Annotated in this window: 54 protein-coding genes (2 of these 54 only partly in view); 24 read left to right on the top strand and 30 right to left on the bottom strand. The window is 60.1% G+C overall.

From position 1 onward, the window contains the following. The 3 genes from ACA041_RS30260 to ACA041_RS30250 all read right to left on the bottom strand — a co-directional run. Window positions 1-415 carry the 5' portion of a GMC family oxidoreductase gene (locus ACA041_RS30260; RefSeq protein ID WP_497439094.1) on the bottom strand. 1,181 nt of this gene lie to the left of the window's left edge, so 415 of the gene's 1,596 nt are visible here — the first part of the coding sequence; its start codon is at window positions 413-415; its stop codon lies off the left edge, out of view. A 153-nt stretch (window positions 416-568) separates the two neighbouring features. After that, window positions 569-1,114, bottom strand: coding sequence for a twin-arginine translocation pathway signal protein (locus ACA041_RS30255; protein ID WP_497439093.1), 546 nt, complete (start codon window positions 1,112-1,114; stop codon window positions 569-571). Between the two features lie 28 nt (window positions 1,115-1,142). Next, complete coding sequence (locus tag ACA041_RS30250) at window positions 1,143-2,573, bottom strand: coniferyl aldehyde dehydrogenase (RefSeq protein WP_497439092.1); 1,431 nt, start codon at window positions 2,571-2,573, stop codon at window positions 1,143-1,145. Window positions 2,574-2,719: 146 nt separating this feature from the next. Here ACA041_RS30250 and ACA041_RS30245 point away from each other — a divergent pair, with 146 nt between their 5' ends. Further along, window positions 2,720-3,391 carry a TetR/AcrR family transcriptional regulator gene (locus ACA041_RS30245; RefSeq protein WP_497439091.1) on the top strand — a complete coding sequence of 224 codons (672 nt, stop codon included), beginning with the start codon at window positions 2,720-2,722 and terminating at the stop codon, window positions 3,389-3,391. A 42-nt stretch (window positions 3,392-3,433) separates the two neighbouring features. Further along, on the top strand, window positions 3,434-4,288 hold the full coding sequence (locus ACA041_RS30240) for a sulfurtransferase (RefSeq protein ID WP_497439090.1): 855 nt from the start codon (window positions 3,434-3,436) through the stop codon (window positions 4,286-4,288). Window positions 4,289-4,398: 110 nt separating this feature from the next. Here ACA041_RS30240 and ACA041_RS30235 read toward each other — a convergent pair whose 3' ends face one another. From ACA041_RS30235 to ACA041_RS30215, 5 genes are all read right to left on the bottom strand, one after another. Continuing rightward, entirely contained in the window at window positions 4,399-5,397 is a 999-nt protein-coding gene (locus ACA041_RS30235; protein ID WP_497439089.1) for a hydrolase, read from the bottom strand. 75 nt (window positions 5,398-5,472) lie between these two features. Then, window positions 5,473-7,893 carry a M16 family metallopeptidase gene (locus ACA041_RS30230; RefSeq protein ID WP_497439088.1) on the bottom strand — a complete coding sequence of 807 codons (2,421 nt, stop codon included), beginning with the start codon at window positions 7,891-7,893 and terminating at the stop codon, window positions 5,473-5,475. Between the two features lie 139 nt (window positions 7,894-8,032). Then, entirely contained in the window at window positions 8,033-8,644 is a 612-nt protein-coding gene (gene rsmD / locus ACA041_RS30225; RefSeq protein WP_497439087.1) for a 16S rRNA (guanine(966)-N(2))-methyltransferase RsmD, read from the bottom strand. Further along, entirely contained in the window at window positions 8,644-10,134 is a 1,491-nt protein-coding gene (locus ACA041_RS30220; RefSeq protein WP_497439086.1) for a M16 family metallopeptidase, read from the bottom strand. The genes rsmD and ACA041_RS30220 overlap by 1 nt, the downstream gene beginning before the upstream one ends. Next, window positions 10,127-11,482, bottom strand: a complete 1,356-nt coding sequence (locus ACA041_RS30215; protein WP_497439085.1) for a M16 family metallopeptidase — start codon at window positions 11,480-11,482, stop codon at window positions 10,127-10,129. Before ACA041_RS30215 ends, ACA041_RS30220 begins: the two co-directional genes overlap by 8 nt. 344 nt (window positions 11,483-11,826) lie before the next feature. On the opposite strand from ACA041_RS30215, the gene ftsY reads away from it, so the two are divergent. The 4 genes from ftsY to rpoH all read left to right on the top strand — a co-directional run bounded on the left by ftsY (window position 11,827) and on the right by rpoH (window position 16,041). Continuing rightward, entirely contained in the window at window positions 11,827-13,386 is a 1,560-nt protein-coding gene (gene ftsY, locus ACA041_RS30210; protein WP_497439084.1) for a signal recognition particle-docking protein FtsY, read from the top strand. Next, entirely contained in the window at window positions 13,383-14,054 is a 672-nt protein-coding gene (ftsE, locus tag ACA041_RS30205; RefSeq protein ID WP_095164552.1) for a cell division ATP-binding protein FtsE, read from the top strand. Before ftsY ends, ftsE begins: the two co-directional genes overlap by 4 nt. Beyond that, on the top strand, window positions 14,051-15,073 hold the full coding sequence (ftsX, locus tag ACA041_RS30200; protein ID WP_497439083.1) for a permease-like cell division protein FtsX: 1,023 nt from the start codon (window positions 14,051-14,053) through the stop codon (window positions 15,071-15,073). Before ftsE ends, ftsX begins: the two co-directional genes overlap by 4 nt. Before the next feature lie 113 nt (window positions 15,074-15,186). Then, window positions 15,187-16,041, top strand: a complete 855-nt coding sequence (gene rpoH, locus ACA041_RS30195; protein ID WP_007897890.1) for an RNA polymerase sigma factor RpoH — start codon at window positions 15,187-15,189, stop codon at window positions 16,039-16,041. Between the two features lie 210 nt (window positions 16,042-16,251). Here rpoH and mtgA read toward each other — a convergent pair whose 3' ends face one another. Further along, window positions 16,252-16,974, bottom strand: coding sequence for a monofunctional biosynthetic peptidoglycan transglycosylase (gene mtgA / locus ACA041_RS30190; RefSeq protein ID WP_497439082.1), 723 nt, complete (start codon window positions 16,972-16,974; stop codon window positions 16,252-16,254). Window positions 16,975-17,044: 70 nt separating this feature from the next. On the opposite strand from mtgA, the gene ACA041_RS30185 reads away from it, so the two are divergent. The 4 genes from ACA041_RS30185 (at window position 17,045) to trmB (ending at window position 19,398) form a co-directional block, all read left to right on the top strand. Continuing rightward, on the top strand, window positions 17,045-17,416 hold the full coding sequence (locus ACA041_RS30185; RefSeq protein WP_497439081.1) for a DUF423 domain-containing protein: 372 nt from the start codon (window positions 17,045-17,047) through the stop codon (window positions 17,414-17,416). Between the two features lie 191 nt (window positions 17,417-17,607). Beyond that, entirely contained in the window at window positions 17,608-17,808 is a 201-nt protein-coding gene (gene thiS, locus ACA041_RS30180) for a sulfur carrier protein ThiS (RefSeq protein ID WP_054044430.1), read from the top strand. 60 nt (window positions 17,809-17,868) lie between these two features. After that, window positions 17,869-18,663, top strand: coding sequence for a thiazole synthase (locus ACA041_RS30175; protein WP_150767690.1), 795 nt, complete (start codon window positions 17,869-17,871; stop codon window positions 18,661-18,663). A 9-nt stretch (window positions 18,664-18,672) separates the two neighbouring features. Beyond that, on the top strand, window positions 18,673-19,398 hold the full coding sequence (gene trmB / locus ACA041_RS30170; RefSeq protein WP_497439080.1) for a tRNA (guanosine(46)-N7)-methyltransferase TrmB: 726 nt from the start codon (window positions 18,673-18,675) through the stop codon (window positions 19,396-19,398). Between the two features lie 130 nt (window positions 19,399-19,528). On the opposite strand, the gene ACA041_RS30165 is transcribed toward trmB, so the two are convergent. The 9 genes from ACA041_RS30165 to ACA041_RS30125 form a co-directional block, all read right to left on the bottom strand. Next, window positions 19,529-19,852: a DUF3392 domain-containing protein gene (locus tag ACA041_RS30165; protein WP_128873530.1), complete on the bottom strand. Its 324-nt coding sequence runs from the start codon at window positions 19,850-19,852 to the stop codon at window positions 19,529-19,531. A gap of 9 nt (window positions 19,853-19,861) precedes the next feature. After that, entirely contained in the window at window positions 19,862-20,995 is a 1,134-nt protein-coding gene (gene hemW / locus ACA041_RS30160; protein ID WP_497442199.1) for a radical SAM family heme chaperone HemW, read from the bottom strand. A 68-nt stretch (window positions 20,996-21,063) separates the two neighbouring features. Beyond that, the gene (gene rdgB, locus ACA041_RS30155; RefSeq protein WP_497439079.1) at window positions 21,064-21,660 is read right to left on the bottom strand and encodes an RdgB/HAM1 family non-canonical purine NTP pyrophosphatase; all 597 of its coding nucleotides are present in this window, start codon (window positions 21,658-21,660) and stop codon (window positions 21,064-21,066) included. Then, window positions 21,657-22,091, bottom strand: a complete 435-nt coding sequence (locus ACA041_RS30150; RefSeq protein WP_497439078.1) for a DUF4426 domain-containing protein — start codon at window positions 22,089-22,091, stop codon at window positions 21,657-21,659. Before ACA041_RS30150 ends, rdgB begins: the two co-directional genes overlap by 4 nt. Window positions 22,092-22,116: 25 nt before the next feature. Continuing rightward, window positions 22,117-22,737: a methionine biosynthesis protein MetW gene (gene metW, locus ACA041_RS30145; protein WP_497439077.1), complete on the bottom strand. Its 621-nt coding sequence runs from the start codon at window positions 22,735-22,737 to the stop codon at window positions 22,117-22,119. Window positions 22,738-22,744: 7 nt separating this feature from the next. Beyond that, window positions 22,745-23,884, bottom strand: coding sequence for a homoserine O-succinyltransferase MetX (gene metX, locus ACA041_RS30140; protein ID WP_497439076.1), 1,140 nt, complete (start codon window positions 23,882-23,884; stop codon window positions 22,745-22,747). A 220-nt stretch (window positions 23,885-24,104) separates the two neighbouring features. Next, window positions 24,105-24,695, bottom strand: a complete 591-nt coding sequence (locus ACA041_RS30135; protein ID WP_497439075.1) for a YggT family protein — start codon at window positions 24,693-24,695, stop codon at window positions 24,105-24,107. Between the two features lie 10 nt (window positions 24,696-24,705). Then, window positions 24,706-25,524, bottom strand: a complete 819-nt coding sequence (gene proC / locus ACA041_RS30130) for a pyrroline-5-carboxylate reductase (RefSeq protein WP_497439074.1) — start codon at window positions 25,522-25,524, stop codon at window positions 24,706-24,708. 36 nt (window positions 25,525-25,560) lie between these two features. Next, window positions 25,561-26,247, bottom strand: coding sequence for a YggS family pyridoxal phosphate-dependent enzyme (locus ACA041_RS30125; protein ID WP_497439073.1), 687 nt, complete (start codon window positions 26,245-26,247; stop codon window positions 25,561-25,563). Between the two features lie 57 nt (window positions 26,248-26,304). On the opposite strand from ACA041_RS30125, the gene ACA041_RS30120 reads away from it, so the two are divergent. After that, window positions 26,305-27,339 carry a type IV pilus twitching motility protein PilT gene (locus ACA041_RS30120; protein WP_497439072.1) on the top strand — a complete coding sequence of 345 codons (1,035 nt, stop codon included), beginning with the start codon at window positions 26,305-26,307 and terminating at the stop codon, window positions 27,337-27,339. 159 nt (window positions 27,340-27,498) lie between these two features. Here the strand turns inward: ACA041_RS30120 and ACA041_RS30115 are convergent, their stop codons facing one another. Further along, the gene (locus ACA041_RS30115; protein WP_497442198.1) at window positions 27,499-28,131 is read right to left on the bottom strand and encodes a C40 family peptidase; all 633 of its coding nucleotides are present in this window, start codon (window positions 28,129-28,131) and stop codon (window positions 27,499-27,501) included. A gap of 251 nt (window positions 28,132-28,382) precedes the next feature. Between ACA041_RS30115 and ACA041_RS30110 the strand changes: the two genes are divergently transcribed. Beyond that, a complete protein-coding gene (locus ACA041_RS30110; protein ID WP_497439071.1) occupies window positions 28,383-28,814 on the top strand; it encodes an NINE protein in 432 nt (143 codons plus the stop codon). Window positions 28,815-28,910: 96 nt separating this feature from the next. Here the strand turns inward: ACA041_RS30110 and ACA041_RS30105 are convergent, their stop codons facing one another. The 7 genes from ACA041_RS30105 to gshB form a co-directional block, all read right to left on the bottom strand. Continuing rightward, window positions 28,911-30,182, bottom strand: coding sequence for a dihydroorotase (locus ACA041_RS30105; protein WP_497439070.1), 1,272 nt, complete (start codon window positions 30,180-30,182; stop codon window positions 28,911-28,913). Further along, the gene (locus tag ACA041_RS30100; protein ID WP_064680249.1) at window positions 30,179-31,183 is read right to left on the bottom strand and encodes an aspartate carbamoyltransferase catalytic subunit; all 1,005 of its coding nucleotides are present in this window, start codon (window positions 31,181-31,183) and stop codon (window positions 30,179-30,181) included. The genes ACA041_RS30105 and ACA041_RS30100 overlap by 4 nt, the downstream gene beginning before the upstream one ends. 27 nt (window positions 31,184-31,210) lie before the next feature. Then, entirely contained in the window at window positions 31,211-31,714 is a 504-nt protein-coding gene (pyrR, locus tag ACA041_RS30095) for a bifunctional pyr operon transcriptional regulator/uracil phosphoribosyltransferase PyrR (RefSeq protein ID WP_497439069.1), read from the bottom strand. A 107-nt stretch (window positions 31,715-31,821) separates the two neighbouring features. Continuing rightward, window positions 31,822-32,259 (bottom strand): Holliday junction resolvase RuvX, encoded by a 438-nt coding sequence (ruvX, locus tag ACA041_RS30090; RefSeq protein ID WP_005792259.1) that lies wholly within the window; start codon window positions 32,257-32,259, stop codon window positions 31,822-31,824. Then, on the bottom strand, window positions 32,259-32,831 hold the full coding sequence (locus ACA041_RS30085) for a YqgE/AlgH family protein (protein WP_497439068.1): 573 nt from the start codon (window positions 32,829-32,831) through the stop codon (window positions 32,259-32,261). The genes ruvX and ACA041_RS30085 overlap by 1 nt, the downstream gene beginning before the upstream one ends. Before the next feature lie 191 nt (window positions 32,832-33,022). After that, window positions 33,023-33,922 carry an energy transducer TonB gene (locus tag ACA041_RS30080; protein ID WP_497439067.1) on the bottom strand — a complete coding sequence of 300 codons (900 nt, stop codon included), beginning with the start codon at window positions 33,920-33,922 and terminating at the stop codon, window positions 33,023-33,025. Window positions 33,923-33,999: 77 nt separating this feature from the next. Continuing rightward, entirely contained in the window at window positions 34,000-34,953 is a 954-nt protein-coding gene (gshB, locus tag ACA041_RS30075; protein WP_497439066.1) for a glutathione synthase, read from the bottom strand. 360 nt (window positions 34,954-35,313) lie between these two features. On the opposite strand from gshB, the gene pilG reads away from it, so the two are divergent. The 6 genes from pilG (at window position 35,314) to ACA041_RS30045 (ending at window position 45,314) form a co-directional block, all read left to right on the top strand. Continuing rightward, complete coding sequence (gene pilG, locus ACA041_RS30070) at window positions 35,314-35,718, top strand: twitching motility response regulator PilG (protein WP_008152601.1); 405 nt, start codon at window positions 35,314-35,316, stop codon at window positions 35,716-35,718. A gap of 56 nt (window positions 35,719-35,774) precedes the next feature. Continuing rightward, entirely contained in the window at window positions 35,775-36,140 is a 366-nt protein-coding gene (gene pilH / locus ACA041_RS30065) for a twitching motility response regulator PilH (protein WP_008068134.1), read from the top strand. Window positions 36,141-36,150: 10 nt separating this feature from the next. Next, window positions 36,151-36,684 carry a chemotaxis protein CheW gene (locus ACA041_RS30060; protein WP_497439065.1) on the top strand — a complete coding sequence of 178 codons (534 nt, stop codon included), beginning with the start codon at window positions 36,151-36,153 and terminating at the stop codon, window positions 36,682-36,684. 171 nt (window positions 36,685-36,855) lie between these two features. Then, window positions 36,856-38,913 (top strand): methyl-accepting chemotaxis protein, encoded by a 2,058-nt coding sequence (locus ACA041_RS30055; protein WP_497439064.1) that lies wholly within the window; start codon window positions 36,856-36,858, stop codon window positions 38,911-38,913. 52 nt (window positions 38,914-38,965) lie between these two features. Then, window positions 38,966-44,866: an Hpt domain-containing protein gene (locus ACA041_RS30050; RefSeq protein ID WP_497439063.1), complete on the top strand. Its 5,901-nt coding sequence runs from the start codon at window positions 38,966-38,968 to the stop codon at window positions 44,864-44,866. After that, on the top strand, window positions 44,859-45,314 hold the full coding sequence (locus ACA041_RS30045) for a chemotaxis protein CheW (RefSeq protein WP_497439062.1): 456 nt from the start codon (window positions 44,859-44,861) through the stop codon (window positions 45,312-45,314). The genes ACA041_RS30050 and ACA041_RS30045 overlap by 8 nt, the downstream gene beginning before the upstream one ends. A 102-nt stretch (window positions 45,315-45,416) precedes the next feature. Here the strand turns inward: ACA041_RS30045 and ACA041_RS30040 are convergent, their stop codons facing one another. Then, complete coding sequence (locus ACA041_RS30040; protein ID WP_497439061.1) at window positions 45,417-45,800, bottom strand: DUF6124 family protein; 384 nt, start codon at window positions 45,798-45,800, stop codon at window positions 45,417-45,419. Between the two features lie 433 nt (window positions 45,801-46,233). Between ACA041_RS30040 and ACA041_RS30035 the strand changes: the two genes are divergently transcribed. The 3 genes from ACA041_RS30035 to trhA all read left to right on the top strand — a co-directional run bounded on the left by ACA041_RS30035 (window position 46,234) and on the right by trhA (window position 48,237). Further along, complete coding sequence (locus ACA041_RS30035) at window positions 46,234-46,863, top strand: nucleotidyltransferase domain-containing protein (RefSeq protein ID WP_497439060.1); 630 nt, start codon at window positions 46,234-46,236, stop codon at window positions 46,861-46,863. Next, entirely contained in the window at window positions 46,826-47,251 is a 426-nt protein-coding gene (locus tag ACA041_RS30030) for a hypothetical protein (RefSeq protein ID WP_497439059.1), read from the top strand. The genes ACA041_RS30035 and ACA041_RS30030 overlap by 38 nt, the downstream gene beginning before the upstream one ends. A 368-nt stretch (window positions 47,252-47,619) precedes the next feature. After that, window positions 47,620-48,237: a PAQR family membrane homeostasis protein TrhA gene (trhA, locus tag ACA041_RS30025; protein WP_497439058.1), complete on the top strand. Its 618-nt coding sequence runs from the start codon at window positions 47,620-47,622 to the stop codon at window positions 48,235-48,237. Between the two features lie 86 nt (window positions 48,238-48,323). On the opposite strand, the gene ACA041_RS30020 is transcribed toward trhA, so the two are convergent. Beyond that, window positions 48,324-49,043: a 16S rRNA (uracil(1498)-N(3))-methyltransferase gene (locus ACA041_RS30020; protein WP_497439057.1), complete on the bottom strand. Its 720-nt coding sequence runs from the start codon at window positions 49,041-49,043 to the stop codon at window positions 48,324-48,326. Window positions 49,044-49,225: 182 nt separating this feature from the next. Beyond that, window positions 49,226-50,632: an adenosylmethionine--8-amino-7-oxononanoate transaminase gene (locus ACA041_RS30015; protein WP_497439056.1), complete on the bottom strand. Its 1,407-nt coding sequence runs from the start codon at window positions 50,630-50,632 to the stop codon at window positions 49,226-49,228. Between the two features lie 222 nt (window positions 50,633-50,854). Here ACA041_RS30015 and ACA041_RS30010 point away from each other — a divergent pair, with 222 nt between their 5' ends. From ACA041_RS30010 to ACA041_RS30000, 3 genes are all read left to right on the top strand, one after another. Next, window positions 50,855-52,618, top strand: coding sequence for a flavin monoamine oxidase family protein (locus ACA041_RS30010; RefSeq protein ID WP_497439055.1), 1,764 nt, complete (start codon window positions 50,855-50,857; stop codon window positions 52,616-52,618). 774 nt (window positions 52,619-53,392) lie between these two features. Further along, on the top strand, window positions 53,393-53,944 hold the full coding sequence (locus ACA041_RS30005) for a cytochrome b (protein ID WP_497439054.1): 552 nt from the start codon (window positions 53,393-53,395) through the stop codon (window positions 53,942-53,944). A gap of 32 nt (window positions 53,945-53,976) precedes the next feature. Next, on the top strand, window positions 53,977-54,561 hold the full coding sequence (locus tag ACA041_RS30000) for a YceI family protein (RefSeq protein WP_497439053.1): 585 nt from the start codon (window positions 53,977-53,979) through the stop codon (window positions 54,559-54,561). 252 nt (window positions 54,562-54,813) lie between these two features. Here ACA041_RS30000 and rhlE2 read toward each other — a convergent pair whose 3' ends face one another. Next, on the bottom strand, window positions 54,814-56,113 hold the 3' portion of the coding sequence (gene rhlE2 / locus ACA041_RS29995) for an RNA helicase RhlE2 (RefSeq protein WP_497439052.1). Its footprint extends 578 nt past the window's final position; 1,300 of the gene's 1,878 nt are visible here — the last part of the coding sequence; the start codon falls outside the window, past its right edge; the stop codon is at window positions 54,814-54,816.

Raw genomic sequence — 56,113 nt, 5'->3', positions numbered from 1 at the left:
TCTCGGCCGGGCCATGACCTTTGACGTCATGCTCCCTGGCCCAATGTTCGAGGGTCGGATCAGGGGTGCGAAAGCTTGAAGTCCAGTTGATCAACGTCGTACCGCCCACCGCCCGGCCCTGAAGAATGGTGATCGCGCCGTCCTTGCTCATGCGGCCGATGCCTTCCTGATAGAGGCTGGTATAAGCCTGGTCTTCGAGCATCTTGAAGTCGCTGCTGGTCTTGAGCGGGCCTTCTTCGATCAGCAGCACCTTGTAGCCGGCGGCACTGAGGATTTGCGCCGTAGTCCCGCCACCGGCCCCGCTGCCGATGATGGCTACGTCCGTTTCGAGGGTCAGGTCCCGGGTCAGTTGTGAACCGTTATAGGTTTTCCAGCCACGGGCCAGGCCTTCGCGGAACGGATCGGGTACGGGCATGTTCGGGTTCTCTCGTTATTTTGATTTCTGTGGTGAGGCACCTGGTGCCTTCGCGGGCAAGCCTCGCTCCTACAGGATTTGAGGTGGACCACCTTTGCGTACGACCCAAACCCTGTGGGAGCGTGGCCTGCCCGCGATGGAGTCGCCTCGGTCTCAAACCGTAGGCGGCCCGGGATACCCGCAATGCACCCAGGACTGCGCCCGGCTGTACCAGGCCATCATCACCAGTTGCAGCAGCGAGCTGTGACCCATGCGCAGCAGGCTCAACGAACTGTTTTCCCAGCGATCGAGGAAGTCGCGAATGTCTTCGCTGCTGGCGTTTTCCCAACTGCCCCAGATGCCGGTCAGCGGCCCGCGAGTTACGGTTATCCCCAATACATCGAACAACTGTCGGGTCAGCTTGAGCATTTCCGGCGACAGGTGATCGAGGCCGTTATCCAGGCAGCGCAAGGTCTGGTCGACGGCCACCGGCATTCCCTCGGCCGCCACGGCGCCGTCGAGCATCACCGGGACCAGCGCTCGCAGAAACAACAAATCAGCTCTGCGCAGCATTGCAAAACCGTCGGCCGGCGTACTGGACGAGCAGCCACTGAGGCTCGCTCCCAGGCTGACCGTGGCCAGGAAAGCACTCGCCCCCAGGCCGAACTTAAGCAAACCGCGCCGTGACAACGCAGGTGTATCGGACAGGCTGGGACTCATTATTGTTATTACCCGGCAGTGATGATCGTTAGCGGATAAACAGCTTCTGGATCAGTTTTTGAATAGCCTTGCCGTACGGCGGGTAGATCAATTTCGCTGCGTTGAAGCGCTGTTTGATCAACACACCCTTGGCCTTGCTGAAGGTCAGGAAGCCTTCATGGCCGTGGTAATGGCCCATGCCGGAAGCGCCAACACCGCCGAACGGCAAATCATCCTGGGCGACGTGCAGCAGGGTGTCATTCAGGCAAACCCCGCCGGAATGGGTCTCGCTGAGCACGCGGTTTTGCTCGTGCTTGTCGTAGCCGAAGTAATACAGGGCCAGCGGACGAGGTCGTTGATTGATGTAGGCAAACGCTTCGTCCAGATCCTTGTAGGGAACGATCGGCAGCAGCGGGCCGAAAATTTCGTCTTGCATCACCATCATCTCGTCAGTGACGTTGAGCAGCAGGCTGTGGCTCATGCGCCGGCCCTGGCCCCGGTCGAACAAGGGAATCAACAGCGCGCCCTTGCTGGTGGCGTCACTCAGGTAGCCATTGAGCCGCTGCAGCTGTCGGTCATTGATGATGGCGGTGTAGTCAGGGTTGTCAGTCAGGGTCGGATAAAAGCCGCGAACTGCCTGGCGATAGGCTTCGACGAAAGAGCCCACGCGATCTTCCGGCACCAGTACGTAGTCCGGGGCCACACAGGTTTGTCCGGCGTTGAGCGTTTTGCCGAAAGCGATGCGTTCGGCGGCATCCTTGAGGGGCACATCGCGGGAGACGATGGCCGGAGATTTTCCGCCCAGCTCAAGGGTTACCGGTGTCAGGTTCTCGGCCGCCGCGCGCATCACGTGTTTGCCGATGCTGGTAGCGCCCGTGAACAGCAGGTGATCGAAACGCAGCCGCGAGAAGGCCACGCCTATATCGGCTTCGCCCAGCACCACGCAGACCAGGTCTTGGGGAAAGATTCGACCCAGCAGCTCCTTGAGCAGCAAACCGGTGACCGGGGTCGATTCGCTGAGCTTGAGCATCACCCGGTTGCCCGCCGACAACGCGCCCACCAGCGGGCCGATAGCCAGGTACAACGGATAATTCCACGGCACGATCACGCCAACCACGCCCAACGGTTGATAAACGACTTTGGCCGAGGCGGGTTGAAAGGCAACGCCGACTTTGCGCCGTGACGCTTTCATCCAGCTTTTGAGGTGCTGACTGGCGTATTGGATGCCGTGCAGGCTGGGCATCAGTTCGGCCAGCAGGGTTTCATCGGCGCTGCGATGGCTGAAGTCCTGGCTGATCGCATCGATCAAGGCCTGGCGTTCAATGCTCAACAGATCTCGCAACGCCTTGAGCCATTGCTGGCGTTGAGCCGCAGGCGGCATGGGGTTGGCGGCATACGCCGCACGTTGGGCGTCGAACAAGGCTTGGAGTTCTTTCAGAGGCTGCTGTAGGTTCTGCAGGTAGGCGATGTCAGCAGTCATTGTCAGCTCCGGATTATTTATTATTAGGAACTTTTTAGAGTCTATGCTCTATAAAGTCAAATGGCATCCTGACGCAGCTTTGTTTTATCCACGTCCGGATAGGTCGTAAGATGCCCGTCACCGCACTCTGAATTAAAGCTCAAGCCATGGCCCCAAGGATCAAAACCAGCGAGCGCATCGTGCAGAACAGCCTGGAACTGTTCAATCAGCAGGGCGAACGCAGTATCAGCACCAATCACATTGCCGCCCATATGGAAATTTCCCCGGGCAACCTGTACTACCACTTCCCTAACAAGCAGGCGATCATCGCCGTGCTGTTCAGCGAGTACGAAACCCTGGTGGACAGCTTCCTGCGCCCGCCCCAGGGCCGCGCAGCGACGGTCGAGGACAAGCGTTACTACCTCAAGGAATTGCTGGCAGCCATGTGGCGCTATCGGTTTCTGCATCGAGACCTTGAGCACTTGCTCGACAGCGATCCGGAACTGGCCGCCCGTTACCGACGCTTTTCCCAGCGCTGCGTGATTCAGGGGTCGGCCATCTACAAGGGATTCGTCGAGGCGGGTATCTTGAAGATGGACCGGGTGCAGATCGAGTCGCTGACCATCAACGCCTGGATCATTCTGACGTCCTGGGTGCGTTTTCTGTGTACCACGCGGGAAAATTCCAACCACTTGAGCGAACAAGCGATTAAGCGTGGTGTTTACCAAGTGCTGGTGCTGGAGGCCGGGTTCGTCACGGATCAGTCCCGCGACGCGGTCAACGCGTTGTTCGAGGAGTTTTATGTGCCACTGGCCCAGGCCCTGGAAGAAGTGGAATAGAAAGAGCGACAGGTTCGAATACCGCCCTCATAGGAGCCCGTTATGCCCATTGCGCAACTGATCAGCCCGCTAGCGTTGGACCTGAAAAAGGAGCAGCCGGGGCTGGTGATCCTCGATTGTCGTTTTGCCCTCGAAGACCCGGACTACGGCCAGCGCAGCTATGCCGAAGGGCATATTGCCGGGTCCAGCTTTGCCGATCTCGAGCGTGATTTGAGCGCGACTGTGATCCGGGGAGTGACCGGGCGCCATCCGTTGCCTGAACCTGAAGACTTGATCGAGCGCCTGCAAGCCTGGGGTGTCAACGCCGACAGCGAAGTGATTTTGTACGACGACGGTCCCGGTGCCTACGCGGCGCGGGCCTGGTGGTTGCTGGCCTGGCTGGGCAAGCGCGACGGCGTGTTTATTCTTGATGGCGGACTCAAGGCCTGGCACGCGGCGGGTTTGCCGCTGAGTCTGGATGCGCCCGATATCGAACGCGGGACTTTCTCGGGGGTCCCGGACAACACGCTCGTGCTGAGTGCCGAAGAACTTCAGCAACGTCTTGGCCAGCCCGCGCTGACCTTGCTCGACGCCCGTGCCTTGCCGCGCTTCAAGGGTGAAGTGGAACCGATCGATCCGATTGCCGGGCATATCCCCGGTGCGCAATGTGCGGCGTTCACCGATAACCTGGGCAGCGACGGGCGTTTCCTGCCGGCCGATCAGCTTAAGCAGCGATTCGCCGCGAAACTCGGCGCTCGCTCACCCAGCGATCTGGTGGCGTATTGCGGTTCTGGCGTGACGGCTTGCCACAACCTGTTCGCCTTGTGCCTGGCGGGTTATCCGCTGGGATCGTTGTATGCGGGGTCGTGGAGCGAGTGGATCAACGATCCGGCGCGGGGCATCGCTACCGGCGAATAGCCGCAAATCAAATGTGGAAGCGAGCCTGCTCGCTCCCACATTTGGCCAGGATCACCGCCCGGTATTCCTGGCTGGATTGAATCGATTCGCCCCGATCGATATCCATTGGCTCACACCCCCCCCAAGGCGATCAACCACTGAGGAATGCGTCGCTCCAGGTAGTAACCCGGCTTCCTGAGCGAGCCATCGACGAAGCCGACATGCCCGCCCTTGGCTTGTAGCTCGAATTGAACGCAATCGGATAATTCTTCCGCTCGCGGCAGGCTATGAGGAAAAACAAAGGGATCGTCAGCCGCCTGGATGATCAGGGTCGGCGTGCGAATCTCACCAAGGAAATAACGGCTCGAAGCGCGACGATAATAATCTTCGGCATCGACAAAGCCATGCAGTGGCGCCGTCACCCGGCCATCGAAATCCCAGAACGTGCGCATGTTATCCAGCGAGCCCAGCGCTGCGAGTTCGGCAAGGCCGTCTTCACGACCGTCATGCTGGAATTGTCGCTGCTTGTTCTTGATGTAGGCCACCATCTCGCGCATGAAATGCGCCTGATAGATCTTCGAAAAGCCCTGGCCGATGCGGTCCGCGCACTGATCCAGGCGAAATGGCACCGACACCGCGACCGCACCGAGTACACCACTGTCACTGCCGGTCTCGCCCAGATGCTTGAGCAGGACATTTGCGCCTAGCGAGTAGCCCACCGCATACAACGGCGCCAGTGGCCGCCTGGCCCGCAGGTGTTTGATGGTTTCGGCAAGATCTTCGCTGGCGCCGGAGTGATAGCTGCGGGGCAACAGGTTCGGCTCACCGGAACAGCCTCGCCAATTCAACGCGACACTGGCCCACCCTTGAACCCCGAGTGCCTTTTGCAGCCCGGCCACGTAGGGCGAGTTCGAAGAGCCGGTCAGCCCGTGGAGCACCAGCACCAGTGGCGCATCGGCACTGTGCGGGCCGTGCCAGTCCAGGTCGAGGAAGTCTCCATCCTCGAGCCACAGGCGTTCGCGCTCACGTTCAATGTGTGTGGTTTTGCGCCACAGTGGTCCCCACAAGGTTTGCAAGTGCGGGTTGCCAAGGCCGAAGGCGGGCGTGAAGCGTTCTGGCGGAAGGGACACGATTGCTCTCGATGCAGCGGTGCGCAGCCTGTGCGCACCTTTTCAGACCGGTCAATTAACCAGCGATGGATCAAATTAATGCCTTGGGGCTTGCATTGGCAATATATGCGCAACTGTCATTCGTTGAGGTGTGAAATAAGTGTTGACTGCACGCTGAATATCTTCGGCGGTGACCTCGCGCAAATCAATGTGTCTCTGATCGAGGTGCGTGAATGGCATTTGATTACTCTCAAGCTGGCCCAGGTCATAGGCTAGAGAACTGTCATTGCCTTCTCTCTTGACAAGACGGATGAACGCTTCTTCACGAGCCATTTCCAGCGCCTCTGGAGGTGCCCCGTTTAACTTGAATTCGTTGATTAATTCAATCAGCGCCGTCTCGAGCTCCTCCAGAGATTGATCAAAATTATTTGCCGTGACTGAAATTCTGAAAAGACCCGCGTGCTTATGTTGAGTAAACGCACATATTCCGCGAGAGACAGGAAGGTAGGCAGTGCAGTTTTGCTCGAATATCAAGGAAATGATCTGCAGTGCCGCAGCCGATGTATCTGCTACGGGGTCGATCATTCCAGGCACGTTGAACGCTACTAACAACCTGGGCGTTTCGGTGTACATGTGCAGCTCAATATGGCGTTTGCCCGGCTCGCAAAGCTCCTTCACCTCTTTAGCGGGCGCTGTTGACCTGAAAGGCACTGCACCGAAATGCTGCTTCGCCAACGTTTCGATTTCTTGCGCTTTCACGTTTCCGACAATGACCAGGCATGCATTGCCTGGGGCGTAGTAATGTTGATGCCATTGTTGCAGTTGCTTGAGGTCGATGTTAGCAGCACTTTTAGGGGTTATTGAAGAGTTCCCATAGCCACTTATAGGGTAAGCCAGCGCGTCAAACGCCTCAGGAGTGGAATGATCCGATGTGAAGAAGCGATTTTTGTCTCCAAGTCCTAGTTCGGCTCCAATCACTTTTTTCATACTCTCCTCGGTCAGGACAGGAGTGCTCATTACCCTGGCGAGAACTTTAAAGTCCTGATTCAATTTGTCAGGGTTGGTGATGTGAGAGTAGAGGGTGAGGTCATCGAAATGCCACGCATCGAAACTTTCTGTTTCGATAAAATTTTTGTCTTGGGATAAGGTTCCGCCAAACACAATGTTGATGCCCGCAGTGTCAGCGGATTCGTTGCGGGAGCTGATTTTGTAATACAAGTCGCAGACAGCACTCTTTGATAGAGGGTTTTCGAGAATAATGATCTTTAGGCCATTGTCCAAAGTCAGTTCTACGGGTGTTGCTCGTGTCGGGACTTGCATAGGCAAGATGTGCGCGACGGTTATTCTCTGCGACGTAAAGAAAGTTTTTGCTGTGCGCTGGATGTCTTCGGCCGTGACATTCAGCAAATCGTTGTGCCTCTGATCGAGGTGGCTGTAGGGTATTTGATAATTTTCCAGCTGGCCGATTTCAAGCGCTAGAGTCTTGTGGTCTTCACTTTTAGTAAGGTCTGCAAGCGTTTGTTCTCGGGCTATTTTCAGCTCCTCTGGGGGCGGCGCATTGAACTTTAGTTCGTCAATCAATTTATTCAGGCCTGCCTCGAGTTCCTCTAAGCATTGATGACGTGTACTTGCCGTGACGGAAACTCGGAAAAGACTCGCGTATTTTTCTTGCTCGTAAAGACATATTCCGCTAGAGACGGGAAGGCGGGCGGTAAGTTTTTGGCGGAGCAGTTTGGACAGAATTTCCAGTGCCCAGCCTGAACTATCTGCTACGGCTTCGTTCATTCCCGGTACGTTGAACGCTACTAACAACCTGGGCTTCCACGTTGCCTTGTGCAGCACATAATGACGCTTATCCAGCTCGCAGAGCTGTTGTAACTCCTGAGCCGGAGCTATAGGCCTGAAAGGCACGGCATCGAAATACTGCTGCGCCAGACTCTCAACGTCCTCTGCTTTCACGTTCCCAGTGATGACCAGAATTGCATTGCCAGGTGAGTAATACTGTTGATGCCATTGCTGCAGTTGCTCGATGTCGATGCGAGCAGCGCTTTCAGGGGTGATACTTGCACCGTTGGAATAGCCCAGAGGATGGCAGAGTGAGGCAAACTCAACAGGAATCCAATTATCTGAAATGAAGTGCCGTTTGTCCTTTCGGTAGTCCAAGTGAGCTTGAATCACCCGCTTCAGGGTGCTTTTGGTGAGGACGGGAGCGCTCATCATCCTGGCGTTAAGTTCGAAACACTGACTCAGCTGATCAGGATTCAAGGAGAATGTGAATGTGGTGCGAGTGTTGTAAGGGCTTAAATCAAAATGTAGATTCGGTGTATGGTCGTAATTATCGATACGCAGTGTTTGAAAAAACGCCGCATTGATGCCCGCATTGGCAGCGGATTCGTTGCGAGAGCTGACGTTGTAACTCAGTGCGCAGGTAATACCTGTTGCTTGAGGAATCTCTAAAACAATGATCTTCAGACCATTTTTTAAAATGGCTTCTATCGGTGTTGTTGCGGGGCTCATGTGTTGAAATCCTTCTCAGTGGGTGCGAGTCATTTCGCCTGAAAAGGATACTAATGGATCGGCTTTTGAAACTATTGATTAAGCGTTTCTTATTGCAACGCCCGCCGCGCCCTCGGTGGGCGCGTCGTGTTTTGGCGAATTAAGCTTCCTGGACGTGATTTCGCTGCCACAACGCGTAATACACCCGTCCCGATTTCTGTTCCCTGTGCAGGCGCCAGTTACCTGGCAAGCCAAGCGACGATGGCGCATTTTCGCTTTCGGTGTAGATCCAGGCTTCATCAGCCAGCCACTGGCGCTCTTCAAGCAGCGTGCAGACGGCGGGCAACAGGTTCTGGTTGAACGGTGGGTCGAGGAACACCACGTCATAAGCAACCGCTGTCTGGGTCTCCAGGTAGCGCAAGGCATCGGCCGTCTGAATCTGGCCGGTCGTGCAGCGCAGGGTTCCCAAATGCTCCTTGATGCTCGCTACCGCTATGTTGCTGGCGTCCAGCGCCTGACCCATGGCTGCGCCGCGGGACAGGGCTTCGAGGAACAGCGCGCCGCTGCCGGCGAATGGATCGAGTACCTTGGCCCCGGCAACATACGGCGCGAGCCAGTTGAACAGGGTTTCACGCACCCTGTCCGGGGTCGGACGCAAGCCCGGCGCATCGGGGAAGCTCAGCTTTCGGCTGCCCCATTCACCGCCGATGATACGAAGTTGATTCACGCCGTTATGCACGTTGTGTACGGGTTTTTTAGGACGAGTGGCCATTAATGCTCCGGAACCCCGAGCGGCTGCTCGGCAGGTTTATCAGAAGGGGCCGGCAACGGCTTTTGCGGCACGGTCGGGCCAGCGCTGACGATGACCAGTTTGTCCGTGCTCAGGTGTTTGTTCAGTGCGGTTCTGACCTGTTCGACGGTCAGGCTCTGGGACTGCTGCATGAAGTCTTCAAGATAACTCAACGGCAGGTTGTAGAAGCCCATGGCGCCAAGCTGGCCGACGATATCGGCGTTGCTGGCGGTGGACAGCGGGAAGCTGCCGGCCAATTCACGCTTGGCGTCGTCGAGTTCTTTCTCCGTCGGGCCGGTCTTGAGGTAGTCGGCGAGCACATCCTGCACCAGCTTCAGCGTGCCTTCGCTCATCTCGGCGCGGGTCTGCAGATTGATCATGAACGGGCCGCGCGCCTGCATCGGGGTGAAGCCCGAATATACGCCGTAGGCCAGGCCGCGCTTCTCGCGCACTTCGCTCATCAGCCGGGTGCCAAAACCACCACCGCCAAGGATCTGGTTGCCCATGGACAGCGCCGCGTAATCCGGGTCGTCACGGTCGATGCCCAACTGCGCGAGCATCAGATTGGTCTGCTTGGACGGAAATTCGATGTGGCCAATGCTGGCCTTGGGTTCTGCCGGTTGCGGGATCTTCGCCAGGGCCGGGCCTTTTGGCAGCGCACCGGACACCTGTGCGGCAATCGCCTCGGCTTCGGCGCGGGACAAGTCGCCGACCAGCGCAATCACCACGTTGCCGGAGGCATAGGTTTTTTCATGGAACGCCTTGAGTTGCGCCAGGGTGATCGCCGGTACGGTTTTCGCCGTGCCGTCGCTGGAATGCGCGTAAGGGTGATCGCCGTACAACCGGTTCATCAGCTCCATGCTCGCCAGTTTGCCGGGGTTCTGTTTCTGGTATTCGAAGCCGGCGAGCATCTGGTTCTTGATGCGCGCGAACGAATCGGCAGGGAAGGTCGGCTGACCGACCACTTCCGAGAACAGCTTCAGCGCGGGCTCGCGTTTGTCCACGGCGCTGAGGCTGCGCAGGGAGGCCAGTGCCATGTCCTTGAATGCGCCGTTGCCAAAGTCCGCGCCCAGGCCTTCGAAGCCCTGAGCAATGGCGCCGACATCTTTACCGGCTACGCCTTCATTGAGCATGGCGTTGGTCAGTACGGCCAGGCCCGGCGCATCGCCGTCCTGGCTGCTGCCGGCGGAAAAGATCAGGCGCATGTCGAACATCGGCAATTCGCGGGCTTCGACGAACAACACCTTGGCGCCTTCGGCAGTGTTCCAGGTCTGCACATCCAGTGTGCGACGGCTTGGCGCTTTGCCGTCGAGCTCGGCCAGCGATTGCAGTTTCTGGCTGGCCTTGGCCTTATCCAGGGCTTCGCTGGCGTTTGATTCGTCGGTCTTTGAAAAGTAAAACACTGCAGATCCGATCAATGCGACGGCGATCAGGCCGATCAGGGCCAGGCGCGGTTTTTTACGCTCACTCATGAGTCGTCTCCTGTGGCAGTACATGGGCGACGCTGAGACGTTCGCGGGTGAAATACAGCTTGGCGGCGTTCTGGATGTCTTGCGGTGTCACGCTTTCCAGGTCGGCCAGTTCGGTGTCCATCAGTTTCCAGGACAAGCCCACGGTTTCCAGTTGGCCGATGGCGGTGGCCTGGCTGGTGATCGAATCACGCTCGTAGACCAGGCCGGCAATGACCTGCGCGCGCACGCGTTCCAGTTCTTCGGTGGACGGGGCGGTGGTTTTCAGCTGTTCGAGCAGTTTCCACAGGCCGGCCTCGACCTGAGCCATGGTTTTGTTTTTCTGGGTGTTCGGCGTTGCCGACAGGGTAAACAGGCTGTCACCACGGGTGTAGGCGTCGTAGCTCGACGAACCGCCGGATACCAGCTCTTCGCCGCGTTCCAGTTGCGTCGGGATGCGACCGCTATAGCCGCCATCGAGCAGGGCCGAAATCAGGCGCAAGGCATTCACCGGGCGTTTGTCTTCGGCAGTGGCAATGCTTGGCACGTTGAAGCCCAGCATCAGGCTCGGCAGTTGGGTCTGCACGTGCAAGGTGATCTGGCGTTCGCCGGGTTCGGCCAATTCCAGCGGGATCTTCGCCGATGGCACGTCACGCTTGGCGATCGGGCCGAAGTAGCGTTGGGCCAGGGTTTTGACTTCATCCGGTGTCACGTCGCCAACCACCACCAGCGTGGCGTTGTTCGGCACGTACCAGGACTGGTACCAGTGGCGCAGTTCTTCGACCTTCATGCGGTCCAGGTCGGCCATCCAGCCGATGGTCGGCGTGTGGTAACCGCTGGCCGGGTAGGCCATGGCCTTGAAGCGTTCATAGGCCTTGGACATCGGCTTGTCGTCGGTGCGCAGGCGACGTTCTTCCTTGATGACTTCGATTTCGCGGGCGAACTCGTCCGCCGGCAGGCGCAGGCTGGCCATGCGGTCGGCTTCCAGCTCGAAGGCCACGCCCAGGCGGTCGCGGGCCAGAACCTGGTAATAAGCGGTGAAGTCGTCGCTGGTGAAAGCGTTCTCTTCGGCACCGAGGTCGCGCAGGATCAGCGAAGCCTCGCCGGGGCCGACTTTCTCGCTGCCCTTGAACATCATGTGTTCCAGGGCGTGGGACAAACCGGTCTGGCCCGGGGTCTCGTAGCTGGAGCCGACCTTGTACCAGACTTGCGAAACCACCACCGGCGCACGATGGTCTTCGCGCACGACGACCTTCAGGCCGTTATCGAGGGTGAATTCGTGGGTGGGTTGTGGATCGGCAGCCAGGGCCGAGAGGGGCAGACAAACTGCGCTGAACAGCAGGCCTGCAGCGCGGCGGGCTAGAGCATTCATTCGTTTTTAAACCTTTGGGGCTGCCCGCTTGGTCTTAGCCTAGGCGGGCGAGGAGGTGCTAGGATACTGATCCGTTTTACTGGCGGCCACGCCTATCAGGCCTTTGCGTTTGATCAGGTTGTATGGGTTTTCGGCAAAAGGCTGTGGTTTATCGACTAAACTCTGCTTTTTCGCCGATTTTGCTGCTTCAGTCCTTCGTGAAATCGTTTTTTGCAAGGTGTCGTTTGCACCTCGACAAGATGTTGCGTGTGAACAAGCTGGGTCAATCGCAGTCTGTTCTGCATCGAAAATTTATTTGCCGAGGCGCCCTTTGGCGCGTCGCTACCGTGAGATAGCCGTCCTCCATGTTTGGTTCCAACGACGACAAGAAAGCCCCAGCTGCGGCTGGCGAGAAGAAAAGCCTGTTCGGATGGCTGCGCAAAAAGCCGCAGGAACCCGTCGTCGAACAGCCACAGCCACTTCCTGAGCCAACACCTGCGCCGATCATCGATGAAGAGCCGTTGCCGGTTGACCTGCCGCTCGCCGAGCCCGTGTTGCAACCGGTTACCGAGCCTGAGCCCCGTGTTGTAGCCGAATTCGTGTCCCAGGCGCCGCTGACACCGGTTGCCGAGCCCTGGCTGACATTGCCTGTGGCGGAAGAGCCGGTGGCCTTGGTCGAAGATGAGCTGGCGCCGCACATTGCGCCACCGATCCCCGCCCCGACTGCCTTTGCTCCCGAGCCGGTCAAGCCGCCCGTGGTTGAGCCGGTGGTCGCACCGGTTGTTGTGGCCGAGCCTGCTGCGGTGGTCCCGGAACCCGTGGCTCCTGCATTTGTTGCTCCAGTTGCTCCGGTTGCTCCGGTTGCTCCGGTCGCTCCGGTCGCTCCACTTGCTCCAGCGCAGCCTCCCGTTGTTGCTCCGGTCGCCCCGGCCCCTGTCGTTCCCGTCGCGGCACCCGCAGCATCCGCAGAACCTGCGCGCACCGAAGAAACCAAAGCCGGTTTCTTCGCCCGCCTCAAGCAGGGCCTGTCCAAGACCAGCGCCAGCATCGGCGAAGGCATGGCCAGCCTGTTCCTGGGCAAGAAGATCATCGATGACGAGCTGCTCGAAGACATCGAAACCCGCTTGCTGACCGCCGATGTTGGCGTCGAAGCCACTTCAGTGATCATCCAGCGCCTGACCCAAAAGGTTGCACGTAAAGAGCTGGCCGATGCCGATGCCCTCTACAAGTCCCTGCAGGCCGAGCTGGCGGCAATGCTCAAGCCCGTCGAGCAGCCGCTGAAAATCGCCTCGCAGAACAAGCCGTTCGTGATTCTGGTGGTCGGCGTCAACGGCGCCGGCAAGACCACCACCATCGGCAAGCTGGCGAAGAAACTGCAACTCGAAGGCAAGAAAGTCATGCTGGCGGCCGGCGATACGTTCCGCGCCGCGGCCGTCGAGCAATTACAGGTCTGGGGCGAGCGCAACAAGATCCCGGTCATCGCCCAGCACACCGGCGCCGACTCGGCTTCGGTGATCTTCGATGCCGTGCAGGCCGCCAAGGCCCGCGGCATCGACGTGCTGATCGCCGACACCGCCGGTCGCCTGCACACCAAAGACAACCTGATGGAAGAGCTGAAGAAGGTGCGCCGGGTGATCGGCAAGCTTGACGCCGACGCGCCGCACGAAGTGCTGTTGGTACTCGATGCCGGCACCGGCCAGAACGCCATCAACCAGGCCAAGCAATTCAACCAGACTGTCCAGCTGACCGGCCTGGCATTGACCAAGCTCGACGGCACCGCCAAGGGTGGGGTGATTTTCGCCCTGGCCAAGCAGTTTGGCCTGCCGATTCGCTATATCGGTGTGGGTGAAGGCATAGATGATTTGCGTACTTTTGAAGCAGAACCCTTTGTCCAGGCACTGTTTGCCGAGCGGGAGCGTTCATGATTCGTTTCGAACAGGTCGGTAAACGCTACCCGAACGGTCACGTCGGCTTGCATGAGCTGAGCTTTCGAGTCCGTCGGGGCGAATTCTTGTTTGTGACCGGCCATTCCGGCGCCGGTAAAAGCACCTTGCTGCGGCTGCTGTTGGCCATGGAGCGTCCGACCACTGGCAAATTGCTGCTGGCCGGGCAAGATCTGGCCACCATCAGTAACGCGCAGATACCTTTCCTGCGTCGGCAGATCGGCGTGGTGTTCCAGAACCACCAGTTGCTGTTCGATCGCACGGTGTTCAACAACGTCGCGTTGCCCTTGCAGATTCTTGGCCTGTCCAAGGCCGAGATCGTCAAGCGTGTGGATTCGGCCCTGGAGCGCGTGGCGCTGTCGGACAAGACCGATCTGTACCCGGGCGACCTGTCCACCGGTCAGCAACAGCGCGTCGGTATCGCCCGCGCCATCGTTCACCGCCCGGCCTTGCTGCTGGCGGACGAACCGACCGGTAACCTCGATCCACGCCTGGCGGCCGAAATCATGGGCGTATTCGAAGACATCAATCGCCTGGGCACCAGCGTGCTCATCGCCAGTCACGACCTGGCGCTGATCGCCCGCATGCGTCACCGCATGCTGACCCTGCAACGCGGCCGATTGATCGGCGACGGGGAGGCTGGCGTATGAGTGCAACACGCAGCCCCAAGGTTTCCGAACGCGTCGCGCCCAAGGGTGCCGATCCGCAACCGCAGAAGAAAAAACGCGACGATGACGATGGCCCGGATTTCGCCACGCTGTTGCGCGCCTGGATCGAAAGCCATCGCGCCAGCCTGCTTGATAGCTTGCGTCGCCTGGGCAAACAGCCCATCGGCAGTTTTTTCACCTGCATGGTGATGGCGGTTGCCCTCAGCCTGCCCATGGGCCTGTCACTTCTGTTAGGAAACGTTGAGCGCCTCGGCGGTTCCTGGCAGCGCGCGGCACAGATTTCGCTCTACCTGCAAATCGACGCCAGCCCGACCGAGGGCGAGGCGTTACGCGAGCAGATCAAAGGCATGCCCGGTGTTGCCGAGGCCGAATATGTCGGCCGCGATCAGGCGCTGGAAGAGTTCCAGCAGCAGTCCGGCCTGGGCGAAGCGCTCAAGGAATTGCCGGAAAACCCGCTGCCAGGTGTGGTGCTGGTCACCCCGAATGAGGTCGACAAGCCCGCCCTTGAAGCATTGAGACAAAAACTTTCCGAATTGCCGAAGGTACAACAGGCCCAACTTGATCTAGTCTGGGTCGAGCGTTTGGCGGCGATCCTCAAGCTGGGTGACCGTTTTGTCTTCGGTCTGACTGTGCTGCTGGTTTCTGCATTACTTTTGGTGATAGGTAATACCATTCGTCTTCATATTGAAAACCGCCGCACAGAGATAGAAGTGATTAAACTCGTGGGCGGCACTGACAGCTATGTGCGCAGGCCCTTTCTGTATATGGGTGCGCTTTATGGCTTTGGTGCGGGGATTTTCTCGTGGGGCTTACTGGCGTTCGGCCTGGACTGGCTGAACGACGCGGTAGTCGGACTGGCCGGTTTGTACGGCAGTGATTTCGCACTGGCCGGAGTGCCGGTTGCCGACGGTCTGTCGCTCTTGCTTGGCGCGGTGCTGTTGGGGTATATCGGTGCATGGATTGCAGTCGCACGCCACCTGCGGGAGCTTGCGCCAAAGTAATATCATTTTGCTCGTATTGACCTTTCAGCGTTTATGGGAACTTGTCTTTCAGTTTCCGGTCAATTTTCGCAGTGCTGAACTGCACGAGTTATGTAAGTCGGAGGTTTTTTCGTATGACCAATTCTTTGCAACCTGCATATGCTCTGGTCCCGGGTGCGAACCTGGAGGCCTATGTGCACACGGTGAACAGCATTCCATTGCTGACGCCGGAGCAGGAGCGTGAACTGGCCGAGAGTCTCTATTATGAGCAGGATTTGGGGGCGGCTCGGCAGATGGTGCTCGCCCACCTGCGTTTTGTTGTGCATATCGCCCGCAGCTATTCCGGCTACGGGCTGGCTCAGGCTGACCTGATCCAGGAAGGCAACGTCGGCCTGATGAAGGCCGTGAAGCGCTTCAACCCGGAAATGGGCGTGCGCCTGGTTTCGTTCGCCGTGCACTGGATCAAGGCGGAAATCCACGAGTTCATCCTGCGCAACTGGCGCATCGTGAAAGTCGCGACCACCAAGGCCCAGCGCAAGCTGTTCTTCAACCTGCGCAGCCAGAAGAAACGTCTGGCCTGGCTGAACAACGAGGAAGTCCACCGTGTGGCGGAAAGCCTCGGCGTAGAGCCGCGGGAAGTGCGCGAGATGGAAAGTCGCCTGACCGGCCATGACATGGCCTTCGATCCGGCCGCCGAAGCGGACGACGACAGTGCTTTCCAGTCGCCGGCCAACTATCTGGAAGACCACCGGTACGACCCGGCCCGTCAACTGGAAGATGCCGACTGGAGCGACAACTCCAACCACAACCTGCACGAAGCGCTGGAAGTACTGGACGACCGCAGCCGTGACATCCTCTACCAGCGCTGGCTGGCGGAAGAGAAAGCCACGCTGCACGACCTGGCGCAGAAGTACAACGTGTCGGCAGAGCGCATTCGTCAGCTCGAGAAGAGTGCGATGAACAAGCTCAAGTTGTCGATCGCGGCCTGACCTGCGCGCCCGGCAATAAAAAACGCCCCGATCATTGATCGGGGCGTTTTTGGTTGTGCCCGATATTCCCGAATCACCTCTGCCCCCTGTGGGAGCGAGCTTGCTCGCGATAGCGTCGGGTCAGTCGCTATCAATGTTGAATGATCAACCGCTATCGCGAGCAAGCTCGCTCCCACAGGGGATTTTCGGTGTTCAGGAGATAGTGATCGGTCACTGAGACCAAGGCGCCCGGCGCGAGTCGTTGATGCCCACCAGATAACTGTCGCCACCCAGCTGGCTCATCTGTCGCCGAATCCAGCCGGCCCGCCGTGCTACGTAGCTGGTCGGGTGACTGGCGCTCCACACGCGCGGGTTTGGGAGTACGGCGGCCAGCAAACTCGATTGCTGGCGGCTGAGGCCTTTGGCGCTGACGCCAAAGTGATGCCTGGCAGCCGCTTCGGCGCCAAACACGCCTGCATCCCACTCGACGCTGTTGAGGTAAACCTCAAGAATCCGTTGCTTGGGCCAGAGCACTTCAATCAGTCCGGTAAACCACACTTCCAGACCTTTGCGCAGCCAGCTGCGGCCGGACCACAGGAACAGATTCTTTGACACTTGCTGGCTTAAAGTACTCGCACCGCGAATCGAACCGCCCAGCTCGTTATGGGCCAGTGCTTTCTGAATAGCACCGAAGTCGAAGCCCCAGTGCTCGGGAAATTTCTGGTCTTCGCCGGCAATCACCGCAACTTTCAGGTCGTCGGAGATTTCATCCCAGGGCTTCCAGGTGCGTTGCAGGTCGATGGGCTCGCCGTCGAACCAGGATTCGACCTTGCGCTCCACCATCAGCGCCGTGCCCGGAGGCGGCACCACGCGAAAAATCAAAACCAGCAACACGCTGCCGCCCGCGAACCAGAGCAGGGCCTTAGTGAATCGTCGCAAAAATATACGCAGCATAGAGATGGCTTGGCCGAACCCGTCGAGCGGGCCATTATACAGACCCTGTTGATCGAGTCTGGAGTTCTACATGCTGCGTGGCTTTCTGATGCTGGCCGCTTTCTTCGGCTTCACCGGCGTTGCCCTCGGCGCATTCGCGGCCCACGGACTGAAGAGCCGTCTGACCCCCGAATACCTGGCGATTTTCCACACCGGCGTCAACTATCAACTGGTGCACACTCTGGCGCTGCTGGGTGTGGCGCTGCTGGCCACGCAGATTCCGGGCCGCTTGATCACCTGGGCCGGGGCATCCTTTGCCATAGGCATCCTGCTGTTTTCCGGCAGCCTGTACCTGTTGACCATGACCGGCATCAGCAAGCTTGGAATCATCACGCCCTTCGGCGGCCTGGCATTTCTGGTCGGCTGGATCTGTCTGGGCCTCGCCGCCTGGCGGTTGGCCTGACCACTTGTAGGAGCGAGCTTGCTCGCGAAAAAACGTCAGGGCACCTCGTTTAACGACAAACACGCGCTATCGTTGACGTCCATCGCGAGCAAGCTCGCTCCTACAGGACCCCGTTTCAAGACGAATGGCTTGGGTCGCCAAGACTGATCGGGCTAGAATGCCAGCCCCTAAAAATGATGGCGGCATTCGGTATGCGCATTCAGTTGAACGGCGAATCCCTTGAACTGCCCGACGGTGAAACCGTTGCGGCCCTGCTGACCCGTCTGGATCTGACCGGGCGCCGGGTGGCGGTCGAACTCAATCTGGATATCGTCCCGCGCAGCCAGCACGCTGATACCACGCTGAACGACGGCGATTCGGTCGAAGTGGTGCACGCCATCGGCGGCGGCTAGCCGCCCGGCCCGCAAGGGCACAGAATTCTGCAAGAACCTCACCCCTACAGAGGATTTCCCATGAGCATCGTTCGTAGCGACAAGCCCTTCGTCCTGGCCGGTCGTACTTACCAGTCGCGTTTGCTGGTAGGTACTGGCAAGTACCGCGACATGGAAGAAACCCGCCTGGCTATCGAGGCCTCGGGTGCCGAGATCGTCACCTTCGCCGTGCGCCGCACCAACCTCGGCCAGAACCCGGGCGAACCGAACCTGCTCGAAGTCCTGTCACCGGATCGCTACACCTTCCTGCCTAACACCGCCGGTTGCTTCGACGCCACCGAGGCTGTGCGCACCTGCCGCCTGGCCCGTGAGCTGCTCGGCGGTCACAACCTGGTGAAGCTGGAAGTGCTGGCGGACCAGAAAACCCTGTTCCCCAACGTGATCGAAACCCTCAAGGCCGCCGAAGTGCTGGTCAAGGAAGGCTTCGACGTGATGGTCTACACCAGCGATGACCCGATCATCGCCCGTCAACTGGCGGAAATCGGCTGCATCGCGGTCATGCCGCTGGCCGGTCTGATCGGCACGGGCCTGGGGATCTGCAACCCCTACAACCTGCAGATCATCCTCGAAGAAGCCAAGATCCCGGTGCTGGTGGATGCCGGTGTCGGTACCGCCTCCGACGCCACCATCGCCATGGAACTGGGTTGCGAAGCGGTGCTGATGAACTCGGCCATCGCCCATGCCCAGCAGCCAGTTATGATGGCCGAAGCCATGAAACACGCCATCGTCGCGGGCCGCCTGGCCTACCTCGCCGGCCGCATGCCGAAAAAACTCTATGCCAGCGCCTCCTCGCCGCTGGATGGTCTGATCAAGTAAGAGCCATTGATGACTGAATCAAACGACACGCCTATCCAGCCGGAAGCAGGCGACGAGCGCCAACACCGCCGCATCAAGAGTTTCGTGATGCGCGCCGGGCGCATGACCGAAGGCCAGCAACGCGGTCTGGACCAGGGCACGCCGCTGTTCGTGCTGCCATTGGCTGACGCGCCGGTGGACTTCGACCAGGTGTTCGGTCGCTCGGCACCGCGTTCGCTGGAAATCGGTTTTGGCATGGGCCATTCGCTGCTGGAAATGGCCGCGGCCTCGCCGGAGCAGGATTTCATTGGCGTGGAAGTGCACCGTCCGGGTGTGGGCGCGCTGCTCAATGGCGTGCTGACACAGGGCCTGACCAACCTGCGGGTCTACGATTGCGACGCGATCGAAGTGCTCAACCGTTGTGTAGCCGACAACAGCCTTGATCGGCTGATGCTGTTTTTCCCGGATCCGTGGCACAAGAGCCGTCACCACAAGCGTCGCATCGTTCAGGCGTCGTTCGCGGAACTTGTGCGTAGCAAGTTGAAGGTCGGCGGTGTGCTGCACATGGCCACCGACTGGGAACCGTACGCCGAGTACATGCTGGAAGTGATGAATGTTGCGCCGGGTTATCGCAACCTGGCCGAAGACGGCAAGTGCGTCCCGCGTCCGGCCGAGCGGCCGATCACCAAGTTCGAACGCCGCGGCGAGCGGCTTGGGCATGGTGTTTGGGATCTGAAGTTCGAAAAGCAGTCCTGAACCGTAATACAAAACAATGTGGGAGCGAGCTTGCTCGCGATGGGGTCATAACATTCAACATCTTTGTTGACTGTCAGGCCATCATCGCGAGCAAGCTCGCTCCCACAGTTGTTTTAGGTTGTCGCTGAAATCAGCGGCGGTCTGCTACTACGCCTATCAACACCAACACCACCAATAACACCGGCGCCAGGCTGTAGTTGTTGAACTGGCTCAGGCCCTTGATGATCCACGGGGTGGCGTAGATCAGCGCCACGCCGCTGCCGACCATGCACACCAGGGCCATCAGCGGTACGCGCAAGGCGCCGGCGATGCTGCCCAGGCGCTGGTCGACCCAGCCTTTGATATCCGCGCCAAACAGCACCAGCAGGCAGCCCACCAATGCCAGGGCGATTTCCGAGAGATTGCTGCGACTCCAGCGGGACGCCGTGGCGAGCAGGTCGAGTACCAGATCCATTCGATTTCCTTATGTCAGAAATTTCTGCAGCAAGTCATTGAGAAACAGTTGTCCGCGCATCGTCGCCGCCAGACGTGACGGTTCGACCTGCAACAAGCCGCTTTGTTCGGCTTCGAGGCGGCCTTGCGCCAGGCTTTCCAGAGTCAGTCCGGTGCGTTGCGGATACAAACGCGATTCGACGCCTTCGGTGAGGCGCAAGGCGTTCATTAGGAATTCAAACGGCAATTCTTCGTTGGTCAGGGCTTTTTCGCCCGCCTGGAAACTTTTGGCCGCATTGAGGTAGTCCTTCGGCAAGCGCGTCTTCCAGGTGCGCACGATGCGCCCGTCGGGATGGCTAAGTTTGCCGTGGGCGCCGGCGCCGATGCCGATGAAGTCGCCGAAACTCCAGTAATTGAGGTTGTGTCGCGCCGCGCGCCCGGGTTGGGCATAGGCCGAGACTTCGTATTGGGCGTAACCGTGCTCGGCCAGCAGCGCCTGGCCGGCTTCCTGGATGTCCCACAAGGTGTCGTCTTCCGGCAGCGTTGGCGGCTGGTTCCAGAACACTGTATTCGGCTCCAGCGTCAGCTGGTACCAGGACAAGTGGGTCGGCTTCAAGGCAATGGCCTGGCGCAGGTCGCTCAGGGCGTCGTCCAGGGACTGATCCGGCAAACCATGCATCAGGTCCAGGTTGAAGTTGTCGAACCCGGCCTGACGGGCCATGCCGGCGGCACGCACCGCTTCGTCACCGTTGTGAATCCGCCCCAACGCCTGGAGCTTTTCTTCCTGAAAGCTCTGGATGCCGATCGACAGGCGATTGATGCCCAGCGCCCGGTAGGCGACGAACTTTTCCTGCTCGAACGTCCCGGGATTGGCTTCCAGGGTGATTTCGATGTCGCTGGCGAACGCTATGCGTTGCTCGACGCCTTTGAGCAAGCGGCCCAACGCCTCGGCGCTGAACAGGCTTGGCGTACCGCCCCCAAAGAAGATCGAGCTCAGTTCACGACCGTAGACGGCATGCAGGTCCTGATCGAGGTCAGCCAGCAATGCGTCCACATACTCTTGTTCCGGCAGCACCGGGCTGGCGGTGTGGGAGTTGAAGTCGCAATAAGGGCATTTGCGCACACACCACGGGATGTGGATGTACAGCGCCAAGGGCGGCAGCATTGGCAGCGCAGCCCGTGGCGATGGTGCGGCACCGCCGAAGATCAGCGGGGACGCGGACGATTCTCGGGTCATTTCAAGCCCAGACGCTGGCGCAGCAGATCCATTGCACGGGCGCGGTGGCTGATGAGGTTCTTTTCGCTCGGGCTCAGTTCTGCACTGGAACAGTTGCGCTCCGGCACCCAGAACAGCGGATCGTAACCAAAACCGTGCTCGCCACTGGCCGCTGGCAAGATACGCCCGTGCCACAGGCCTTCGCAGAGGATCGGCAACGGATCGTCGGCATGCCGCACCAGCGCCAGCACACAGACGAACTGGGCACCGCGTTCGGCTTCGGGCACGTCTTTCAAGGCGTCGAGCAGTTTGGCGTTATTCGCCGCATCGCCCTGGCCGTCAGCGTAACGGGCCGAATAGATCCCTGGCGCACCGCCGAGGAAGTCCACCGCCAGCCCCGAATCATCGGCCAGCGCCGGCAGACCGGAGATGCGCGCGGCATTGCGCGCCTTGAGGATGGCGTTTTCGACGAATGACAGACCGGTTTCTTCAGGCTCGACGCTGCTGAACTCGCCGATCGAGCGCAGCTGCACCGACTCGCCGAGCATGGCCTGGAGTTCCTTGAGTTTGCCGGCGTTATGGCTGGCCAGTACGAGTTGCGTGAAATTGATCATTGGCCGGGGAAAAGCTCTTGCTGGAAATTGATGGTGTTGGTTTTGTCGCCGGTTTTGACATTGATAGTGAAGGTCCGGGTTTCTTGCTGATCCACCGGGAATTGGGCGATGTAATAGATCGCGCCTTGCTCGGTGATCTGCTTGAACTTCAGCGGCACAGGAGCGCTGATGAGGTCCTTGACCGTACCGCTGACGTCGGAGACCAGAGGTTTGCCTTCCTTGATCACGGAAACGTTGATCACACCCTGGTTCTTGCTTCGTGTCAGCTCGGCTGCCTTGGCGATGTCCGGTGTCAGGAAAGTGGAGTTGAACGTGTTGTAGTGCACAGTCACGTCACCAAAGGTTTCCTTGCGCTCGCCCTTGATGGCGTCGGCGGCCATGGCAGTGACGCTCAGGCAGGCAGTGAGTACAAATAACGCTAGACGACCCATGATCTTCTCCTTGGAATGTCGTGGTTCAGACCGCGACCTTGTGGTCCTGCAGCCCGGGGCTGCTGACGCGGTAAATACCGATCTCACCTAACAGATTAGGCCATAGCTTACTGGCCCACCCGTGGCGATGCTGTTGATCCACGGCCAGCCGATCAATGACCTTGGCTTCACGTTCGCGACACAAGGCTTCAAAGTCGGCGAAGGTGCAGAAGTGGATGTTCGGCGTGTTGTACCAGGTGTAGGGCAGGAACTCGGAAACCGGCATCCGGCCCTTGCTTGCCAGGTACCAGCGGCAGCGCCAGTGGCCGAAGTTGGGGAACGTAATGATGCACTGACGACCGACGCGCAGCATTTCGTCGAGGATCCTGTCGGGGTAATGAACGGCCTGCAGCGCCTGGGTCATGACCACGATGTCGAAGCTGTTGCTGGCGAAGTTGCCCAGACCCTTGTCCAGGTCCTGCTCGATGACGTTGATGCCCTTGGCCACGCATTCGGCGATGTTGTCCGGGTCGTTCTCCAGGCCATAGCCGGTGACCTGCTTGTTATCCCGCAGCCAGGTCAGCAATTCGCCATCACCGCAACCGAGGTCAAGCACGCGGCTGCCGGCGGGTATCCATTCCTGGATGATTTCCAGATCAGCTCTCATGGCTTTCTCACAACGTAATGCGGTTCATGTAATTACTGAATGCCTGCAGGTAGCGCGGGATCGGAATCAGAAAGGCGTCGTGGCCTTGCGGAGCATCGATCTCGAGGTAGCAGACGTCTTTCTTGGCCGCCATCAGCGCGTCCACCAGTTCCCGCGAGCGGGCAGGGGAGAAGCGCCAGTCGGTGGTGAAGGACATCACGCAGAATTTGGCCGTGGCGCCGGCGAATGTTTTCGCCAGGTCATCGTCGAAGTTCGCCGCCGGGTCGAAGTAGTCCAACGCCTTGGTCATCAGCAGGTACGTGTTGGCGTCGAAGCGCCCGGAGAACTCTTCGCCCTGATAACGCAGGTAGCTTTCGACCTGGAACTCGACGCTGTGGAAGTCGTAGTTGAGCTTTTCGCTCTTCAGGCCGCGGCCGAATTTCTCACCCATGGAGTCATCGGAGAGATAGGTGATGTGCCCGACCATCCGCGCCAGCATCAACCCGCGCTTGGGGATCACGCCCGCTTCCTGGAACGAGCCGCCGTGGAATTCGGGGTCGGTGAGGATCGCCTGGCGCGCCACTTCGTTGAACGCGATGTTCTGCGCCGACAGCTTGGGTGCCGAGGCGATGGCCAGGCAGTGGCGCACGCGGTCCGGATAAGTGATGGTCCACTGCAAGGCCTGCATGCCACCGAGGCTGCCGCCAATCACGGCGGCCCACTGGCTGATGCCGAGCAGGTCGGATAACCGCGCCTGGCTGTGCACCCAGTCTTCGACGGTCAGTACCGGGAAATCGGCGCCGAACGGTTTGCCGGTATCCGGGTTGATGCTGCTTGGACCGGTGGAGCCGTTGCAGCCGCCGAGGTTGTTCAGGCTGACCACGAAGAACCTGTTGGTATCGATCGGCTTGCCGGGGCCGATGCAGCTGTCCCACCACCCCGGTTTGCGGTCATCTGGGCTGTGGAAGCCGGCAGCATGATGGTGACCGGACAAGGCATGGCAAATCAGCACGGCGTTGCTCGCCGTGGCGTTCAGCGTGCCGTAGGTTTCGTAAATCAGGTCATAGGCCGGGAGCGAACGACCGCAGGCCAGGGCCAGGGGTTCGCTGAAGTGCGCCATTTGCGGCGTTACCAGACCAACAGAATCGGGGGGAAAGGCAGTTGGCATCGACCCTGCTCTCGTTGAAATGAGGCGTAAGTCTAAAGACCGGTGGGGTAAGCGGCAAGCAAAGGCCGGGCCTGATTTCGTTCAGCTCGACCGAGGTGCATTCTTCGCGAGCAAGCCGGTCTCGCTCCCACAGAGGAATGCATTTCAAATGTGGGAGCGAGACCGGCTTGCCGGCGAAGAACGATGACACGGTTATCCTGCCGTGCGCTGAAGATCCGGGTTACATCAGCAGGCGCAGGATTTCCGGCATCATCGTCAAGGCGGCAAGGTTGTTGATCACCAGCATGTCGATCAGCTTGAGCACCAGGAAGGCCAGGATCGGCGAGATATCCAGGCCGCCCAGGTTCGGCACGATCTTGCGGAACGGTGCCAGGGCCGGCTCGCAGATCTGGTTGACCAGTTCGGCGCCAGGGTTATGGCTGCCCGGTGCGACCCAGGACAGGATCACGCTGATGATCAACGCGAAGAAGAATATCTTCAGGAACAGCGCGGTCACGCCGATCAGCGACCAGATCAGCAATTGCAGCGGGTTGCCGATGGTGCCGTAGGTCAGCAGCAAGGTCAGGGCCATCAATGCCAATTGCACGAGGATCGCCAGCACCAGCGAGGACATGTCCAGGCCGAACATGCTCGGGATGATCCGGCGCAGCGGCTTGAGCAGGGGCTGGGTGGCTTTCACGGCGAACTGGCAGAGCGGGTTGTAGAAATTGGCGCGTACCAGTTGCAGCACGAAGCGCAGCAGCACGATCAGCAGGTACAGGCTGCCGATGGTTTGCAGCACGTAGACCGCTGCAGTGTTCAATCCAATCATGTAAGGCTCCTTATTGACCCAATTGTTCGGCCATCTCGGCCGAGCGGTGCGCGGCGGCGCCGAGTGCTTTTTCCACCAGGGCTTCGAAGCCCCCGGCCTGGAACGACTTGATTGCAGCTTCCGTGGTGCCCGCGGGGGATGTCACACGACGACGCAGTTCAGCGGCGTCGACATCGCTGGCAACCGCCATGTGCGCGGCGCCCAACGCCGTTTGCAGGGTCAATTGCGCGGCAATGTCCGCAGGCAGGCCGAGCTTTACCCCAGCGGCGGTCATGGCTTCGATTAGCAGGAAAAAGTACGCAGGGCCTGAGCCGGACACGGCAGTCACGGCATCCAGTTGCTGCTCTTCGTCCAGCCACAGCGCGATGCCCACGGCCGACAACAGCTCCTGGGCCTGCTGGCGTTGCTCGGCAGTGACTTCAGTCGTGGCGAACAAGCCGCTCACGCCCTGACGCAGCAGCGCCGGGGTGTTGGGCATGCAGCGCACGATCGGCTGGGCACCGAGCCAGTTGTTCATGCTGGCGCACGTAATGCCCGCAGCGATCGAGACCACCAGTTGATTTGGTTGCAGGCTTGGTCGGATGGCTTCGCAGACCGCTTTCATCGCCTGGGGTTTGACCGCCAGCACGATCACATCCGCGTCTTGAATGGCTTGGGCGTTGTCGGCGAATACTTCGATGTCGTGTTCCGCGGTCACCCGAGCGCGGGTCTCGGCGCCCGGATCGCTGGCGCGGATCTGCGCAGCGTCCAGCCCCTTGGCGCGCAGGCCGCCGATCAGGCTGGCAGCCATGTTGCCTGCTCCGATAAAGGCAATACGAATGTTGCTCATGTCAGGTCCTTATAGAGAGAGGTGTCAGCCATGGGTTCAAGGCTGGCTATAGTCGCGGGCACCAAAGAGGGCCGTTCCGATACGGACCCAAGTGGCACCTTGGGCAATGGCCGACTCCAGGTCGTGGCTCATGCCCATGGAAAGTGTGTCGAGCGGCAGGTTCAGGCTGGCTTGCAGGTTCTGCACGGCAGCAAAGGCGGCATCCTGTTCGGCGCGATCTTCGGTCGGCTCGGGAATCGCCATCAGCCCGCGCAACTTCAGGCGCGGCAATTGACTGATGGCCTTGGCCAGGGCCGGCAGGTCGGCCGGGGTGCAGCCGGATTTGCTGGCTTCACCGCTGACGTTGACCTGGATGCAGATGTTCAGTGGCGGTAATTCGGCAGGACGTTGTTCGGACAGGCGTTGTGCGATTTTCAAACGATCCACGGAGTGCACCCAGGCGAAGTGCTCGGCGATAGCGCGAGTCTTGTTCGATTGAATGGGGCCGATGAAGTGCCAGATCAAGGGCAGGTCGGCCAATTCGAGCTGTTTGCCCAAGGCTTCCTGCAGGTAGTTTTCGCCAAAGTCGCGGATCCCGGCGGCATAGGCTTCGCGCAGCGCTTGCGCGGGCTTGGTCTTGCTCACAGCCAGCAGCTGGACGCCGTTTTCATCACGTTGCGCGGCGACGGCCGCGGCGTGGATGCGTGAACTAACCTGAGCGATGTTGTCTGCTATCGTGGACATTCAAGAGGCGCCGGCGGGTCTGAGGGTCGCGGCATTCTACTGGAATTGAGGAGCGCTATGGATATCACTGAACTGCTGGCCTTCAGCGCCAAACAGGGCGCGTCCGACCTGCACCTGTCTGCCGGCCTGCCACCGATGATTCGCGTCGATGGCGATGTGCGGCGCATCAATCTGCCGGCGCTGGACGCCAAGCAGGTCCATGAGTTGATCTACGACGTCATGAACGATGTCCAGCGGGTGGAGTTTGAAAAACACCTGGAGGCCGACTTTTCCTTTGAAGTGCCCGGTGTCGCGCGTTTTCGCGTCAATGTGTTCAATCAGAACCGCGGTGCCGGCGCGGTGTTTCGAACCATTCCGTCCAAGGTCCTGACCATGGAGGATCTGGGGATGGGTGAAGTGTTTCGCAAGATTACAGAATCTTCCCGTGGCCTGGTTCTGGTGACCGGTCCAACCGGTTCCGGCAAATCCACTACCCTGGCGGCGATGATCGACTACCTGAACAACCATCGCCACCATCACATTCTTACCGTCGAAGACCCGATCGAGTTTGTTCACGATTCGCGCAAATGCCTGATCAACCAGCGCGAAGTCCATCGCGATACCCGCAGTTTCGCCACAGCCCTGCGCTCGGCGCTGCGAGAAGACCCGGACGTGATTCTGGTGGGGGAAATGCGCGATCTGGAGACCATCCGTCTCGCATTGACGGCCGCCGAGACCGGCCACCTGGTGTTCGGCACGCTGCACACCACCTCGGCGGCGAAAACCGTCGACCGGATAGTCGACGTGTTTCCGGGGGATGAGAAGTCGATGGTGCGTTCGATGCTGTCCGAGTCGCTATTGGCGGTGGTTTCCCAGGCGCTGGTGAAGAAGATCGGCGGCGGGCGGATCGCGGCCCACGAAATCATGCTGGGTACATCGGCCATTCGTAACCTGATCCGCGAGGACAAGGTGGCGCAGATGTACTCGTCGATTCAGACCGGAGGGTCGATCGGCATGCAGACGCTGGATATGTGTTTGAAGGATCTGGTGAACAAGGGCTTGATCAGCCGTGAACATGCGCGGGAGAAGGCGCGGTCACCGGATAGTTTTTGAGGGGGGAGTGCGGACCTGTGGCGAGGGAGCTTGCTCCTGCTCGACCGGGCTGGCGCTCCAGTGCGCAGCACTCGCAGTTTTTTAGGGCCGCTTCGCAGCCCAGCGGGAGCAAGCTCCCTCGCCACAATTGCCCGTCTTCAGAATGAGGAGGCTTTCAAATCAGCGCTGAACAACCTGTATGGCATTCTGCTCTTTCGGCAGCACACGCTTGGCAACCACGTAGTGTTTTTCCCAATACGGTTTCTTCAGGGTGTCGATGCTGACCGACTTGCCACGGCGTGGTGCGTGGATAAAACGGTCGTTGCCCAGGTAGATGGCAACATGATTGACCCTGCGGCTCTTGATGTTGAAGAAAATCAGGTCGCCCGGCTTCAGATCCTTGCGATCGACTTTCTCGCCATGACCGCTGGCCATGGCGTTCGAAGTGCGCGGCAGGTCAAACGTCGCGTCGTTGAACGCGTATTTCACCAGGCCACTGCAGTCGAAGCCTTTGCTTGGGCTGCTGCCGCCCCAACGGTACGGAGTACCCAGCACGTTTACCGCGCGGCTCAGCACGTTGCTGCTTTCCTTGCTCGCCATCGGCGGAACCAGGCTGCTCTTGTTCTTGGTCTTGCTGACGTTCAGATAAGGGGAACGTGGACCGGCTTTCTTGTACTTGCTCGAGGGAACAGATACATGGGATTTGGAGGTGTAACCATTAACGTTTGGAAGACGTTGCTCACGGTTGGTGGCGTGGGCGACCAGGGGCAATAATAGGCAAATGGTTAGCCATGTCTTGAAAAATGGACGCATTAGGCAAGGCTCGTATGGGTGAACGCGCAACTTTATAACAGCTTTTTTGTCTTTTTTAAGTCCGTTGGTCGATTCTGCTTGGTCGCAACGGAACCAAATAAGCAAAAAGTTGACGCGTTTTTTTGCCAGAATTCTTTTGCCAACAAGGCCTTGGCGAAGTTTGATGATAGCAGATGCCATACGTCGGCCATCTGTAAAAAAGTCACAAAGAATCAAAGAATATTTATCTATCGTGTGAATCGAGGTCATCCATGAACACCTATCAACACCCCGTTCCGCATCAGGACACCCACAGCAAAGTGATCGGCTACCTGTTGTGGATTCTCGGTTTCACCGGGGCTCACCGCTTCTATTACGGCAAGCCGGTGACCGGGACGATCTGGTTCTTCACCTTCGGGTTGCTGGGTATCGGCTGGCTGATCGATCTGTTTCTGATCCCGGCCATGGACCGTGAAGCGGATCTGCGATTTACGGCGGGCCCCATCGAATACAACGTCGCGTGGATCCTACTGACCTTTCTTGGGGTATTCGGCGTACACCGGATGTACCAGGGCAAATGGATCAGCGGGTTGCTGTACCTGGTGACGGGCGGGTTGTTCTTCCTGGGGGTGCTGTATGACTTCTGGACGCTGAATGATCAGGTGTCGATTCGCAATGCGCAGAACAGAGGCGCCTTCCGATAATCTGTGGCGAGGGAGCTTGCTCCCGCTGGGTCGCGAAGCGACCCCAAAACAGGTCTGCTCCGCAGCCCAGCGGGAGCAAGCTCCCTCGCCACAGGGTTACGCCTGGTGACTGATCCGCCCATCCACCAGGGTATACCGCACCACGCTCGGCAGGCTGTGACCAATAAACGGGCAGTTCTCACCCTTGGATAGCCAGGTTTCGCCTGCCACGGTCGAAGCCGTAGGGTCAAACAGCACAATATCCGCCGCCCCACCCACCGCCAGCTTGCCCGCCGGCAGGCGCAACGCCTCGGCAGGTCCGGTGCTGAGGCGCGCCAATAACGTAGGCAGATCCAGCAAACCTTCCTCCACCAGCGTCATCGCCAGCGGCAGCAGGAGCTCGACACTGCTGATGCCCGGCTCGGTGGCACCGAACGGCGCCAGTTTCGCGTCCCGCTCATGGGGCTGATGATGGCTGGAAATGGCCGAGATCACGCCCGACTTCACCGCTTCACGCAGGCCATCGCGATCGGCGCGGGTGCGCAGCGGCGGCTGGACGTGATAGAGGCTGCTGAAGTCGATCAGCGCTTCGTCGGTCAGGATCAGCTGGTACAGGGCGACGTCGGCCGTCACCGGCAGTCCGCGCGCCTGTGCCTGGGCGATCAGGGCCACGCCGCGGGCGCTGGTGAGCTGGCTGAAGTGCGCGCGCACGCCGCTTTGCTCGACCAGCAACAGATCACGGGCCAGGGCCACGGTCTCGGCGGTTTCCGGAATGCCCGGCAAACCGAGGAAACTGGCGGTCGGGCCTTCATGGGCCAGGCCACCTTCGGCCAGGTCATGGTCCTGGGAATTGAAAATCACCGTCAGGTCGAAGGTCGCGGCGTATTCCAGTGCCCGGCACAGCGTGCGGGTGTTGCGGAAATTGTCCAGGCCGTTGCCGAAAGCCACGCAGCCGGCATCGCGCAAGGCGACGAGCTCTGCAAGCTGTTCGCCGTCCAGGCCTTTGCTCAGGGCGCCGATCGGGAAGACCTTGGCGTTGCCGGCCTCGCGGGCGCGGTCAAGGATCAGCTCCGCCACCGCCGAGGTGTCCAGCACCGGTTTGGTCTTGGGCGGGCAGCACAGGCTGGTGACGCCGCCGGCTGCGGCGGCGCGGGTTTCGCTGACGATCGAGCCTTTGCGGCTGTAACCCGGCTCGCGCAAAGCGACGTTCAGGTCAACCAGCCCAGGGGCGGCCACCAGGCCTTTGGCGTCGATGGTGTCGACGGGCACAAAACCTGCGGGTGCGGCGCCAATGGCGACGATCTTGCAGGCTTCAATATGAAGGTCGGTAACTTTATCCAGGCCAGTGGCTGGATCGATGACTCGGGCGCCGAGAATGCTGAGCTTCACTGGGCGTTCTCCTGCTCGAATTGGCGCTGGGCAGTCTGCCCGCTCATGGCCATGGACAGCACGGCCATACGAATCGCGATGCCGTAGGTGACCTGGTTGAGGATCACCGAGTGCGGGCCGTCGGCCACCGCCGACTCGATTTCCACGCCACGGTTGATCGGCCCCGGGTGCATGACGATGGCATCCGGTTTGGCGCCGGCCAGGCGCGCGGTGGTCAGGCCGAACAGGCGGTAGAACTCGCCTTCGCTCGGCAGCAGGCCGCCGGTCATGCGCTCGCGTTGCAGGCGCAGCATGATCACCACGTCGACGTCTTTCAGGCCTTCGGTCATGTCGGTGTAGACCTTCACGCCGTATTGCTCGACACCGATCGGCAGCAGGGTTTTCGGCGCGATCACCCGGATGTCCGGGCAGCCGAGGGTTTTCAGGGCCAGCATGTTCGAGCGCGCCACCCGTGAGTGCAGGATGTCGCCGACGATGGCCACCGAGAGATTTTCGAAACCGCCCTTGTGCCGACGGATGGTGAGCATGTCGAGCATGCCCTGGGTCGGGTGGGCATGTCGGCCGTCGCCACCATTGATGATCGCTACTTGCGGGCAGACGTGTTCGGCAATGAAGTGCGCCGCGCCGGAGTCACCGTGACGCACGACGAACATGTCGGCGGCCATGGCTTCCAGGTTGCGCAGCGTGTCGAGCAGGGTTTCGCCCTTGCTCGCCGACGATGTCGACACGTTAAGGGTGATCACGTCGGCCGACAGCCGCTGGGCCGCCAGTTCAAAGGTGGTGCGGGTGCGGGTGGAGTTTTCGAAGAACACGTTGCACACGGTCTTGCCGCGCAACAACGGGACTTTCTTCACCGCCCGGGCGCCGACTTCGAGGAACGAGTCCGCGGTGTCGAGGATTTCCGTCAGCAACTCGCGGCGCAAACCGTCGAGCGAGAGGAAGTGGCGCAGCTGGCCCTGATCATTGAGCTGCAGCGGGCGCTTGGTTTCTAGAGGCGTCATCGCGAAGGGGACTCTCAATAGGGCAAATTAAAAGGCGAGGTCTTGCAGTTCGAGCTTGAGCTCCGGACCGGACAGTTTCACGCGCTCGTGGGCTGCCAGCGACAGGGTCGCGCCCACCACATTCGGGCGAATCGGCAACTCGCCGGCGTCCAGGTCCAGCAGGCAGACCAGTGTCACGCTGGCCGGACGGCCGTAATCGAAGAGTTCATTGAGGGCGGCGCGGATGGTCCGGCCGCTCATCAGCACATCGTCGATCAACACCAGATGCTGGCCTTCGATCTCGAAGGGCAGGGCAGAGGGGCGCACTTGCGGGTGCAGGCCGTTCTGGCTGAAGTCGTCGCGGTAGAAGGAAACGTCCAGGGTGCCGAGGGGCGAATCACTGCCCATTTCGTCGAGCAACGCCTGGGCGACCCAGATGCCACCGGTACGGATACCGATGTACCGCGGTTCGCTGATGCCACGGTGTTCCAGGTGGTCCTTGAGACGGATCGCCATCTGGCTGATCAGTTCGGCGGGGTTGGGCAGGCTCATGGTTTGCTCCTTCTTCGGCCCGAGCCCTGCTTTTGGGTATAGCGCGTGGGTGAGGCTCGGGGTGTAGCTAAAAGAGACGCGGTGCGGCTCATCAGGATCAGGTGCGGTCAGGATTCGAACAGCGCGGTGTTTTCGTCGAGCCAGCCTTGCAGCAGCAGGGCGGCGGCGATGGCGTCGACCGGGTTGTCGCGGTAACTGCCCTTTTGCCCGCCACGATCACGTCGTTCGCCCTTGGCTTCGAAGGTGGTCAGGCGTTCGTCGTGGGTATAGAAGGGCAGGTTGTAGCGGCCGTTCAGGCGCCGGGCGAATTTCTCGGCCCGCAGGCACATGTCGCTCGGTGTGCCGTCCATGTTCAACGGCAGGCCGACCACCACGGCATCGGGTTTCCACTCCTTGATCAGGGCTTCGACCTGATTCCAGTCCGGAATGCCGTTCTGGGCCTTCAAGGTGCACAGCTCGCGAGCCTGGCCGGTAATTACCTGACCGACCGCAACGCCGATCTGTTTGGTGCCGTAGTCGAAACCCAGAATCAACCGCAGGGCCATCAGGCGTGCCCCGCCTGGCTGGTCAGCAGGCTGAGGTTGACGCCCAGATGTTTCGCCGCCGCTTCGAGGCGCAATTCACTGCTGGTATTGAACAGGATGTCGGCGTCGAACGGGCAGGTCAGCCACGCGTTGTCGGCGACTTCTGCCTCCAGTTGCCCGGCTTCCCAACCGGCGTAGCCGAGGGTGATCAGGCTTTTCGCAGGACCGACGCCGTCGGCGATGGCAAACAGCACGTCCTGGGAGGTGGACAGGGACAGCTCGCCTTCCAGATCAACGGTTGCCTGAAAGGTTTTCCCCGACGGGTGCAGGACAAAACCACGATCGGTCTGCACCGGGCCGCCGGTGAAGATCGGCACATGCTGGCACAGCACTGGCGGCTCGATATCGGGGCGCAATTGCTCGAGGATATCGGCCAGGTTCAGGTCTTGCGGACGGTTGACCACCAGCCCCATGGCCCCATTGGCCGTGTGCTCGACGATGTAGGTCAAGGTGTGCGCAAAGTTCGGGTCGGCCATGTGAGGCATGGCGATCAGGAATTGATGCTTGAGGTAGCTGGGGCTGACGTTCTTCATGTGCGCTAGTGTGGCGTTGGAGGGGCGAACTGACAAGCTGGGGATGCACAGGAAATGCCGCAAATCCCGGCAACGACATAGATTAAATGTGGGAGCGAGCTTGCTCGCGATGGCGGTCGGTCTGTTACATGAATATTGAATGTGCTGCCGCTATCGCGAGCAAGCTCGCTCCCACAGGGGTTCTGCGGTGTTCAATTGCTGGAGAGTCTGTCGCCGCGGGCGAATTTCCAGGTGCGGATGATTTCCAGTCGATCAATGTCCGAAAGGTCCCCGGTAAACGGCGAAAACGGTGCCGCCAATCGAACGATCCGCTGCGCCGCCTGATCCAGCAGCGGTTGTCCGGAAGACTCCAGCACCAACACTTCATACAGCGAGCCGTCGCGGTTGATCGAGACCATCAGGCGCAAATTGCCGTAGATCTGTTTGCGTCGGGCCTCGTCCGGATAATTGAGGTTGCCGATCCGCTCGACCTTCTTGCGCCATTCGTCCTTGTACCAGGCGCCCTTGTCGCGCATGGTCGAAGCCGCGCTCAGGCGGTGGATGCGTGGGCGCTTGGCGTACAGCTGTTGCTCGCTGGCCAGTTCCGCTTCGAGGCTGGCGATGTCGCTGGACAGCTGTTCACTGTCGAATGTCGGCGCCGCCACCTTGGGTTTGGTGTCGGCCTTGGGTTCCGCGGTTTTGGCCGGGGCTTTTTTCGGTTTTGGCGCGACGGTGGTCACGGCTGCCTTGGGCGGGGCTTCCTGTACTTGCGGCTTGGCCGCAGGCGGTGGGGTGACTTTCCGCACCTTGTTGTCCTGGAACGGCGCGATCTCGGTGGTCTTGGGGATCGCCTTTTTATCCAGGGTGCCGCTGCCTTGCTGATTTTCCTGGGCCAGGAAATCGGCTTTTTCAGGCTTTTTTTCACTTTTGAAGGTGGCGAGGGTGATTTCCAGGGTTTTGCTGATTTGCTTGGGTTCGACCATGGTGAACCCGACCCCCAACAGCAAGGCCAAGTGAATCAGCGCCGCCAGGAACAGGGTAAAACCGAGGCGATCGACCGGGCGCACACCACGATGGGCGAGTTCTGCGGGTAGATCGGACGGAAGCGTCATGACAAGAAAACCAACATCGCGTTTTTCAAAGGCCGGGCATGATAACGCAATGTCGGTTTCATCTTGGCTGTTCTATATCAACGAGCCTTGAGCTTCTGATCGATGGCATCCATCAGCAGGCCGCCGATGTCGGTGCCGAAGGCGTTATCGATCTCGCGAATGCAGGTCGGGCTGGTGACGTTGATTTCCGTCAGGTGCTCGCCGATCACATCCAGACCGACGAACAGCAGGCCTTTCTCACGCAGGGTCGGGCCGACTTGGGCCGCGATCCAGCGATCTTTCTCGGTCAGCGGACGCGCTTCGCCTCGACCGCCGGCGGCCAGGTTGCCCCGGGTTTCGCCCGCCGCCGGAATGCGCGCCAGGCAGTAATCCACCGGTTCGCCGTCAATCATCAGGATGCGCTTGTCGCCATCGACGATGGCCGGCAGGTAACCCTGGATCATGATCTGCTGATTGCCATGCAGGGTCAGGGTCTCGAGGATCACCGACAGGTTCGGGTGGCCGGCGGTGTGACGGAAGATCGACGAACCGCCCATGCCGTCCAGCGGCTTGAGAATCACGTCGCCGTGGTGATCGGCGAACTCACGCAATACGTCTGGACGACGGCTGACGATGGTCGGCGGCGTGCACTGCGGGAACAGTGTGGCGAACAGCTTCTCGTTGCAGTCGCGCAGGCTTTGCGGCTTGTTGACCACCAGCACGCCGGCGCGCTCGGCTTGCTCGAGCAGGTAAGTGGAGTAGACGAACTCCATGTCGAATGGCGGATCCTTGCGCATCAGGATCACGTCCAGATCGCTCAGCAGCGAGTCCTGCTCGGCGTCCAGTTCGAACCATTTTTCCGGGTTGGCGAAGACTTTCAACGGACGCATCCGCGCTCGTGCCTCACCTTCGGCCTGGTACAAATCCCGCTGTTCCATATAGAACAGTTCCCAGCCACGCTTCTGCGCGGCCAGCAGCATGGCCAGCGAGCTATCCTTCTTATAGGAGATGCCGGCAATAGGATCCATGACAATCCCGACGCGAACGCTCATGGGTTTTTTCCTCGAAATTTGGGGGGCTGTGGAGATCTGCTGTAGGAGCAAGCTTGCTCGCGATGGTCGTCAACGATGACGCTGGTAGCCTGACACCCCGCGGGGTTCTCAGGTTCATCGCGAGCATGCTCGCTCCTACGAAAGCTCAGTCCAGAGGACCTTGTAAAAGTGGCGTCAGATTGGCGCCCAGTGTGTCCCCGGTCAAGGAAAAACCACCGTGCCAGTCCCTCGATAGATTGGATTTGGAGACTGTGCTAAAAAGGCTGCGATATCGAGCTGGCCCTTGAGCATCAAGGGTTTCGAGCCATTGGTTAGCGGATAATGGACAATTTGATTCGCAAAGGCGACGGTAGAGCACTTATGGAACAGCATTCCAGCGCCTTGAAGGTCATGGTGATCGACGATTCGAAGACGATTCGCCGCACCGCCGAAACGCTGTTGAAGAACGTCGGCTGCGAGGTCATCACGGCTATCGATGGTTTCGATGCCTTGGCCAAGATCGCCGACAATCATCCCGGCATCATCTTTGTCGACATCATGATGCCGCGTTTGGATGGTTATCAGACCTGCGCCCTGATCAAGAACAACAGTGCATTCAAGTCCACGCCAGTGATTATGCTGTCGTCCAAGGACGGGCTGTTCGACAAGGCCAAGGGGCGCATCGTCGGCTCCGACCAGTTTTTGACCAAGCCTTTCAGCAAGGAAGAACTGCTGAACGCGATCCAGGCCCATGTACCGGGCTTCGCCGCCGTTTTGCCGCAGTAAGACACCACAGTGACACCCGGCCAGCGGGCCCGGTGTCGACAAGAATGGGGAAGACCATGGCACGTATTCTGATCGTCGACGATTCGCCGACCGAAATGTACAAACTGACCGGCATGCTGGAAAAGCACGGTCATGAAGTGTTGAAAGCCGAAAACGGCGCCGACGGCGTGGCCCTGGCCCGTCAGGAAAAGCCCGATGCGGTGCTGATGGACATCGTCATGCCTGGCCTCAACGGTTTCCAGGCGACTCGTCAGCTGACCAAAGACCCGGAAACCGGGCACATCCCGGTCATCATCATCACCACCAAGGATCAGGAAACCGACAAGGTCTGGGGCACACGCCAGGGCGCCAAGGACTACCTGACCAAGCCGGTCGACGAAGAGACCCTGATCAAGACCCTGAACAACGTGCTGGCCGGTTGATCGTGCGGCCATGACCGAGTCGCTGACCGCCTTCGAACTGCTTCTGCAGATCGATCAGCGTTGTCGTCTGCTGGCCGCGGATCTGCCCTCCCAGCCGGTTCGACAGGACAGCTGGAGCGGGATCGGTTTTCGCTTGGGCGAGCACTGGTATGTCGCGCCCATGGGCGAAGTCAGCGAAGTGTTGCACGAACCGCGGTTCACTCAGCTGCCTGGGGTCAAACCCTGGGTCAAGGGTGTCGCCAACTTGCGCGGGCGATTGCTGCCGATCATGGATTTGTGTGGCTTCTTCGGTCATGAATTGTCGCCTGTGCGCAAGCAGCGACGGGTGTTGGTGGTCGAGCATAACGACCTGTTCACCGGCTTGATGGTGGACGAGGTCTTCGGCCTCCAGCACTTCGCCCAGGACAGCCTGGAGCCGGCAGGCAATGGGCACGGGCCGATTTCGGCGTTCGTCAAAGGCCGATTTCAACGGGAGCAGGCCTGGCAGGTGTTCAGTCCGTTTGCGTTGGTGCAGTCACAAGGCTTCATGAACGTCGCGCAGTAAACGCCAACCCCTATAGGAGCAAGCTTGCTCGCGATGTACCCGAGAACACCGCGGGGTGTCAGGCTTGCAGCGTTATCGTTGACGACCATCGTCGGAACGCCGCCCGGAGCAAGCTCGCTCCTACAGGGGTTCTCGGCAAGGTTCACAGATTGGGTTAACAGGCGAGGACCGATGACAAAAGCAAAAACAGGCAAGCCGGAAGGCTCGCGCAGCCGCTCGCAGATCATCGCGTTGTTCATCGCGCTGATCGTTTTCATCATGCTGCTGTTCGCCAACTTCGCTTACCTCAACACCCAGTCCACCTACGACAAACAGTACATCGGCCATGCCGGTGAGCTGCGCGTGCTGTCCCAGCGCATTGCCAAGAACGCCACCGAAGCCGCGGCGGGCAAGGCGGCGGCGTTCAAGCTGCTCAGCGACGCGCGCAATGATTTTGCCCGGCGCTGGGGTTATCTGAAGAAAGGCGACCCCTCCACCGGACTGCCGCCAGCGCCCTCCGTCGTGCGCCCGGAAATGCGCGCCGTGCAGCTGGATTGGGAGCGGGTGCTGAAAAACACCGACGCGATCCTCTCCAGCGAACAGACCGTACTGTCCCTGCATCAGGTTGCCGCCACCCTGGCCGAAACCGTGCCGCAGCTGCAAGTCGAATACGAAAAAGTCGTCGAAATCCTCCTCCAACGTGGTGCCCCGGCGGCACAGGTGGCAATGGCCCAACGTCAGACGCTGCTGGCGGAACGTATCCTCGGCGCGGTGAACACCGTGCTGTCCGGAGACGAAAATTCGCAACAGGCCGCCGATGCGTTTGGTCGCGATGCGGCGCGATTCGGTCAGGTGCTTACCGGCATGCTCCAGGGCAATCCGGCATTGAAGGTCAGCCAGGTCGAAGACCGCGATGCCCGCGCCCGGCTGCTCGAGATTTCCGAGCTGTTCGAATTCGTCTCGGGTTCGGTGGACGAAATCCTCGAAACCTCGCCGGAGCTGTTCAAGGTCCGGGAATCGGCCACCAATATCTTCAGCCTGTCGCAAACCCTGCTCGACGAAGCCTCGCACCTGGCCACCGGGTTCGAAAACCTCGCGGGCGGGCGCAACAGCGACACCATTGGCGGCTACGTACTGGGCCTGGCGGCGCTGATGTCGATCATCCTCATCGGCCTGGTGATGGTGCGCGAAACCAATCGCCAGTTGCGCGAGACCGCCGAGAAGAACGAGCGTAACCAGAACGCGATCATGCGCCTGCTCGACGAAATCGAGGACCTGGCCGACGGCGACCTGACCGTGACCGCCTCGGTGACCGAGGACTTCACCGGCACCATCGCCGATTCGATCAATTATTCCGTGGACCAGCTGCGCGATCTGGTGGCGACCATCAACCTCACCGCCGGCCAGGTCGCCGCCGCCGTGCAGGAAACCCAGGCCACCGCCATGCATCTGGCCCAGGCCTCGGAGCATCAGGCCCAGCAGATTGCCGAAGCTTCCACCGCAATCAACGACATGGCCGAATCCATCGATCAGGTCTCGGCCAATGCCGCGGAATCCTCGGCGGTGGCCGAGCGCTCGGTGGAAATTGCCAACAAAGGCAACGAGGTGGTGCATAACACCATCCATGGGATGGACAATATCCGCGAACAGATTCAGGACACGGCCAAGCGAATCAAGCGGCTGGGTGAGTCTTCCCAGGAAATTGGCGACATAGTCAGCCTGATCGATGATATTGCCGATCAGACCAACATTCTCGCACTCAACGCGGCGATCCAGGCCTCCATGGCGGGTGACGCCGGGCGCGGTTTTGCGGTGGTCGCCGACGAAGTCCAGCGCCTGGCGGAACGTTCGTCCGCCGCGACCCGGCAGATCGAAACCCTGGTGCGGGCGATCCAGACCGACACCAACGAGGCGGTCATCTCCATGGAGCAAACCACTACCGAAGTGGTGCGTGGCGCGCGTCTGGCGCAGGATGCGGGCGTGGCCCTGGAAGAAATCGAAGGGGTATCGAAGACCCTCGCGGCGCTGATCCAGAGTATTTCCAACGCCGCGCAGCAACAGACGTCTTCGGCCGGGCAGATTTCCCTGACGATGAACGTGATCCAGCAGATCACCACACAGACCTCGTCCGGCTCTACCGCCACCGCCGAGAGCATCGGCAACCTGGCGAAAATGGCCAGTCAGCTGCGGCGTTCGGTGTCCGGCTTCACCTTGCCGGCCGCCAGGGCGCAGACTGTGGATAAAGTGTGAAGCGCCCGCGGGTGCAGGCCTTTTTTTGACTGGAGCAGTGACTGGAGTGGTTATGGGTGATCGGCACGACTATGTGGCCCTCGAGTGGGTCAAGGGCGAGATTGCCGAAACGCTGAAAGTGGCTCACCAGGCAATCGAAACCTTGCTTGATGATCCACAGGCGACGCACGCCCTGAGCGATTGCCTGGGCTGCATCCATCAGGTGCACGGCAGTTTGCAGATGGTCGAGTTCTACGGCGCGGCGCTGCTCGCCGAAGAGATGGAGCAGCTGGCCAGCGCCTTGCTGCAGAACCGCGTCAGCCATCGCGATGAGGCGATTCATTTGCTGATGCAGGCCCTCGGGCAGCTGCCGATTTACCTCGACCGGGTCCAAGGTGCCCGCCGTGACTTGCCGCTGGTGGTGCTGCCGCTGATCAATGACCTGCGCAGCGCCCGCGGCGAAAGCCTGTTATCGGAGACCAGTCTGTTCACGCCTCAACTGCCGGACCTGCCGCCACTGGACGAAGAGTTCCTGGCGTTGCTGGAACCGGCGGACTTGCCGAATGTGCTGCGCAAACTGCGACAGATGTTGCAGATGGCCCTGGTCGGGTTGCTGCGCGAGCAGGATGGCGAGACTAACCTGGGTTACCTGACCAAGGTATTCGCGCGCCTCGAAGGATTGTGTGGTCACGCGCCCCTGGGCCCGTTGTGGCAAATCGCCTCGGCGCTGGTCGAAGGCATGCGCAGCGGCTCCATTGCTAATAGTCCGGCGTTGCGCAGCCTGTTCAAGGACGCCGACAAAGAGCTCAAGCGTCTGCTCGAACAGGGCATGCCCGGCCTCAATCAGCCGGCACCGCCGGAGCTGCTCAAGAGTTTGCTGTTCTATATTGCCAAGGCCGAACACCCCACCGGGCGGATGCAGACCATGAAAGATCGCTACGGACTGGACGACGCACTGCCTGACAGCGCGATGGTCGATGAAGAACGGGCTCGGCTGGCAGGTCCTGACCGCGATGCCATGCGCTCGGTACTGGCGGCGTTGTGCGAAGAGCTGGTGCGGGTCAAGGAACGCCTGGACCTGTTCGTGCGCAGCGACCGCCAGCACACCTCGGACCTCGACAGCTTGCTGGCCCCTTTGCGGCAAATCGCAGACACCCTGGCGGTGCTCGGTTTCGGCCAGCCACGCAAAGTCATCATCGATCAACTGGCGGTGGTGCTGAGCCTTGCCCAGGGTCAGCGCGAGCCCAACGACGCGATCCTGATGGACGTCGCCGGTGCCTTGCTCTATGTCGAAGCGACCCTGGCCGGCATGGTCGGCACTGTGGAGCCGGAGAGCCAGGAAGAAAGCCGCCTGCCGACCACCGACTTAACGCAGATTCACCAGATCGTGATCAAGGAGGCGCGCATCTGCCTGCAACAGGCCAAGGACATGATCGTCGACTACATCGACGCCGACTGGGACCGCCAGCACTTGCAGCCATTACCGGCCTTGCTGACCCAGGTGCGTGGCGCACTGGCGATGATTCCGTTGAGCCGCGCGGCGAGCCTGATCGAAACCTGTAATCACTTCATCCACGAACACCTGATGCTGGATCCGGATCACCCCGGCTGGCAGGAGCTCGACAGCCTGGCTGACGTTATCACCAGCATCGAGTATTACCTGGAACGCCTCAGCGACGATCCCGAAGCACCGGGCGAGCAGTTGCTCGACATCGCGGAAAAAAGCCTGGCCACACTCGGCTTTTTCCCCCGCGAGCAGCATGTGCCAGTGCTGGAGGATGTGCTCAGCCCGAGGGAAGCGCAGGTCATGCAGGCGCTTCAGGAGCTGGATGATCCGCAGATCGTGCAGACCTTGGCCGATGTGCTGGCCAGTCCCGTGTCCGCACTCAACCCGCCCGCCCTGAGCACACCCGGCAGCCTGCTGCCGCCACCGGCAGGCGAAGAGCCGGTGGACGATGAACTGCGCGAAGTCTTCCTTGAAGAAACCGACGAGGTCCTGGAAATCCTTCGCGAATACCTGCCACGCTGGACGACCCATCCCGATAACACATCGGCCTTGAACGAGTTGCGCCGGGCCTTCCACACCCTCAAAGGCAGTGGCCGGATGGTCCGCGCGCTGGTGCTGGGCGAGCTGGCCTGGGCCGTGGAAAACCTGCTCAATCGTGTGCTGGAACACAGCGTTCAACCGGGGCCTGCGGTACACCAGCTGCTCGGCGACGCGCTGAACCTGCTGCCCGAGCTGGTGACTGAATTCGCCACCGATGCGCAGCGTCAGCGCAACGATGTCGACCAATTGGCCGCCCGCGCCCATGCCCTCGCCAAAGGCGATGAGCCGAGCTGCGATGAAGACACGCAGGACGTGTCGGCCCTCGATCCGTTGTTGCTGGAGATTTTCCGCAAGGAAGCCGAAACCCACCTCGCCAGCCTCAACCGCTTCCTCGATCAGGCTGCCGAGCATGTGCCGCTGCAGGCCAGCGACGAGTTGCAGCGTGCGTTGCATACGCTCAAGGGCAGTGCCTCGATGGCCGGCGTGGTACCGATCGCCGAGATGGCAACTCCGCTCGATCAACTGGCCCGGGAGTACAAGGCCCACCTGATCGCCCTGGACCTGGACGAAGTCGAACTGCTGCTGGAAGCCGAAGGGCTGTTTCGCCTCGGTTTGCGACACCTCAACAGCGACCCGCTGGCCGAGATACCCGGGGCCCATTCATTGATCGAGCGCACCCGGTCATTGCTCGCCGCGCGCCTGGAAACCCTCCTGAGCACGCCGAACACGGGCCTGCGCATCAAGCGCGATCCGCAATTGATCAACAACTTCCTCGCCCAGGGCATGGATATTCTGCTGGACGCCGAAAGCCTGTTGCAGCGCTGGCAGAAACATCCCGGCGAGCGTCAGGAGCTCAGCGCGCTGCTGGACGAATTGACCACCCTCGGCGAAGGCGCGCACCTGGCCGATCTGCATCCGGTGGATGAACTCTGCGAAGCCTTGCTCGACCTCTACGGCGCGGTGGAAGAAAGCAGCCTGGCGGTCAGCGATGCTTTTTTCCATGAAGCGCAAAGTGCTCACGAAGCCTTGATCAACATGCTCGACGAACTGGCCGCCGGCCAGGAGGTCAGCCCGCAGCCGGAGCGCATCCGGGCGTTGCACGGGCTGCTCGACCAGAGCCTCGACCCGTCGGCCATGGGCCTGATCCGCAGCGACGGCAGCCGCACCCTGAGCATCCGCGAGCTGGGCAGCGCTACGGCGGAACTGGCACAGGCCGCTACCCGGGTTGAACTGGACGATGAAATCGTTTCGATCTTCCTCGAGGAAGCGGTGGATATCCTCGACAGCGCCGGCCAGACCCTGCAACGTTGGCTGGGCGAACCGGACAATCCCGCGCCCCTGCTGTCCTTGCAGCGTGACTTGCACACCCTCAAGGGCGGCGCGCGGATGGCCGAAGTCGAACCGGTGGGTGACCTGGCCCATGAGCTGGAAAGCCTGTATGAAGGTCTCGTCGATCGCCGTTACAGCCACAGTGAAACGCTGGCGCAATTGCTGCAACAGAGCCATGACCGACTTGCCCAGCTGCTTGAGCAGTTGCAGAACCAAAAGCCATTGGGCGACCCGAGCGAGCTGATCGAGGCGATTCGCACATTCCGTCAGGCCAACGTCGGCCTCCCGGAAGTGTCTGAACTCGCGCCGGACAACGACTCGGCCGGTCATGACCCCGAGTTGCTGGACATCTTCCTCGAGGAAGGTTTCGACATCATCGAAAATTCCGGCGCGGCGCTCGTGCGCTGGCAGGCCGAACCGTCGAACCGTCAGGAAGTGGAAACCCTGCTGCGCGACTTGCACACCCTCAAGGGCGGTGCGCGGATGGTGGAAATCGGCCCGATCGGCGACCTGGCCCATGAGCTGGAATTCCTCTACGAAGGGTTGTCGGCCGGTGTGCTGCAACCCACGCCCGCGTTGTTTGCCCTGTTGCAAAGCAGCCATGACCGATTGGCGCAGATGCTCGACGCGGCCCGCGCCGATCACCCCATGCCGCCGGCAGATCGACTGATCGACGCGATCAGGAATTTCAGCCATCGCGCCGAGCCTGAAGCGCCGGTCGTGGCACCTGCAATCCTCAAGCCCGAACCTCCCGTGCTGCAACCCGACGCCAGCGCCGACATGGTCAAGGTCTCGGCGGAACTGCTGGACGAGCTGGTCAACCTGGCCGGCGAAACCTCGATCTTCCGTGGCCGGATCGAACAACAGGTCAACGATGCGCGCCTGACCCTGAGCGAGATGGAAACCACCATCGAGCGCATGCGCGATCAATTGCGCCGCCTCGACACCGAAACCCAAGGGCGGATCCTCAGCCGTCAGCAGGTCGACGCCGAACGCCAGGGCTATGAAGAATTCGATCCGCTGGAAATGGACCGTCATTCGCAGTTGCAGCAACTGTCCCGGGCGCTGTTCGAATCCGCCTCCGACCTGCTCGACCTCAAGGAAACCCTCGACGGGCGAAATCATGACGCGCAAAACCTGCTGCAACAGCAGGGCCGCATCAACACCGAGTTACAGGAAGGGCTGATGCGCACGCGCATGGTGCCGTTCGAGCGCATGCTGCCGCGCCTCAAGCGCATCGTTCGCCAGGTCTCCAGCGAGCTGGGCAAAGACGTGGAGTTCATCGTCGGCAATGCCGAGGGCGAGATGGACCGCAACGTGCTCGAGCGCATGGCCGCACCGCTGGAACACATGCTGCGCAACGCGGTGGATCATGGACTGGAATCGGCCGAGGCGCGAATCGCAGCGGGCAAACCGGCTCAGGGGCGGATTACCCTCGACCTGTCACGAGAGGGTGGCGACATCATTTTCGACATCCGCGATGACGGTGCCGGCGTGCCGCTGGATGCAGTGCGGCGCAAGGCGATCAAGCGTGGCCTGCTGGCGCCGGACAGCGACATCAGCGACCGCGACGTGCTGCAATTCATTCTGCAACCGGGGTTCTCCACCGCCGAGAAAATCACCCAGATTTCCGGACGCGGCGTGGGCATGGACGTGGTTCACGAAGAAGTCCGGCAACTCGGCGGCACGATGAGCATCGACTCCGTGCCGGGGCAGGGCGTGCACTTCCGGATTCGCCTGCCGTTCACCGTGGCGGTCAACCGGGCGCTGATGGTGCAGTGCGGGGAGGATCAATACGCGATCCCGCTCAACACCATCGACGGCATCGTTCGTGTGTTGCCCAACGAACTCGAAGGGCATTACCGGCTCGATCCACCGACTTACAAATACGCCGGGCAACACTATGAGCTGTGCTACCTCGGTGAACTGCTCAAGACCAGCACCCGTCCCAAACTGCTTGGCCAGAGCCTGCCGCTGCCAGTCTTGCTGGTGCAGTGCAACGAGCGGCATATCGCCGTGCAGGTCGATGCCATGGCCGGCACCCGCGAGATCGTGGTGAAAAGCCTCGGCCCGCAGTTCGCAGCGGTACAGGGCTTGTCCGGGGCGACGATCCTGGGGGATGGCCGGGTGGTGCTGATTGTCGATCTGCTGGCCCCGATCCGCGCCATGCAGGCGCGCGTGCCGCAGCGACCGCTGGCCCAAGACGCAGAACCCGAACCGCACAAACCATTGCTGGTGCTGGTGGTCGACGACTCGGTCACCGTGCGCAAGGTCACCAGCCGCTTGCTCGAGCGCCACGGCATGAACGTGCTGACCGCCAAAGACGGCGTCGACGCCATGCTGCTGCTCGAAGATCACCTGCCCGACCTGATGCTGCTGGACATCGAAATGCCGCGCATGGACGGCTTCGAAGTCGCGACCCGAGTGCGCGCTGACGAGCGTTTGCAGCACCTGCCAATCATCATGATCACCTCCCGCACCGGCCAGAAGCACCGCGATCGCGCCATGGCCATCGGCGTCAACGACTACCTGGGCAAGCCGTATCAGGAATCGGTGCTACTCGAAAGCATCGCCCTGTGGAGCAAGACCCATGCTTGAGCACCGCACCAGCAACCTCACCGGGCTGCTGCTGCCCCTGGCTGACCGTAATCTGATTTTGCCCAACGTCGCTGTCGCGGAGTTGATCGACTATCAGCAGGGGGCATTCGATCTCGATACGCCGCCGTGGTATCTGGGGCGGGTGACGTGGCGCAACCGGCAGATTCCGTTGCTCAGTTTCGAATCGGCATGTGGCAACCCAATCGTCATTGGCGAGCGGGCACGGATCGTCATCCTCAATGCCCTGAGCGGACGACCTGAACTGAAGTTCATCGCGTTGCTGGTGCAGGGGATTCCCCGGTCCTACAAACTCGATAGTCAGTTGAGCTATGTCGATGTGCCGTTGTGTGCGCTGGAAAAGGCGGCGGTGCAGGTGGGGGATCAGGTGGCGAAGGTGCCGGATTTGTTGGCGCTGGAGGAGTTGCTTGTGAGTGTTGGGTTGGTCTGACGGGCCCCTTCGCGAGCAGGCTCGCTCCCACATTGGAATGCGTACTCCTGTGGGAGCGAGCCCGCTCGCGAAGGCGGCCTTCAATTCACCCTAACCTGACAGCTAAACCTTGGCCTGAGTCCGCATCTGCATCTGCAGCGACTCATGGTGATCCATCACCCGCTCCACCAACAACTGCACACCATCGGCCATTCTGCTCACCGCCAAGGCTACCGAGCGACGCGAGCCTTCCACATCGTCCGCCAGATCGGCAGCAATGGCACTGATGGACAGCAGGTCTTCGGATGCGTTGGCCAGAAGGGCTTCGGTGTCGATATCGGGAGAGACGGTGAAGAGCTGGAATTTACGACGTTTGGCTGGTTTTTCGTCAGCCGGAGGGAAGTAGTGGGCGAAGACGCGGTCGGCAGCTTCCTTGAGTTTCTCGGCTTCGAGGGATGCTTGGGAATCTTTGTCGGATTCTGGGGGGTTGGGAGTAGCTTTGAACATATTGAATCTCCAGTAATGATTTTCAGCTGCTCCATCGGTTCCACGCGAAGGGGTGGCAGCTGTACGCAGGTTGGAACCCGAGGTGGAGAAAACCCGGCAGACCCGAAGGTCTCCCGCGCACAGCCGCCATAACGGAGTGCACACATTAAAGGTGCGCAAGCATACGTCATGAGGGGCGCTTTTGCGCCTTCAACACCTCGGGGTTCCAAGCCCGGTCGCTGAATTTGCAGCGACCCACAGACGATAAAGCTCAGCGCAAAACCCCACCAGTCAGCGGCTTCCGGCATTTCTGTAGGCAGCGACGCCATACTGTGTAGCCTCTCACCGCTCCCGCGGATAAATGTTTAAACACAAACCCCAATCGGTTGGCGAAGGTTGAAGATTCCCAAAAAGGGACCTATCGTTCCCTTTTTGGGACTCTTTGGTTGTTATTGTGAAAAACCTTTCCCTCAGCGAAGCCTTGTTCACGACCACTCAGCAAAAAGTGCTGGGCTTATTGTTCGGCAAACCCGACCGAAGTTTTTACGCCAACGAGATCGCCCGCTGGGCGCAAATCGGTAAAGGCAGCCTCATGCGTGAGTTGGACCGATTGCAGCGGGCAGGCGTGCTGACCTTGATACGTCAGGGCAACCAAACTCACTATCAGGCCAATCCCGACTGCCCGATCTATGCCGAACTGTTGGGCATCGCCCGCAAAACCTTTGGTATTGCCGAGCCCTTGCGCCAAGCGCTGCAACCCTTTGCCGAACAGATCACCTGGGCATTTGTGTACGGTTCCATCGCCAAGGATCAGGCAAACGCATCCAGTGACATAGATCTCATGCTGATTGGCGAAGGCCTGCACTACAGTGAAGTGATAGAGCAGCTTATGCCTCTGGAGGAGCAACTGGGCCGCGTCCTCAACCCGACGCTCTACACCCCCGATGACTGGGCCGCAAAACTGGCGGCTGAAAACAGCTTTGTCGTGCGGGTAGCGCAGCAGGACAAGATCAATCTGATGGGGGGAAACCCTTTGGAGTCCAAGGATGGGCAGCAACGAGAACCTGGAAAACCTGTTACGTAGCGGTGGATTGAAAGCTGAGCCGCCGGATCGCAAGGAATGCGAAGGGCTCATGCGTTCGGCTGTGGATCGATTGAACGACGCGCAAACGTCTTCGCTTTCCTTCGCGAGTCGTTTCGACCTGGCTTACAACGCTGCCCATGCCCTTGCACTGACGACTCTTCGCTTGTGTGGCTACCGTTCAGACAAGCGATATCTGGTGTTTCAGTGCCTGATTCATACAGCTGATATTGGCAAAGTACAGGTTCGGCTATTCGCCCTGTGTCATGAGCGACGAAACCTGGCGGAGTACGAAGGCTATATGGATGAAGATCCGGCATTGTTGGCGCAGCTATTGGAAAGCACCGAGCAGCTTCAGATACGAGTACAGCAGCAGATGACCGGACTGTAATGCTCCGTCATTGAAAACTGCGGGGATTGTTCTGGCCCCTTCGCGAGCAAGCCCGCTCCCACAGTGTCTGTGCCGTGTTCAAATCCTGAGTCATCGACAATACCTGTGGGAGCGGGCTTGCCCGCGAAGGCGTCAGCGCGGGCAACGAATCCCGCCCGCCAACCATTAACTTGAGCGTCACAATCCACCACTCTGCTTGATCGATGCCCCCACCCAGCGAAGGCGTCCTGAAGAACAGCGCAAATCTCAAGGCCCTATCGCCAGCAAGCCGGCTCCCACAGAAGCGATTGTGTTCTGAAACATTGCGCTTTTAGTCTCAAGGCTTGAGCCTTGCGCAATGCTGTAACGAATTTAGAGGTGAGCAACACATGTATCACGGGGAAAGATTGAACGCCTGGACGCATTTGGTGGGGGCGGTGGCGGCCTGTGTCGGGGTGGTGTGGATGCTGGTGATCGCCGGCATGGACGGTAGCCCGTGGAAGATCGTCAGCGTGGCGATCTACGGCTTTACCTTGCTGGTGCTTTACAGCGCATCGACCGTTTACCACAGTGTGCGCGGGCGCAAGAAAGAGATCATGCAGAAGGTCGATCACTTTTCGATCTATTTGCTGATTGCCGGCAGCTACACGCCGTTTTGTCTGGTGACTCTGCGTGGGCCCTGGGGCTGGACCCTGTTCGGGATTGTCTGGGGGTTGGCGCTGATCGGCATCCTGCAAGAGATCAAGCCGCGGTCTGAAGCGCGGATCCTGTCGATCGTGATATATGCGGTGATGGGCTGGATTGTGCTGGTGGCGGTCAAGCCATTGCTTGCGGCACTGGGCAGTACCGGGTTTGCCTGGCTGGCATCGGGCGGGGTTCTGTACACCGTGGGGATAGTCTTTTTTGCCCTGGATCACCGGCTGCGGCATGCCCACGGGATCTGGCACCTGTTCGTGATTGCCGGGAGTGTGCTGCATTTTGTGGCGATCACGTTTTATGTTCTCTAGAACCGCGTCGCGGCCATTCGCGAGCAGGCTCGCTCCCACATTGGAATGAGTATCGCTGTGGGAGCGAGCCTGCTCGCGAAAGAGCCCTAGAAGTCACCCCAAAGCTGTTGGGCCACCGCCAGCGCTACAACCGGCGCGGTTTCAGTCCGCAAAACGCGAGGCCCAAGCCTGGCGGCATGAAACCCGGCAGACTGAGCCTGATCGACTTCAGCATCCGACAACCCGCCCTCCGGCCCGATCAAAAACGCCAACGTCGCAGGTTTCGCATGACTCACCAACGGCTCGGCCACCGGATGCAGCACCAACTTCAATTCTGCTTGAGTCTGCTTCAACCAGTCCGCCAACAGCAGCGGTGGATGGATCACCGGCACCCGTGAGCGTCCGCATTGTTCGCAGGCGCTGATCGCCACCTGGCGCCAGTGCATCAGGCGTTTGTCGGCGCGTTCGTCCTTGAGCCGGACTTCGCAGCGGTCGCTGAAGATCGGGGTGATTTCAGTGACGCCCAGTTCGGTGGCTTTCTGAATCGCCCAATCCATCCGTTCGCCACGGGACAGGCCCTGGCCGAGATGGATCTGCAGCGGTGACTCGACTTGCCCGGCGAAGCTTTCATCGATTTGCACCACGACGCGCTTCTTGCCGACTTCCACCAGCGTGGCGCGAAACTCATGGCCCGAACCGTCGAACAACTGCAACGCATCGCCCTCGGCCATGCGCAGCACGCGGCTGATGTAATGGGCCTGGGCTTCTGGCAATTCGTGCTCGCCGGTGCTCAAGGGGGCGTCGATAAAGAAGCGGGACAGTCTCATGCTGGGTCTCTAAAAAATTGGATCGGTTGCTGTTGTGGCGAGGGAGCTTGCTCCCGCTCGGCTGCGTAGCAGTCGTAACCCTGCCAGCACTTTATGTCTGACTCACTGCGTCGGATGGGTTTGGGAGTCCTTCGGCCTCCAGCGGGAGCAAGCTCCCTCGCCACAGGGCTCTTCAGTGACTTTTAGCCCGGATCACGGAAACCCGGATGAAAATCCTTCGGTACCGAAACGCTAACGCCATCACGGGTCGCAATGTCGATCCCTTCGCTGGCCACTTCCGCCAGAAAATCGATCTGCTCAGGCGTGATCACATACGGCGGCAGGAAATACACCACGCTGCCCAGCGGTCGAAGTAAAGCACCTCGCTCCAACGCATGCTGGAACACCTTCAAACCGCGACGTTCCTGCCACGGATAAGCTTCCCTGGTGGCCTTGTCCTTGACCATCTCGATCGCCAGCACCATGCCGGTCTGGCGCACTTCCGCGACGTTCGAGTGATCGGCCAGGTGCGCGGTGGCGGATGCCATGCGCTGGGCCAGGGCCCTGTTGTTCTCGATGACGTTGTCTTCCTCGAAAATATCCAGCGTCGCCAATGCCGCCGCGCACGCCAGCGGGTTGCCGGTGTAGCTGTGGGAATGCAGGAAGGCACGCAGGGTCGGGTAATCGTCGTAGAAAGCGCTGTAGACGTCTTCGGTGGTGACGCAGGCCGCCAGCGGCAGGTAACCGCCGGTCAGGGCCTTGGACAGGCAAAGGAAGTCCGGGCGGATGCCGGCCTGTTCGCAGGCGAACATCGTCCCGGTGCGACCGAAGCCGACGGCGATTTCGTCGTGAATCAGGTGCACGCCATAACGGTCGCAGGCTTCACGCAAGAGCTTGAGGTACACCGGGTGATACATGCGCATGCCGCCAGCGCCCTGGATCAGCGGCTCGACGATCACCGCAGCCACGGTGTCGTGGTTCTCGGCCAGGGTCTGTTCCATGGCAGCGAACATGTTGCGCGAGTGTTCTTCCCAGCTCATCCCCTCGGGGCGCAGGTAGCAATCCGGGCTCGGCACCTTGATGGTGTCCAGCAACAGCGCCTTATAGGTTTCGGTGAACAGCGGTACGTCACCCACCGACATCGCCGCCATGGTTTCGCCGTGGTAGCTGTTGGTCAGGGTGACAAAGCGCTTCTTGGCAGGCGCGCCGCGGTTGAGCCAGTAGTGAAAGCTCATCTTCAGCGCGACTTCGATGCAGGACGAACCGTTATCGGCGTAGAAGCATCGGGTCAAGCCTTCCGGCGTCATCTTCACCAGGCGCTCGGACAATTCGATCACGGGCTGATGGCTGAAACCGGCGAGGATCACATGCTCCAGCTGATCGACCTGGTCCTTGATGCGCTGGTTGATTCGCGGGTTGGCGTGGCCGAATACGTTGACCCACCAGGAACTGACGGCATCGAGGTAGCGTTTGCCTTCGAAATCTTCCAGCCACACGCCTTCGCCGCGCTTGATCGGGATCAACGGCAGCTGTTCGTGATCTTTCATCTGGGTGCAGGGGTGCCATAACACCGCGAGATCGCGTTGCATCCACTGATTATTCAGGCCCATGTTCAGTCTCCTCGAGGCGGCTCGCGGCATGCGCGGGCAAACAATCGGGCAAGCCTATGCAATGCGCGTCCGCGGGACAACCCATTGCGCAGTTTGAGCTACTTTGTATAGGACGGTAGACGTCGCTGGCGGCCTTTTGATGGCTGACGTATTCTTCGCGGTTCTTTGGGTCGTCTGACTCGTAAAACCGCTATTTCCTTGTGTATTTTCGGAGTTCTCTGAATGTCTGCTGGTTGGCTGCGCGCCTGTGCGCTGGTGATGTTGGGGCTGTTCAGCGTGTCCGCGCTGGCCAAGGATAAATCGGCGATCGTGATCGGCGGCGGCCTGTCGGGCCTCACGGCTGCTTATGAACTGCAGAACAAGGGCTGGCAGGTCACGCTGCTGGAAGCCAAGCCGAGCCTGGGCGGCCGCTCCGGCATGGCCACCAGCGAGTGGATCGGCAACGACAAGACTCAGCCGGTGCTGAACAAGTACGTCTCGACCTTCAAGCTGGGCACCACGCCAGCCCCTGAGTTCGTGCGCACGCCGGGCTACCTGATCGACGGCGTGTATTACACCGCGGCCGATCTGGCCATCAAGGACCCGACCACGGCCGAAGCGCTCAAGCGCTACGAAAAAACCGTGGACGATCTGGCGCGCTCGATCGAAGACCCGCTGAACCCGGCGGCGAACAACACGCTGCATGCCCTGGATCAGATCAACGTCTCCAACTGGCTTGACCGTTTGACATTGCCAGCGACTGCCCGTCAGCTGGTGAACCAGCAGATTCGTACCCGTTATGACGAGCCGTCGCGCCTGTCGCTGCTGTACTTCGCCCAGCAGAGCCGGGTGTACCGTGGTGTCTCCGACCGTGACCTGCGCGCCTCGCGCTTGCTCGGCGGTAGCCCGGTATTGGCCCAGGCCTTCGTCAAGCAACTGAAAACCATCAAGACCAGCGCACCGGTCTCGGCCATTATCCAGGACAAGGACGGCGTGACCGTCAAAGTCGGCAGCGTCGGCTATCAGGCTGACTACGTGGTCGTGGCCGTGCCGTTGCGCGCGCTGAACAAGATCCAGATGACGCCGGGGCTGGATGCCCAGCACATGGCCGCGATCAAAGGCACCAACTATGGCTGGCGCGACCAGATCCTGCTGAAGTTCAAGACGCCGGTGTGGGAAAGCAAGGCGCGCATGTCCGGCGAAATCTACAGCAACACCGGCCTGGGCATGTTGTGGGTCGAACCGGCCCTGAAGGGCGGCGCCAACGTGGTGATCAACCTGTCCGGCGACAACGCTCGGGTGATGCAGGCTTTCGGCGACAAGCAGATGGCCGATCAGGTATTGATCCGTCTGCACGCTTTTTATCCACAGGCGCGCGGTTCGTTCACCGGTTATGAAATCCGTCGCTACAGCACCGATCCGTCAATGGGCGGCGCTTACCTGGCTTTCGGTCCGGGGCAGATCAGCAAGTACTGGCGCTTGTGGGAGCGTCCGATTCAGCGTGTAGCTTTCGCTGGCGAACACACCGACACCTTGTACCCGGGCACTCTGGAAGGTGCCTTGCGCACGGGTCAGCGGGCTGCCAGCCAGGTTGAAGACCTGGCGGCGGGTAAATCCTTCGAGCCGGCGAAGGTTGTTCCGGCGGCGACCGCTGTGGCGGCTGGTGCTGTAGCGGCGAAGAAAGGCAACTTCTTCAGTAACCTGTTTGGCGGTTCGGATGATAAGCCAGCACCGGCCAAGGCGCCTGAGCCAGTAGCTCCGGTTGCCCCGGTACCGGCTCCAACGCCTGCTCCGACTGCTGCGCCAGCACCGGTGGAAGCGCCGAAGCCTGTGGTGCCGGTGAAAGCGGAACCTGCCAAGAAAGCTCCGGCCAAAGCTCCGGCAAAGAAACCGGCAGCCAAGACCGAGGCGAAAAAAGCCCCGGCCAAGGCACCGACGAAAAAGGCTGAATTGGCGAAGAAGCCAGCGGCCAAACCGGCGGCGACCACTGATACCAAGGCACAGTAACGTTCAGGCGTAAAAAAGCGCGGCTCAAGGGCCGCGCTTTTTTTTGCTCATTCATCAAGCATGTAAAATCCGGCTTTGCCTGCGCGGCGCCCTGGAGTCGCACAATCCGCGATCCGGGTCCTACACGCCTCAGCGATATATCGGATGCTTCCCACATAGGAATCAGATCGAGATGATAGCTAGCGCCTGATCTTAAATTCTATGTTCTTCAAAAAACTGGAGAGCATAATGAAAGCACTGGTGGCAATAATAATATTGATAGCCGTATCTGGCTGCATAGATGGCCGTCCAGTTCTTCAAGGGCACAGCCTTGAACTGACCCACAAATGCCAGATGGACCCGTACAAGCCTGATTGCTTGCAGCCCCCTCCAGTCTTCCATAATTAGAGTGCGGTGACAGCCAAGCCAGTCAGAAGGCTGTAGCCGCTGAGGCCATGGTGCAGTAAGGCTTTGGAGTGAACAAAAGTGCGGTTCATTGGTCGCGCTTTTTTTGTCCGTACGATCGCTTTCGCGAGCAGGGTTCTGTGGTGGACACCAATCCTGTGTTCACGCTGATCCACTGTGGGAGGGAGCCTGCTCGCGAAGGGATCTTCCGGAACCAGATTTTTCCTCGACTACCACTAACATCCGGCCACAAATTCGCCTTTAATCCTTCCTTAACTCACCCATCTCAGACTCTTGATCGTATTTCTCGATATTTCAAAGCGAAATTTTCCGCTTTAAATCGATAGATAACTCGATAGTCTTGTTCGCAGTTCTCACAGGATTTGGGCAATGCAGCTACGTAATTCTTCTTCGCGCTACGGTTGGGTCAGCATCTTCATGCACTGGGGCGTGGCGCTGGCAGTCTTCGGTCTGTTCGCCCTGGGCTTGTGGATGGTCGGTCTCGACTACTACAGCAGCTGGCGCAAAGACGCGCCGGACCTGCACAAGAGCATTGGCCTGGTGCTGTTGGCCGTGATGTTGCTACGGGTGCTGTGGCGTTTTATCAGCCCACCGCCTCCGGCATTGCAAAGCTACAGCCGGATGACGCGCATCGGCGCCAGCTTCGGCCATGGGTTTCTCTACCTCAGTCTGTTTGCTGTGATGATTGCCGGTTACCTGATTTCCACCGCAGACGGTGTCGGGATTCCGGTGTTTGGTTTGTTTGAAGTTCCTGCGCTGGTGTCCGGACTACCGGACCAGGCAGACACCGCCGGTTTGATTCATTTCTATCTGGCGTGGGTGCTGGTAATTTTTTCCGGCCTCCATGCGTTGGCAGCATTGAAACACCACTTTATCGATCGTGATGCGACCCTGACACGAATGCTGGGCCGCAAAGCTTGAAGTTCAACCTCGACTCCAAAGGAATAGAAAGCATGTTGAAAAAGACGCTCGCCGCTCTGGCAATTGGTTCTGCTCTGCTGTCCGCAAACGTAATGGCTGCCGACTATGTCGTCGACAAGGAAGGCCAGCACGCCTTCGTCGACTTCAAGATCAGCCACTTGGGCTACAGCTACATCACCGGTACCTTCAAGGATATCGACGGCAAGTTCAGCTTCGACGCTGCCAAGCCGGAAGACAGCAAGATCGAGTTCAACGTGAATACCGCCAGCGTGTTCACCAACCATGCCGAGCGCGACAAGCACATCGCCAGCAAAGACTTCCTGAACGGGTCTAAAGCCAAGTTCGTCTCCACCAGCGTCAAACCCACCGGCAAAAACGCCGCTGGCAAAGACACTGCCGACGTGACCGGCGACCTGACCATCCTTGGCGTGACCAAGCCGATCGTGGTCAAGGCCACTTTCCTGGGCGAAGGCAAGGATCCATGGGGCGGCTACCGTGCCGGCTTCGAAGGCACCACCAGCATCAAGCGTTCCGATTTCGGCAAGCAGAAAGACCTGGGCGCAGGGTCCGATGCGGTCGAGCTGTACGTTTCGTTTGAAGGTGTGAAAGCGAAATAATTTTCGCGCCTGACACAAAAACGCCCCCGTTCTCACGAACAGGGGCGTTTTTTATTGCCGAACATAAACTTCAGCCACATCACAGACCCCCTGTGGGAGCGAGCCTGCTCGCGAATGCGGTTGTTCATCCAACATTAATTTCGACTGACCCACCGATTTCGCGAGCAGGCTCGCTCCCACAGGGGGGTTGCGTCAGAAAGAAAAAATGCCCCTGATCGTGAAATCAGGGGCATTTTTTATTGCAGCGATAAATCAGCGATTGCGGGTCAGCAATGCTGGTTTCTCACCGCGCGGACGGCCTGGCAGTTGATCAAGCTGCTCAGGAGTCGGGAAACGATCAGTTTTCGACTCCTTGTGAATGATCTTCGGTGCCGGGCCGCGCGGGTTTTGCACGGCCGGTTCCGAACGCGGCTGGTCGTCGCTACGAGCCGGGCGGCGGTTGCGGGACTCTTCGCGGCGGGCCTGGCCGTCACGTGGGGCACCGTTGCGCGGGCCACTGCGCTTGGCAGGCGGCGTGCCAGTGGTGGCACCGTCGCTGCTGCGCGGACCGCTCGGACGACCCTGTGGCTTGCCACCGCGGGGAGCGCCAGTGCCAGTGCCGGCTGCCGCGCCTTGTGCCGGAGCACCCGGACGACGGCCACGGCCCTGGGCAGGTTTGGCTTGGGGCACGTAGTCGACACGGTTACCGAAGTTATCGACGTCGTCGTCCAGGAACTCGTCCGGAGCACGATCAGCGGCAGCGCGGGGGGCCGGACGCTGCTGTTCGCGGGCCGGGGTGCCTTCACGCGGCTTCTGCTCACGTGTCGGGCGCTCGCTGCGACCGCTGGCTGCAGGTTTTTCCTTGCCCTTGTCCTTGCCTTTGTCTTTACGACCGCCACCACCGCCGCTGCCGTTCGGACCGTCGCCGCGCGGGCCACGTGGGTTGCGCGGGTTACGCACATCCGGACGCTCGCGCACTTCAGGTTTCTCGGCTTCCACAGCGCTGATATCGAAGCCCATCAGGTCGCCGTCGGCGATTTTCTGCCGGGTCATGCGCTCGATGCTTTTCAGCAGTTTTTCTTCGTCCGGCGCCACCAGCGAGATCGCCTCGCCCGAACGACCGGCACGGCCAGTACGGCCGATACGGTGCACGTAGTCTTCGTCGACGTTCGGCAGCTCGAAGTTGACCACGTGTGGCAACTGGTCGATGTCCAGGCCGCGAGCGGCGATGTCAGTGGCAACCAGGATGCGCACTTCACCGGCCTTGAAGTCGGCCAGGGCTTTGGTGCGGGCGTTCTGGCTCTTGTTGCCGTGGATCGCGACGGCGGTGAGACCGTGTTTGTCCAGGTACTCGGCCAGACGGTTGGCACCGTGCTTGGTGCGGGTGAACACCAGCACCTGTTCCCAGGCGCCTGCGGTGATCAAGTGCGCCAGCAATGAACGCTTGTGATTGGCCGGCAGACGGAACACGCGCTGTTCGATACGCTCGACCGTGGTGTTCGGCGGCGTGACTTCGATGCGTTCCGGGTTATGCAGCAGCTTGCCGGCGAGGTCGGTGATGTCTTTGGAGAAG

This window comes from Pseudomonas sp. LBUM1676, assembly GCF_059695605.1.
This window is presented reverse-complemented; position numbering and strand designations above follow the sequence as displayed.

Coding starts and splice junctions, on each gene's coding strand:
- ACA041_RS30125 (WP_497439073.1), bottom strand. CDS start 26,247: ATGTCCACGATAGCAGACAACATCGCTCAGGTTAGTTCACGCATCCAC.
- ACA041_RS30230 (WP_497439088.1), bottom strand. CDS start 7,893: ATGAGCCCCGCAACAACACCGATAGAAGCCATTTTAAAAAATGGTCTG.
- ACA041_RS30240 (WP_497439090.1), top strand. CDS start 3,434: ATGCCCATTGCGCAACTGATCAGCCCGCTAGCGTTGGACCTGAAAAAG.
- thiS (WP_054044430.1), top strand. CDS start 17,608: ATGCGCATTCAGTTGAACGGCGAATCCCTTGAACTGCCCGACGGTGAA.
- trhA (WP_497439058.1), top strand. CDS start 47,620: ATGTATCACGGGGAAAGATTGAACGCCTGGACGCATTTGGTGGGGGCG.
- ACA041_RS30030 (WP_497439059.1), top strand. CDS start 46,826: ATGGGCAGCAACGAGAACCTGGAAAACCTGTTACGTAGCGGTGGATTG.
- ftsE (WP_095164552.1), top strand. CDS start 13,383: ATGATTCGTTTCGAACAGGTCGGTAAACGCTACCCGAACGGTCACGTC.
- ruvX (WP_005792259.1), bottom strand. CDS start 32,259: ATGGCCCTGCGGTTGATTCTGGGTTTCGACTACGGCACCAAACAGATC.
- proC (WP_497439074.1), bottom strand. CDS start 25,524: ATGAGCAACATTCGTATTGCCTTTATCGGAGCAGGCAACATGGCTGCC.
- ftsX (WP_497439083.1), top strand. CDS start 14,051: ATGAGTGCAACACGCAGCCCCAAGGTTTCCGAACGCGTCGCGCCCAAG.
- ACA041_RS30115 (WP_497442198.1), bottom strand. CDS start 28,131: ATGCGTCCATTTTTCAAGACATGGCTAACCATTTGCCTATTATTGCCC.
- ACA041_RS30175 (WP_150767690.1), top strand. CDS start 17,869: ATGAGCATCGTTCGTAGCGACAAGCCCTTCGTCCTGGCCGGTCGTACT.
- ACA041_RS30015 (WP_497439056.1), bottom strand. CDS start 50,632: ATGGGCCTGAATAATCAGTGGATGCAACGCGATCTCGCGGTGTTATGG.
- ACA041_RS30060 (WP_497439065.1), top strand. CDS start 36,151: ATGACCGAGTCGCTGACCGCCTTCGAACTGCTTCTGCAGATCGATCAG.
- ACA041_RS30040 (WP_497439061.1), bottom strand. CDS start 45,800: ATGTTCAAAGCTACTCCCAACCCCCCAGAATCCGACAAAGATTCCCAA.
- ACA041_RS30110 (WP_497439071.1), top strand. CDS start 28,383: ATGAACACCTATCAACACCCCGTTCCGCATCAGGACACCCACAGCAAA.
- ACA041_RS30020 (WP_497439057.1), bottom strand. CDS start 49,043: ATGAGACTGTCCCGCTTCTTTATCGACGCCCCCTTGAGCACCGGCGAG.
- rdgB (WP_497439079.1), bottom strand. CDS start 21,660: ATGATCAATTTCACGCAACTCGTACTGGCCAGCCATAACGCCGGCAAA.
- ACA041_RS30150 (WP_497439078.1), bottom strand. CDS start 22,091: ATGGGTCGTCTAGCGTTATTTGTACTCACTGCCTGCCTGAGCGTCACT.
- mtgA (WP_497439082.1), bottom strand. CDS start 16,974: ATGCTGCGTATATTTTTGCGACGATTCACTAAGGCCCTGCTCTGGTTC.
- ACA041_RS30220 (WP_497439086.1), bottom strand. CDS start 10,134: ATGAGTGAGCGTAAAAAACCGCGCCTGGCCCTGATCGGCCTGATCGCC.
- ACA041_RS30055 (WP_497439064.1), top strand. CDS start 36,856: ATGACAAAAGCAAAAACAGGCAAGCCGGAAGGCTCGCGCAGCCGCTCG.
- rpoH (WP_007897890.1), top strand. CDS start 15,187: ATGACCAATTCTTTGCAACCTGCATATGCTCTGGTCCCGGGTGCGAAC.
- ACA041_RS30215 (WP_497439085.1), bottom strand. CDS start 11,482: ATGAATGCTCTAGCCCGCCGCGCTGCAGGCCTGCTGTTCAGCGCAGTT.
- pilG (WP_008152601.1), top strand. CDS start 35,314: ATGGAACAGCATTCCAGCGCCTTGAAGGTCATGGTGATCGACGATTCG.
- metW (WP_497439077.1), bottom strand. CDS start 22,737: ATGAGAGCTGATCTGGAAATCATCCAGGAATGGATACCCGCCGGCAGC.
- ACA041_RS30045 (WP_497439062.1), top strand. CDS start 44,859: ATGCTTGAGCACCGCACCAGCAACCTCACCGGGCTGCTGCTGCCCCTG.
- metX (WP_497439076.1), bottom strand. CDS start 23,884: ATGCCAACTGCCTTTCCCCCCGATTCTGTTGGTCTGGTAACGCCGCAA.
- ACA041_RS30120 (WP_497439072.1), top strand. CDS start 26,305: ATGGATATCACTGAACTGCTGGCCTTCAGCGCCAAACAGGGCGCGTCC.
- ACA041_RS30005 (WP_497439054.1), top strand. CDS start 53,393: ATGCAGCTACGTAATTCTTCTTCGCGCTACGGTTGGGTCAGCATCTTC.
- pilH (WP_008068134.1), top strand. CDS start 35,775: ATGGCACGTATTCTGATCGTCGACGATTCGCCGACCGAAATGTACAAA.
- ftsY (WP_497439084.1), top strand. CDS start 11,827: ATGTTTGGTTCCAACGACGACAAGAAAGCCCCAGCTGCGGCTGGCGAG.
- hemW (WP_497442199.1), bottom strand. CDS start 20,995: ATGCTGCCGCCCTTGGCGCTGTACATCCACATCCCGTGGTGTGTGCGC.
- rsmD (WP_497439087.1), bottom strand. CDS start 8,644: ATGGCCACTCGTCCTAAAAAACCCGTACACAACGTGCATAACGGCGTG.
- ACA041_RS30165 (WP_128873530.1), bottom strand. CDS start 19,852: ATGGATCTGGTACTCGACCTGCTCGCCACGGCGTCCCGCTGGAGTCGC.
- ACA041_RS30085 (WP_497439068.1), bottom strand. CDS start 32,831: ATGAAGAACGTCAGCCCCAGCTACCTCAAGCATCAATTCCTGATCGCC.
- ACA041_RS30000 (WP_497439053.1), top strand. CDS start 53,977: ATGTTGAAAAAGACGCTCGCCGCTCTGGCAATTGGTTCTGCTCTGCTG.
- ACA041_RS30185 (WP_497439081.1), top strand. CDS start 17,045: ATGCTGCGTGGCTTTCTGATGCTGGCCGCTTTCTTCGGCTTCACCGGC.
- ACA041_RS30135 (WP_497439075.1), bottom strand. CDS start 24,695: ATGATTGGATTGAACACTGCAGCGGTCTACGTGCTGCAAACCATCGGC.
- ACA041_RS30010 (WP_497439055.1), top strand. CDS start 50,855: ATGTCTGCTGGTTGGCTGCGCGCCTGTGCGCTGGTGATGTTGGGGCTG.
- trmB (WP_497439080.1), top strand. CDS start 18,673: ATGACTGAATCAAACGACACGCCTATCCAGCCGGAAGCAGGCGACGAG.
- ACA041_RS30050 (WP_497439063.1), top strand. CDS start 38,966: ATGGGTGATCGGCACGACTATGTGGCCCTCGAGTGGGTCAAGGGCGAG.
- ACA041_RS30100 (WP_064680249.1), bottom strand. CDS start 31,183: ATGACGCCTCTAGAAACCAAGCGCCCGCTGCAGCTCAATGATCAGGGC.
- ACA041_RS30255 (WP_497439093.1), bottom strand. CDS start 1,114: ATGAGTCCCAGCCTGTCCGATACACCTGCGTTGTCACGGCGCGGTTTG.
- ACA041_RS30250 (WP_497439092.1), bottom strand. CDS start 2,573: ATGACTGCTGACATCGCCTACCTGCAGAACCTACAGCAGCCTCTGAAA.
- ACA041_RS30080 (WP_497439067.1), bottom strand. CDS start 33,922: ATGACGCTTCCGTCCGATCTACCCGCAGAACTCGCCCATCGTGGTGTG.
- pyrR (WP_497439069.1), bottom strand. CDS start 31,714: ATGAGCCTGCCCAACCCCGCCGAACTGATCAGCCAGATGGCGATCCGT.
- ACA041_RS30245 (WP_497439091.1), top strand. CDS start 2,720: ATGGCCCCAAGGATCAAAACCAGCGAGCGCATCGTGCAGAACAGCCTG.
- gshB (WP_497439066.1), bottom strand. CDS start 34,953: ATGAGCGTTCGCGTCGGGATTGTCATGGATCCTATTGCCGGCATCTCC.